This window comes from Pseudomonas sp. (genome assembly GCF_049653025.1).
Lineage (GTDB): Bacteria > Pseudomonadota > Gammaproteobacteria > Pseudomonadales > Pseudomonadaceae > Aquipseudomonas.
On record NZ_JBASFM010000004.1, the window covers coordinates 1 to 56,883 of the forward strand.

51 protein-coding genes and 1 pseudogene (1 of these 52 only partly in view) are annotated in these 56,883 nt (G+C 64.1%); 35 read left to right on the plus strand and 17 right to left on the minus strand.

Annotated features, from left to right (window positions below; genetic code table 11):
- From WBK23_RS01370 to WBK23_RS01415, 10 genes and pseudogenes are all read left to right on the plus strand, one after another.
- Positions 1–111 (plus strand): annotated as a pseudogene (locus WBK23_RS01370) (GNAT family N-acetyltransferase); the annotation flags it as partial.
- 13 nt (positions 112–124) lie between these two features.
- A complete protein-coding gene (locus WBK23_RS01375; protein ID WP_424482199.1) occupies positions 125–808 on the plus strand; it encodes a GNAT family N-acetyltransferase in 684 nt (227 codons plus the stop codon).
- Between the two features lie 296 nt (positions 809–1,104).
- On the plus strand, positions 1,105–2,133 hold the full coding sequence (locus WBK23_RS01380; RefSeq protein ID WP_424482200.1) for a histone deacetylase family protein: 1,029 nt from the start codon (positions 1,105–1,107) through the stop codon (positions 2,131–2,133).
- Positions 2,134–2,162: 29 nt separating this feature from the next.
- A complete protein-coding gene (locus WBK23_RS01385; RefSeq protein WP_424482201.1) occupies positions 2,163–3,263 on the plus strand; it encodes a polyamine ABC transporter substrate-binding protein in 1,101 nt (366 codons plus the stop codon).
- A 251-nt stretch (positions 3,264–3,514) separates the two neighbouring features.
- A complete protein-coding gene (locus tag WBK23_RS01390; RefSeq protein WP_424482202.1) occupies positions 3,515–4,423 on the plus strand; it encodes a glutamate/aspartate ABC transporter substrate-binding protein in 909 nt (302 codons plus the stop codon).
- A 196-nt stretch (positions 4,424–4,619) separates the two neighbouring features.
- Positions 4,620–5,366: an amino acid ABC transporter permease gene (locus WBK23_RS01395; RefSeq protein ID WP_424482203.1), complete on the plus strand. Its 747-nt coding sequence runs from the start codon at positions 4,620–4,622 to the stop codon at positions 5,364–5,366.
- A complete protein-coding gene (locus tag WBK23_RS01400; RefSeq protein ID WP_424482204.1) occupies positions 5,363–6,031 on the plus strand; it encodes an amino acid ABC transporter permease in 669 nt (222 codons plus the stop codon). Before WBK23_RS01395 ends, WBK23_RS01400 begins: the two co-directional genes overlap by 4 nt.
- Positions 6,028–6,762: an amino acid ABC transporter ATP-binding protein gene (locus tag WBK23_RS01405; protein ID WP_424482205.1), complete on the plus strand. Its 735-nt coding sequence runs from the start codon at positions 6,028–6,030 to the stop codon at positions 6,760–6,762. Before WBK23_RS01400 ends, WBK23_RS01405 begins: the two co-directional genes overlap by 4 nt.
- 130 nt (positions 6,763–6,892) lie before the next feature.
- Complete coding sequence (locus tag WBK23_RS01410; RefSeq protein ID WP_424482206.1) at positions 6,893–8,812, plus strand: sensor histidine kinase; 1,920 nt, start codon at positions 6,893–6,895, stop codon at positions 8,810–8,812.
- Positions 8,805–10,127 (plus strand): sigma-54-dependent transcriptional regulator, encoded by a 1,323-nt coding sequence (locus WBK23_RS01415; protein ID WP_424482207.1) that lies wholly within the window; start codon positions 8,805–8,807, stop codon positions 10,125–10,127. Before WBK23_RS01410 ends, WBK23_RS01415 begins: the two co-directional genes overlap by 8 nt.
- Positions 10,128–10,141: 14 nt before the next feature.
- On the opposite strand, the gene WBK23_RS01420 is transcribed toward WBK23_RS01415, so the two are convergent.
- Complete coding sequence (locus tag WBK23_RS01420; RefSeq protein WP_424482208.1) at positions 10,142–11,053, minus strand: LysR substrate-binding domain-containing protein; 912 nt, start codon at positions 11,051–11,053, stop codon at positions 10,142–10,144.
- Positions 11,054–11,234: 181 nt separating this feature from the next.
- Here WBK23_RS01420 and WBK23_RS01425 point away from each other — a divergent pair, with 181 nt between their 5' ends.
- On the plus strand, positions 11,235–12,659 hold the full coding sequence (locus tag WBK23_RS01425) for an aspartate ammonia-lyase (RefSeq protein ID WP_424482209.1): 1,425 nt from the start codon (positions 11,235–11,237) through the stop codon (positions 12,657–12,659).
- A 351-nt stretch (positions 12,660–13,010) separates the two neighbouring features.
- Positions 13,011–16,169, plus strand: coding sequence for an autotransporter outer membrane beta-barrel domain-containing protein (locus WBK23_RS01430; protein WP_424482210.1), 3,159 nt, complete (start codon positions 13,011–13,013; stop codon positions 16,167–16,169).
- 17 nt (positions 16,170–16,186) lie between these two features.
- Here WBK23_RS01430 and WBK23_RS01435 read toward each other — a convergent pair whose 3' ends face one another.
- The gene (locus WBK23_RS01435) at positions 16,187–17,653 is read right to left on the minus strand and encodes a PLP-dependent aminotransferase family protein (protein ID WP_424482211.1); all 1,467 of its coding nucleotides are present in this window, start codon (positions 17,651–17,653) and stop codon (positions 16,187–16,189) included.
- Positions 17,654–17,754: 101 nt separating this feature from the next.
- Between WBK23_RS01435 and WBK23_RS01440 the strand changes: the two genes are divergently transcribed.
- The 3 genes from WBK23_RS01440 (at position 17,755) to WBK23_RS01450 (ending at position 19,671) form a co-directional block, all read left to right on the plus strand.
- Positions 17,755–18,387, plus strand: a complete 633-nt coding sequence (locus tag WBK23_RS01440) for an FMN-binding negative transcriptional regulator (protein WP_424482212.1) — start codon at positions 17,755–17,757, stop codon at positions 18,385–18,387.
- A 15-nt stretch (positions 18,388–18,402) separates the two neighbouring features.
- Positions 18,403–18,846: an N-acetyltransferase family protein gene (locus WBK23_RS01445; protein ID WP_424482213.1), complete on the plus strand. Its 444-nt coding sequence runs from the start codon at positions 18,403–18,405 to the stop codon at positions 18,844–18,846.
- A gap of 150 nt (positions 18,847–18,996) precedes the next feature.
- Complete coding sequence (locus WBK23_RS01450) at positions 18,997–19,671, plus strand: GNAT family N-acetyltransferase (RefSeq protein ID WP_424482214.1); 675 nt, start codon at positions 18,997–18,999, stop codon at positions 19,669–19,671.
- A 9-nt stretch (positions 19,672–19,680) separates the two neighbouring features.
- Here WBK23_RS01450 and WBK23_RS01455 read toward each other — a convergent pair whose 3' ends face one another.
- Complete coding sequence (locus WBK23_RS01455) at positions 19,681–20,499, minus strand: helix-turn-helix domain-containing protein (protein ID WP_424482215.1); 819 nt, start codon at positions 20,497–20,499, stop codon at positions 19,681–19,683.
- A gap of 163 nt (positions 20,500–20,662) precedes the next feature.
- Between WBK23_RS01455 and WBK23_RS01460 the strand changes: the two genes are divergently transcribed.
- The 5 genes from WBK23_RS01460 to WBK23_RS01480 all read left to right on the plus strand — a co-directional run bounded on the left by WBK23_RS01460 (position 20,663) and on the right by WBK23_RS01480 (position 25,746).
- Positions 20,663–22,105 carry an alanine/glycine:cation symporter family protein gene (locus tag WBK23_RS01460; RefSeq protein WP_424482216.1) on the plus strand — a complete coding sequence of 481 codons (1,443 nt, stop codon included), beginning with the start codon at positions 20,663–20,665 and terminating at the stop codon, positions 22,103–22,105.
- A gap of 79 nt (positions 22,106–22,184) precedes the next feature.
- A complete protein-coding gene (locus WBK23_RS01465; RefSeq protein ID WP_424482217.1) occupies positions 22,185–23,171 on the plus strand; it encodes an asparaginase in 987 nt (328 codons plus the stop codon).
- A gap of 52 nt (positions 23,172–23,223) precedes the next feature.
- Positions 23,224–23,679: an N-acetyltransferase family protein gene (locus tag WBK23_RS01470; RefSeq protein ID WP_424482218.1), complete on the plus strand. Its 456-nt coding sequence runs from the start codon at positions 23,224–23,226 to the stop codon at positions 23,677–23,679.
- Positions 23,680–23,848: 169 nt separating this feature from the next.
- On the plus strand, positions 23,849–25,204 hold the full coding sequence (locus WBK23_RS01475) for an 8-oxoguanine deaminase (protein ID WP_424482219.1): 1,356 nt from the start codon (positions 23,849–23,851) through the stop codon (positions 25,202–25,204).
- A gap of 203 nt (positions 25,205–25,407) precedes the next feature.
- Positions 25,408–25,746 (plus strand): hypothetical protein, encoded by a 339-nt coding sequence (locus tag WBK23_RS01480; protein WP_424482220.1) that lies wholly within the window; start codon positions 25,408–25,410, stop codon positions 25,744–25,746.
- A 20-nt stretch (positions 25,747–25,766) separates the two neighbouring features.
- Here WBK23_RS01480 and glsB read toward each other — a convergent pair whose 3' ends face one another.
- A complete protein-coding gene (glsB, locus tag WBK23_RS01485) occupies positions 25,767–26,675 on the minus strand; it encodes a glutaminase B (RefSeq protein WP_424482221.1) in 909 nt (302 codons plus the stop codon).
- A 227-nt stretch (positions 26,676–26,902) separates the two neighbouring features.
- On the opposite strand from glsB, the gene WBK23_RS01490 reads away from it, so the two are divergent.
- Entirely contained in the window at positions 26,903–27,313 is a 411-nt protein-coding gene (locus WBK23_RS01490; RefSeq protein ID WP_424482222.1) for a hypothetical protein, read from the plus strand.
- A 34-nt stretch (positions 27,314–27,347) separates the two neighbouring features.
- On the opposite strand, the gene oadA is transcribed toward WBK23_RS01490, so the two are convergent.
- Positions 27,348–29,156: a sodium-extruding oxaloacetate decarboxylase subunit alpha gene (gene oadA, locus WBK23_RS01495; protein ID WP_424482223.1), complete on the minus strand. Its 1,809-nt coding sequence runs from the start codon at positions 29,154–29,156 to the stop codon at positions 27,348–27,350.
- 16 nt (positions 29,157–29,172) lie between these two features.
- The gene (locus tag WBK23_RS01500) at positions 29,173–30,591 is read right to left on the minus strand and encodes an acetyl-CoA carboxylase biotin carboxylase subunit (protein ID WP_424482224.1); all 1,419 of its coding nucleotides are present in this window, start codon (positions 30,589–30,591) and stop codon (positions 29,173–29,175) included.
- 233 nt (positions 30,592–30,824) lie between these two features.
- Between WBK23_RS01500 and WBK23_RS01505 the strand changes: the two genes are divergently transcribed.
- On the plus strand, positions 30,825–31,787 hold the full coding sequence (locus WBK23_RS01505) for a LysR family transcriptional regulator (RefSeq protein ID WP_424482225.1): 963 nt from the start codon (positions 30,825–30,827) through the stop codon (positions 31,785–31,787).
- Here the strand turns inward: WBK23_RS01505 and WBK23_RS01510 are convergent.
- Both WBK23_RS01510 and hexR read right to left on the minus strand, forming a co-directional pair.
- A complete protein-coding gene (locus WBK23_RS01510; RefSeq protein ID WP_424482226.1) occupies positions 31,729–31,953 on the minus strand; it encodes a PA3496 family putative envelope integrity protein in 225 nt (74 codons plus the stop codon). The genes WBK23_RS01505 and WBK23_RS01510 overlap by 59 nt on opposite strands.
- Positions 31,954–32,074: 121 nt before the next feature.
- Positions 32,075–32,941, minus strand: coding sequence for a transcriptional regulator HexR (gene hexR / locus WBK23_RS01515; RefSeq protein ID WP_424482227.1), 867 nt, complete (start codon positions 32,939–32,941; stop codon positions 32,075–32,077).
- Positions 32,942–33,053: 112 nt separating this feature from the next.
- Between hexR and zwf the strand changes: the two genes are divergently transcribed.
- On the plus strand, positions 33,054–34,541 hold the full coding sequence (zwf, locus tag WBK23_RS01520) for a glucose-6-phosphate dehydrogenase (RefSeq protein ID WP_424482228.1): 1,488 nt from the start codon (positions 33,054–33,056) through the stop codon (positions 34,539–34,541).
- On the opposite strand, the gene WBK23_RS01525 is transcribed toward zwf, so the two are convergent.
- From WBK23_RS01525 to WBK23_RS01535, 3 genes are all read right to left on the minus strand, one after another.
- The gene (locus WBK23_RS01525; protein WP_424482229.1) at positions 34,542–35,216 is read right to left on the minus strand and encodes a hypothetical protein; all 675 of its coding nucleotides are present in this window, start codon (positions 35,214–35,216) and stop codon (positions 34,542–34,544) included.
- A gap of 197 nt (positions 35,217–35,413) precedes the next feature.
- The gene (locus WBK23_RS01530; protein WP_424482230.1) at positions 35,414–36,163 is read right to left on the minus strand and encodes a substrate-binding periplasmic protein; all 750 of its coding nucleotides are present in this window, start codon (positions 36,161–36,163) and stop codon (positions 35,414–35,416) included.
- 86 nt (positions 36,164–36,249) lie between these two features.
- The gene (locus WBK23_RS01535; RefSeq protein ID WP_424482231.1) at positions 36,250–37,497 is read right to left on the minus strand and encodes an MFS transporter; all 1,248 of its coding nucleotides are present in this window, start codon (positions 37,495–37,497) and stop codon (positions 36,250–36,252) included.
- A gap of 165 nt (positions 37,498–37,662) precedes the next feature.
- On the opposite strand from WBK23_RS01535, the gene WBK23_RS01540 reads away from it, so the two are divergent.
- The 3 genes from WBK23_RS01540 to WBK23_RS01550 are packed head-to-tail and all read left to right on the plus strand — an operon-like array spanning position 37,663 to position 39,089.
- Positions 37,663–38,169, plus strand: coding sequence for a hypothetical protein (locus WBK23_RS01540; RefSeq protein ID WP_424482232.1), 507 nt, complete (start codon positions 37,663–37,665; stop codon positions 38,167–38,169).
- Between the two features lie 11 nt (positions 38,170–38,180).
- A complete protein-coding gene (locus WBK23_RS01545) occupies positions 38,181–38,711 on the plus strand; it encodes a DUF5384 family protein (protein WP_424482233.1) in 531 nt (176 codons plus the stop codon).
- 51 nt (positions 38,712–38,762) lie between these two features.
- Entirely contained in the window at positions 38,763–39,089 is a 327-nt protein-coding gene (locus tag WBK23_RS01550) for a hypothetical protein (RefSeq protein ID WP_424482234.1), read from the plus strand.
- Between the two features lie 65 nt (positions 39,090–39,154).
- Here WBK23_RS01550 and WBK23_RS01555 read toward each other — a convergent pair whose 3' ends face one another.
- A complete protein-coding gene (locus WBK23_RS01555) occupies positions 39,155–42,037 on the minus strand; it encodes an EAL domain-containing protein (protein ID WP_424482235.1) in 2,883 nt (960 codons plus the stop codon).
- Positions 42,038–42,271: 234 nt separating this feature from the next.
- Here WBK23_RS01555 and uvrD point away from each other — a divergent pair, with 234 nt between their 5' ends.
- The 5 genes from uvrD to WBK23_RS01580 all read left to right on the plus strand — a co-directional run bounded on the left by uvrD (position 42,272) and on the right by WBK23_RS01580 (position 47,992).
- A complete protein-coding gene (gene uvrD, locus WBK23_RS01560) occupies positions 42,272–44,479 on the plus strand; it encodes a DNA helicase II (protein WP_424482236.1) in 2,208 nt (735 codons plus the stop codon).
- Positions 44,480–44,511: 32 nt separating this feature from the next.
- Complete coding sequence (locus WBK23_RS01565) at positions 44,512–45,603, plus strand: TRAP transporter substrate-binding protein (protein ID WP_424482237.1); 1,092 nt, start codon at positions 44,512–44,514, stop codon at positions 45,601–45,603.
- A 76-nt stretch (positions 45,604–45,679) separates the two neighbouring features.
- A complete protein-coding gene (locus WBK23_RS01570) occupies positions 45,680–46,354 on the plus strand; it encodes an outer membrane protein (protein WP_424482238.1) in 675 nt (224 codons plus the stop codon).
- A 107-nt stretch (positions 46,355–46,461) separates the two neighbouring features.
- Positions 46,462–47,040 carry a TetR/AcrR family transcriptional regulator gene (locus WBK23_RS01575; protein WP_424482239.1) on the plus strand — a complete coding sequence of 193 codons (579 nt, stop codon included), beginning with the start codon at positions 46,462–46,464 and terminating at the stop codon, positions 47,038–47,040.
- A 103-nt stretch (positions 47,041–47,143) separates the two neighbouring features.
- Complete coding sequence (locus tag WBK23_RS01580; protein ID WP_424482240.1) at positions 47,144–47,992, plus strand: Tim44 domain-containing protein; 849 nt, start codon at positions 47,144–47,146, stop codon at positions 47,990–47,992.
- A 54-nt stretch (positions 47,993–48,046) separates the two neighbouring features.
- Here WBK23_RS01580 and WBK23_RS01585 read toward each other — a convergent pair whose 3' ends face one another.
- On the minus strand, positions 48,047–49,456 hold the full coding sequence (locus WBK23_RS01585) for a diguanylate cyclase (RefSeq protein ID WP_424482241.1): 1,410 nt from the start codon (positions 49,454–49,456) through the stop codon (positions 48,047–48,049).
- Between the two features lie 284 nt (positions 49,457–49,740).
- Between WBK23_RS01585 and WBK23_RS01590 the strand changes: the two genes are divergently transcribed.
- A complete protein-coding gene (locus WBK23_RS01590; protein ID WP_424482242.1) occupies positions 49,741–50,109 on the plus strand; it encodes a VOC family protein in 369 nt (122 codons plus the stop codon).
- 10 nt (positions 50,110–50,119) lie between these two features.
- Here the strand turns inward: WBK23_RS01590 and WBK23_RS01595 are convergent, their stop codons facing one another.
- On the minus strand, positions 50,120–50,695 hold the full coding sequence (locus WBK23_RS01595; protein WP_424482243.1) for a hypothetical protein: 576 nt from the start codon (positions 50,693–50,695) through the stop codon (positions 50,120–50,122).
- A 278-nt stretch (positions 50,696–50,973) separates the two neighbouring features.
- Between WBK23_RS01595 and WBK23_RS01600 the strand changes: the two genes are divergently transcribed.
- Positions 50,974–51,384, plus strand: coding sequence for an SMI1/KNR4 family protein (locus WBK23_RS01600; RefSeq protein WP_296218922.1), 411 nt, complete (start codon positions 50,974–50,976; stop codon positions 51,382–51,384).
- A gap of 166 nt (positions 51,385–51,550) precedes the next feature.
- Here the strand turns inward: WBK23_RS01600 and WBK23_RS01605 are convergent, their stop codons facing one another.
- The 3 genes from WBK23_RS01605 to WBK23_RS01615 form a co-directional block, all read right to left on the minus strand.
- The gene (locus tag WBK23_RS01605) at positions 51,551–52,243 is read right to left on the minus strand and encodes a sensor histidine kinase (protein WP_424482244.1); all 693 of its coding nucleotides are present in this window, start codon (positions 52,241–52,243) and stop codon (positions 51,551–51,553) included.
- Positions 52,240–53,844, minus strand: coding sequence for a response regulator (locus WBK23_RS01610; RefSeq protein ID WP_424482245.1), 1,605 nt, complete (start codon positions 53,842–53,844; stop codon positions 52,240–52,242). The genes WBK23_RS01605 and WBK23_RS01610 overlap by 4 nt, the downstream gene beginning before the upstream one ends.
- An 81-nt stretch (positions 53,845–53,925) precedes the next feature.
- On the minus strand, positions 53,926–54,579 hold the full coding sequence (locus WBK23_RS01615) for a GntR family transcriptional regulator (protein WP_424482246.1): 654 nt from the start codon (positions 54,577–54,579) through the stop codon (positions 53,926–53,928).
- A gap of 247 nt (positions 54,580–54,826) precedes the next feature.
- On the opposite strand from WBK23_RS01615, the gene WBK23_RS01620 reads away from it, so the two are divergent.
- Both WBK23_RS01620 and WBK23_RS01625 read left to right on the plus strand, forming a co-directional pair.
- Positions 54,827–56,218: an aspartate aminotransferase family protein gene (locus WBK23_RS01620; protein ID WP_424482247.1), complete on the plus strand. Its 1,392-nt coding sequence runs from the start codon at positions 54,827–54,829 to the stop codon at positions 56,216–56,218.
- Positions 56,219–56,308: 90 nt separating this feature from the next.
- On the plus strand, positions 56,309–56,883 hold the beginning of the coding sequence (locus tag WBK23_RS01625; RefSeq protein WP_424482248.1) for a glutamine synthetase family protein. Its footprint extends 793 nt past the window's final position; the window shows 575 of its 1,368 coding nt (coding positions 1–575); its start codon is at positions 56,309–56,311; its stop codon lies beyond the right edge, outside the window.

The following is a 56,883-nucleotide window of genomic DNA, read 5'->3' on the forward strand; positions in this document are numbered from 1 at the left end:
GCCAACCGCGTGCACTGGCTGACCCAGGAAGACAACACCCAGGCGCGTCAGCTGTACGATCGCATCGCCAGCCGCTCGGGGTTTATCCAATACCGCCAGTTGTTCAGCTAAGCAGGAGTCCGCCATGCCCAGCACCGACCTGCAACACTGGCAAGCAGCCAGGACGCCGGATGCCGCCGTGTTGCACGGCAGCCGGGTGCGTCTGGAGCGACTCGACCCCGCGCGCCACGGCGGCGACCTCTGGCAGGCCTTGCACGGTGCGGATGCCGACCCGCACATGTGGACCTATATGGGCTACGGGCCGTTTGCCAGTCCCGCTGATTTCACCCAGTGGCTGAACAGCCTCGGCAATCCTGGCGACGCTGTGTTTTACACGGTCATCGCCAACAGCAGCGACCAGGCCCTCGGCCTGCTCAGTTACCTGAATATCTGCCCGGCCCATGGCAGCATCGAGATCGGCCACGTCTGTTTTGGCCATGCCATGCAGCGCAGCACCCTGGCCAGCGAAACCATCTACCTGCTGGCCCGCTACGCCTTCGGACTCGGCAACCGCCGCCTGGAATGGAAATGCGACAACGCCAACCTGCGCTCCAAACGCGCCGCCGAACGCTTCGGTTTCACCTATGAGGGGCTGTTTCGCCAACACCTGATCCGCAAAGGTCGCAACCGCGACACCGCCTGGTTCTCCCTGCTCGACCATGAGTGGCCGGCCCAGCAACGGGCCTTCGAGCGCTGGCTGGCGGCGGACAACTTCACCGAACAAGGCCAGCAGCGCCAGCGCCTGCAAGACCTGCGCGAACACGCCTGAGCAAACAGCGCGGCAACTGACACGTCTTTAAATGGGCTAAAACCCTCTCAGCCGCTGCCTGTCCCCAGGGAGTAAAAATAGGTCCGTAGGAGCGGCTTCAGCCGCGAACTTTGCCTACATTTCCAGCGTGTTCGCGGCTAAAGCCGCTCCTACAAAAGCGCTCTCCCTTATCCAGCGCGGAACAAACACATCCTCAACATTGGCCACATTTATCCCCTACTGGCCATTCCTATCGTTCCCCGCCCGCCGCCACCCGGCCAACAATGCCGGCAGTCCCACGGTGCGAGAACAACAAGATGCTCACCTTCTACAGCGACAACCACCGCCTGCACCACGCCCAGGGCGAGATGCTCAACGGCGAACTGCAACCCTGTTTCGAGATGCCCGCCCGCGCCGACCATGTGCTGGCCCGCGTGCGTCAGCAAGACCTCGGCGAAGTGCGCGAGCCGCTGGATTTCGGCATGGCGCCGATTGCACGCATCCACACCGGCGATTACCTGGAGTTCCTGCAGAAAGCCTGGGCCGGCTGGGCCGCCCAGGGCAACACGGCCGATTTTCTCCCCGGCGTGTTCCCGGCCCGGCACCTGCGCGCCAAGCGCCCGGATGACCTGTACGGCCAGTACGGCTTCCACAGCTTCGACTGCTTCGCGCCAATCACCGCCGGCACCTGGCAGGCGGTGTACACCTCAGCCCAGGTCGCCCTCAGCGCCCAGCAGCAACTGGCGCAAGGCGCACATACGGCCTTTGCCCTGTGCCGTCCGCCAGGACACCACGCCAGCGCCGACGTGATGGGCGGCTACTGCTACCTGAACAATGCGGCGATCACCGCCCAGGCCTTTCTCGACCAGGGCGCCAAGCGCGTGGCCATCCTCGACGTCGACTACCATCACGGCAACGGCACCCAGTCGATCTTCTATGGCCGCGACGATGTGCTGGTGGCCAATATTCACGGCAGCCCGAGCTTCGAGTACCCGCACTTTCTCGGTTATGCCGACGAAACCGGCGAAGGCGCAGGCCTAGGCTGCAACCTCAATTTGCCACTGCCCGCCGGCAGCGCCTGGGACGTGTGGGGCGCGGCACTGGAAACCGTCTGCCAGCGCATCACCGCTTACGGCGCCGAAGTAATCGTGGTGTCGCTCGGCGTCGACACCTACATGAACGACCCGATCTCCAGCTTCAAGCTCGACAGCCCGGACTACCTGCGCATGGGCCAACGCATCGCCGCCCTCGGCAAACCGACCCTGTTCGTCATGGAAGGTGGTTACGCGGTGGCAGAAATCGGCATCAACGCCGTCAACGTACTCGAAGGCTTCCAGGGCGCCTGAGCGCGCCCCTAGATCATCAGGAGAACAACATGCACACGTTCAAGCACATCCTCGGCGCCGCCCTCTGCGGCAGCGCCCTGCTCGGCTCCATGGCTCAGGCCGCAGAGCGCGAGCTGAAGGTCTACAACTGGGCCGATTACATCCTGCCGTCAGTGCCGAAAGACTTTGCCGACAAGACCGGGATCAAACTGACCTGGGACATCTTCGACACCAACGAGTCCCTGGAGGCCAAGCTGCTCACCGGCAACTCCGGCTACGACCTGGTGGTGCCGACCAACACCTTCCTCGAAAACGAGATCAAGGCCGGCGTGTTCCAGCCTCTGGACAAGAGCAAGCTGCCCAACTGGCAGCACCTCAACCCAGAGCTGCTACAACTGATGAGCGCCAACGACCCCGGCAACCAGTACGCCGTGCCCTACATGTACGGCACCGTGCTGATCGGCTTCAACCCGGCCAAGGTCAAGGCCGTGCTCGGTGAGAATGCCCCGGTCGACAGCTGGGACCTGATCTTCAAGGAAGAGAACATCAGCAAGCTCAAGCAGTGTGGCGTAGCCATGCTCGATTCGCCCGGTGAAATTCTGCCGATTGCCCTGCACTACCTGGGCCTGGACCCCAACAGCACCAAGCCTGAGGACTACGAGAAAGCCAGCGCGTTGATGCTGAAAATCCGCCCCTACGTCTCCTACTTCAACTCCGCCAAGTACATGACCGATATCGCCAACGGTGACATCTGCGTGGCCATCGGCTACTCGGGCAGCTTCTACCAGTTCGCCAACCGCGCCAAGGAAGCCGGCAACGGCGTGGTGGTCGACTGGCGTCTACCGAAGGAAGGCGCGCCGCTGTGGTACGACTCCTTCGCCATCCCGAAAAGCGCGCAGAACGTCGCCGAGGCCCATGAATTCCTCAACAACCTGCTCGACCCGAAAGTCGTGGCACCGATCAGCGACTTCCTCGGCTACCCCAACCCGAACAAGGACGGCATGCCACTGGTGGGCGCGGAAATCCGCGACAACCCCGGCCTGACCCCGACCGCCGACGCGCAGAAAACCCTCTACGTGCTGCAACCGCTGCCGCAGAAGATCGAACGCGTACGTACGCGGGTATGGAACACCATCAAGTCAGGCACCTGATCGCCCGCTAGCACCCAGGAAAGCGTTCGGTTTTCCGAATGCAACGCCACTGAATAATCGCCCAGCCGAACGGCTGGGCGTTTTTCATTCTCCACACTTTATAATTTACTGATTAATTTCAATAACTTACGCAATAAATAAAACCCTCGATGGCCTGGCATACATCCTGCTCCCTGTACTGGCAGGAATGCGATAGCTCTTCCAAGCCAGCGGCGCAGCCGCTCATAAGAACAACATCGAGGAACTGATTCATGCGTATTGTCCCCCGTGTACTGAGCGCGGCCATTGCCGCCGCCCTGATCGCCAGCCCGGTATTCGCCACAGAACTGACCGGCACCCTGAAGAAGATCAAAGAATCCGGCACCATCACCCTGGGCCACCGCGACGCCTCCATCCCCTTCTCCTATTTCGGCGACAACCCACAGCAACCCGTGGGCTACTCCCACGACCTGCAGCTGAAAGTGGTTGACGCGATCAAGCAGCAACTGGGCATGCCGGAGCTCAAGGTGCGCTACAACCTGGTCACCTCGCAGACCCGTATTCCGCTGGTGCAGAACGGCACCGTCGACCTGGAGTGCGGCTCCACCACTAACAATATCGAGCGTCAGCGCCAGGTAGACTTCTCCGTCGGCATCTTCGAAGTCGGCACCCGCCTGCTGACCAAGAAGACCTCGGGGGTCAACGACTTCCCTGACCTCAAGGGCAAGAACGTGGTGACCACCGCCGGCACCACCTCCGAGCGCCTGCTGAAAATCATGAACGCCGAGAAAAAGATGGGCATGAACATCATCTCGGCCAAGGACCATGGCGAGTCGTTCCTGATGCTCGAATCCGGCCGCGCGCTGGCCTTTATGATGGACGACGCCCTGCTCTACGGCGAAATGGCCAAGGCCAAGCAGCCGGCTGACTGGGTGGTGGTCGGCGAACCGCAGTCCTACGAGATCTACGGCTGCATGGTGCGCAAGGGCGACGAAGGCTTTAAGCAAGTCGTCGACGGCGCCATCAGCGCGGCGTTCGCCTCGGGTGAGGTCAACGACATCTACGCCAAGTGGTTTATGCAGCCCGTGCCGCCGAAGAACCTCAACCTCAACTTCCCCATGAGCGACGAGCTGAAAAAGCTGATCGCCAACCCGACCGACAAATCTGCCGAGCAGATCTGACCCGGACCTGCCGCGGCTTCACAAGAGCTGCGGCAGCAATCGTAGGGCGAATGCAGTCACCCCACGCGGGTGATACCCGCCCTACGGTTCTTTCTCCTGATGGATACGGGGCACAGCCGCTACCCGCGGCTGGAGCACGCTGCTGCGCGCTCGGCCCCCTCCAACCCAAGCTTTAGCAACACGGGGGTTCACCCGCATGAATTACAACTGGGACTGGGGCATCTTCTTCAAGTCCACCGGCATCGGCAGCGAGATCTACCTGGACTGGTTCCTCACCGGCCTGGGCTGGACCATCGCCATCGCCGTCGTCGGCTGGATCATCGCCCTGGCGCTGGGCTCGCTGCTCGGCGTCATGCGTACGGTGCCGAACCGCTGGATCTCCGGCATCGCCACCGCCTACGTGGAAATCTTCCGCAACGTACCGCTGCTGGTGCAGCTGTTTCTCTGGTACTTCCTGGTGCCGGACCTGCTGCCCGAGCCGCTGGAAATCTGGTTCAAACAGGACTTGAACCCTGCCACCTCGGCTTATCTATCGGTGGTGGTGTGTCTTGGCCTGTTTACCGCCGCGCGGGTCTGCGAGCAGGTGCGCACCGGCATCCAGGCGCTGCCCAAGGGTCAGGCGTCCGCCGCCTACGCCATGGGTTTCAAGCTGCCGCAGATCTACACCTATGTGCTGCTGCCGCAGGCTTACCGAATCATTATTCCGCCGCTCACCAGCGAGTTTCTCAACATCTTTAAGAACTCCTCGGTGGCCTCGCTGATCGGCCTGATGGAGCTGCTGGCACAAACCAAGCAGACCGCCGAGTTCAGCGCCAACCTGTTCGAAGCCTTCACCCTGGCCACGCTGATCTACTTCACCCTGAACATGAGCCTGATGCTGCTGATGCGCCTGGTCGAGAAGAAAGTGGCTGTGCCTGGGCTGATTGCCGTGGGAGCTAAATGATGGATTTCAGTGCAATCATTCCCGCCCTGCCGGGCCTGTGGGATGGCCTGTTGATGACCCTGCAGCTGATGGTCATGGGCGTGTTCGGCGGCGTGGTGCTCGGCACCCTGCTGGCGCTGATGCGCCTGTCGCCTAACGCGCTGCTGGCGAATTTCGCCGCCACCTACGTCAACTATTTCCGCTCGATCCCGCTGCTGCTGGTGATCACCTGGTTCTACTTTGCGGTGCCGTTCCTGCTGCGCTGGATCACCGGCGAAGACACGCCGATTGGGGCCTTCACTTCGTGCCTGGTGGCCTTTGTGATGTTCGAGGCAGCGTACTTCTGCGAAATCGTCCGCGCCGGCATTCAGGCCATTCCCCGTGGCCAGATGGGTGCCGCGCAGGCGCTGGGGATGAACTACGGGCAGAGCATGCGCCTGATCATCCTGCCGCAGGCGTTCCGCAAGATGACCCCGCTGCTGCTGCAGCAGAGCATCATCCTGTTCCAGGATACCTCGCTGGTTTACACCGTCGGCCTGATGGACTTCCTCAACGCCGCCCGTTCGCGTGGCGACATCATCGGCCAGCCCCATGAATTCCTGATCTTCGCCGGTCTGGTGTACTTCCTCATCAGCTTCTCCGCCTCGTTGCTGGTCAAGCATCTGCAAAAAAGGTTAGCCGTATGATTTCGATCAAGAACGTCAACAAGTGGTACGGAAACTTCCAGGTGCTGACCGACTGCAGCACTGAAGTGAAGAAGGGTGAAGTGGTGGTGGTGTGCGGCCCATCGGGCTCTGGCAAATCCACCCTGATCAAGTGCGTCAACGCCCTGGAGCCGTTCCAGAAGGGCGACATCGTGGTCGACGGTACCTCGATTGCCGACCCGAAGACCAACCTGCCCACGCTGCGTTCGCGGGTCGGCATGGTGTTCCAGCACTTCGAGCTGTTCCCGCACCTCTCCATCACCGAGAACCTGACTATCGCGCAGGTCAAGGTGCTCGGCCGCAGCAAGGCCGAAGCCACCGAGAAGGGCCTCAAGCTGCTGGAGCGTGTCGGCCTGTCGGCGCATGCGCACAAGCACCCCGGCCAACTCTCCGGCGGCCAGCAGCAGCGCGTGGCGATTGCCCGCGCGCTGGCGATGGACCCGGTGGTGATGCTGTTCGACGAACCGACCTCGGCGCTCGACCCGGAAATGGTCAACGAGGTGCTGGATGTGATGGTGCAGCTGGCCCAGGAAGGCATGACCATGATGTGCGTAACCCACGAGATGGGCTTTGCGCGCAAGGTCGCCGACCGGGTGATCTTTATGGACGCCGGGCAGATCGTCGAAGACTGCCCCAAGGAAGAGTTCTTCGGCGATGTCAGCGCCCGCTCCGAGCGCGCCCAGCAATTCCTGGCGAAGATCCTACAGCACTAGGGACCAGGCCGCTGAGCGCTTGTGGGAGGCGCTTCAGCGGCGATTGACCGGCCCAGGCTGCAACAGCATCGCGGCTAAAGCCCCTCCCACGGATTGCCCACCCGCAACTACCCAGCCAGGGAGGACTGTGATGCAATGCCCCACCGCCTTTCCTCGCGCCGTGCCGCCTGCCCTGACCGTGAAACCGCGCCTCGCTCGTCTGCTGCTGTTGATTCTATTGCTGCTCCTGCTGGTGCTCGGCTGCGGTTACGCCGGCTATCACCTCAGCGAACGCAGTGGCATCCGTGACCTGGCCGAGAGTGGCGAGCGCCAGCTGGAACTCAACGCCCGCGCGGTGGAAAGCGAGATCACCAAATACACCTACCTGCCCAGTCTGCTGGAGCTGGAATACAACGTCGGCCGCCTGCTGCAGACCCCCACCACCTACCGCCGGCAACTGGTCAACGATTACCTCGAAGGCCTCAACCAGCGCAGCGGCAGCCTGGCCATCTACGTGCTCGACACCAACGGGCGGGTACTGGCCACCAGCAACTGGCGCGAGCCGAGCAGTTACCTCGGAGAAGACCTGTCGTTCCGCGCCTATTTTCAGGATGCCATCGAGGGCAAACCGGGGCGCTTCTACGGCATCGGCAGCACCACCGGCGAGCCCGGTTACTACCTGGCCCATGGCCTGAAAAGCGGCGAGCGGATTATCGGCGTGGCCGTGGTCAAGGTGCGCCTGGACAGCCTGGAGCAGCGTTGGCAGCGCGCCCGCCTGCAAGCCTATGTCAGCGATGAGAACGGCATCATCATCCTTTCCAGCAATCCCAGCCGCCGACTCAAGGCCGTGCGTCAGTTAGGCCCGAACACCCGTGAGCGCCTGGCGCGCAGCCTGCAATACCACTGGTGGGCACTGGAAGAACTGCAGCCGCTGACGCGCCGGACCCTCGGCGATGGCATCGAACAGGTCAGCTTCGCCGCCGACCAGACCGATGAGCCGGACGCCGGGCCGATCACTTACCTGGCGCAGACCCGCCCGTTGGATGACACGCCCTGGCACCTGACCTTGCTCACCCCGCTTCAGGATCAGCGCAGCGCCGCTCTCAGCCACGCCATGCTGGCCGCCGTGGCCTGCGCCCTGCTGATCTTCCTTGGCCTGGCGTTGAACCAGCGGCGCAAGGTAATCGCCACCCGCCTGGCGGCGCGCGAAGCGCTGGAGCAAGCCAATAACGAACTGGAGCGCAAGATCGCCGAACGCACCGCCGACCTGCAGGCCAGCAACCAGCGTCTGCAGGCCGAAGTGCGCGAACGCCAGCAGGCGGAAACCACCCTGCGCCAGGCCCAGGATGAGCTGGTGCAGGCCGGCAAGCTGGCGGTGATCGGGCAGATGTCCACCAGCATCGCCCATGAACTCAACCAACCCTTGGCAGCGCTGCGCACCCTGTCCGGCAATACCGTGCGTTTCCTCCAGCGCGGTGCGTTGGATGTGGCCAGCAGCAACCTGAAAACCATCGGCGAACTGGTCGACCGCATGGGCAAGATCACCGCCAGCCTGCGCGCCTTTGCTCGGCGCAGTGGCGACCAGGGCGAAGCCAGCCTGGACCAGGCGGTGGATGCCGCCCTGCTGCTGTTGCAGGGCCACCCCGGACATGACGCCCTGCAGCTGCACCGCGACTATCCACAGGGCGAGGCGGACGTGCGCCTGGCCATCGAGCAAACGCGCCTGGAACAGATTCTGGTCAACCTGATCGCCAATGCCCTGGATGCCATGAGCGAACAGCCCGACCGTCAGCTCTGGCTCAGCGGCCGCGATGACGGCGAGCGCTACCTGCTGAATGTGCGCGACAACGGCCCCGGTATCGCCGCCGATGTGCGCGAGCACCTGTTCGAACCCTTCTTCACCACCAAGCCCGGCGAGAAAGGCCTCGGCCTGGGCCTGACGCTGTCCGCCAGCCTGGCTGCTGCCGCTGCCGGCAGCCTGACCGTGCAACACCCGGAAAGCGGCGGCACCGCCTTCGAACTCAACCTGCCCAAAGCCGTCATCCGCCAGGAGAACCCGCCCCATGAGTGAGCCGCTGAGCGTTCTGATAGTCGAGGATGACCCCCACGTGCTGCTCGGTTGCCAGCAGGCGCTGGCCCTGGAGGATATTGCCAGCGTCGGCGTGGCCAGCGCCGAGGAAGCCCTGCAACGCATCAGCGCGGACTTTGCCGGCATCGTCATCAGCGACATCCGCCTGCCCGGCATCGACGGCCTGCAACTGCTGACCCGCCTCAAGCAGCGCGACCCCAGCCTGCCGGTGGTGCTGATCACCGGCCACGGCGATATCGACATGGCGGTCAACGCCATGCGTGACGGCGCTTACGACTTTATGGAGAAACCCTTCTCCCCGGAGCGCCTGGTGGATGTGGTACGCCGCGCCCTGGAGCAACGCAGCCTGGCCCGCGAAGTGACGGCCCTGCGCCGCCAGCTGGCCGGTCGCCAGGCCCTGGAACAGCGCCTGATTGGCCATTCCGCCGCCATGCAGCAGCTGCGCGAGTTGATCGCCAACGTCGCCGACACCGGCGCAAATGTGCTGATCGAAGGCGAAACCGGCACCGGCAAGGAATTGGTGGCGCGCTGCCTGCACGACTTCAGCCGGCGTCAGGCCAAGCCCTTCGTCGCACTCAACTGCGGTGGCCTGCCGGAGAATCTGTTCGAAAGCGAGATCTTCGGCCACGAGGCGCATGCCTTTACCGGCGCGAGCAAACGACGGATCGGCAAGATCGAGCACGCCAACGGCGGCACGCTGTTTCTCGACGAGGTCGAGAGCATGCCGCTGAACCTGCAGATCAAGCTGCTGCGGGTGCTGCAGGAGCACAGCCTGGAACGCCTCGGCTCGAACCAGAGCGTGGCGGTGGACTGCCGGGTGATCGCCGCGACCAAGGCCGACCTGGAGCAACAAGGCAAGGCCGGGCAGTTTCGCAGCGACCTCTACTACCGGCTCAACGTGGTGAGCCTGGCGCTGCCACCGCTGCGCGAACGGCGTGAAGACATCGCCCTGCTGTTCGAGCATTTCCTCCAGTTGGCCGCGCTGCGCTTCGACCGGGTCGCCCCCGAACTGGACCGGCAGACCCTGAGCCGCCTGATGAGCCACGACTGGCCAGGCAATGTGCGCGAGCTGCGCAACGTCGCCGAGCGTTTCGCCCTCGGCCTGCCGGTGTTCAAGGGCAGCGAACTGAGCAGCGCCAGCAGCCCGAGCTTCGCCGAGACGGTCGAGGCCTTCGAACGCAACCTGCTCAGCGACACCCTCGGCCGCCACGCCGGCAACCTCAGCCAGGCCGCCCAGGCCCTGGGCATGGCCAAGACCACGCTGTTCGACAAGGTAAAGAAATACGGCCTGCAATAGGCCACGCCGATGGGTTAGGCCTCACCTGCTCCGGTGCCGGCTTCCAGCTTGCGCCACAGCAGGCGCACCGCCGCCTTGCGCACCAGGGCGCAGCGGTACAGGCGGATTTCCAACGGCGCTTGCCACTGCTCATCGCCGCACACCACCAGCTCGCCGCGAGCCAGTTCGGCGGTTACGCTCAACCGTGGCACCCAGGCTACGCCCATGCCCTGCAGGGCCATGCTTTTCAGGCTGTCGGCCATCGCCGTTTCGTACACCGTGGTCGAACGCAGCGCGCGCTGGCGCAGCAGCAGGTTGACCGAGCGACCGAGAAAGGCCCCGGCGCTGTAGGCCAAGAGCGGCACACTCTGCCCGCTGTTGAGGTCGAACAGCGGCTGGCCATCCTCATCGACCGCGCACACCGGCAGCATCTCGGTGCGGCCCAGGTGCAGCGAGGGGAAGATGTCCGGGTCCATCTGCAGTGCGGCATCCGGGTCGTAATAGGCCAGGATCAGGTCGCAAGCGCCTTCGCGCAGCGCATGCACCGCCTCGCCGACGTTGGTCGCCACCAGCCGCGTGTTCAGCGGCAAGCCTTCGCGGCGCAGGCGCGCCATCCATTGCGGAAAGAAGCCCAGGGTCAGCGAGTGCGCGGCGGCAATCTGCAGCACTTCGCCCTGCTGACCTTCGAGGTTATGCAGATGGCGCACCACCTCGCCGAGCTGCTCGACCATGCTGCGGGCGGTGACCAGAAACAGCTGGCCGGATTCGGTCAGCTCCACCGGGGTACAGGCGCGGTTGACCAGGGTCAGGCCGAGCATGTTCTCCAGGCTGCGAATGCGCCGGCTGAACGCTGGCTGGGTGACGAAGCGCTTTTGCGCCGCCTGGGAAAAGCTGCGAGTGGCGGCCAGGGTGACAAAGTCCTCCAGCCATTTGCTTTCCAGATTCATCGGGCCCCCTGGGCAAAACACGTTTGAAATTGTGCACGCGCGACATTTATAGCGAGTCACCGCGACATTATGCCGATTGTGCATACCATAGCCGCTAACAGCATTGGCCGACAAACGGCAGGAGGCCTAGATTATTGGGCATCGCGGCACTAAGCCGTCTTACCCCGAGAACAAGACCATCATGTCCCCTGTTGCATCATCGCGCATCGAAAAAGACCTGCTCGGCACCCTCGAAGTCCCTTCCGAGGCCTATTACGGCATCCAGACCCTGCGAGCCGTGCAGAATTTTCGTCTCTCCGGCGTGACGCTGTCGCATTACCCGAAACTGGTGATCGCCCTGGCGATGGTCAAACAGGCCGCCGCCGACGCCAACCGCGAGCTGGGCCATCTGTCCGCCGCCAAGCACACCGCGATCAGCACTGCCTGCGCCCGCATCATCCAGGGTGAGTTCCACGAGCAGTTCGTGGTCGACATGATCCAGGGCGGTGCCGGCACCTCGACCAACATGAACGCCAACGAGGTGATCGCCAACATCGCCCTCGAGGCCATGGGCCACGAGAAAGGCGAGTACCAGTACCTGCACCCGAACAACGACGTGAACATGGCGCAGTCGACCAACGACGCCTACCCGAGCGCCATCCGCGTCGGCCTGTTGCTGGGCCACGACAGCCTGCTCAATGCCCTCGACAAGCTGATCCAGTCGCTGGCTTCCAAGGGCCTGGAGTTTGGCCACGTGCTGAAGATGGGCCGCACCCAGCTGCAGGACGCCGTGCCGATGACCCTCGGCCAGGAATTCCGCGCCTTCGCCACCACCCTCGGTGAAGACCTGCAGCACCTGAAGATGCTCGCCCCGGCCCTGCTCACCGAAGTCAACCTGGGCGGCACCGCGATCGGCACCGGGATCAACGCCGATCCGAAATATCAGCTGCTGGCGGTCGAGCGCCTGGCGATTATCAGCGGTCACCCGGTCAAGCCGGCGGCTGACCTGATCGAAGCCACCTCGGACATGGGCGCCTTCGTGCTGTTCTCCGGCATGCTCAAGCGCACCGCGGTCAAGCTGTCGAAGATGTGCAACGACCTGCGCCTGCTCTCCAGCGGCCCACGTACCGGCATCAATGAAATCAACCTGCCGGCGCGTCAGCCGGGCAGCTCGATCATGCCGGGCAAGGTCAATCCGGTGATCCCGGAAGCAGTCAACCAGGTGGCCTTCGAAGTGATCGGCAACGACCTGGCCCTGACCCTCGCCGCCGAAGCCGGCCAGCTGCAGCTGAACGTGATGGAGCCGCTGATCGCCTACAAGATCCTCGACTCGATCCGCCTGCTGACCCGCGCCATGGATATGCTGCGCGAGCTGTGCATCGACGGCATCAGCGCCAACGAGCAGCGCTGCCGCGAGCTGATGGAAAACTCCATCGGCCTGATCACCGCACTCAACCCCTATATCGGCTACGAGAACGCCACGCGCATCGCCAAGGTGGCGCTGGAAACCGGCCGCGGCGTGCTGGAGCTGGTGCGTGAAGAGAAGCTGCTGGACGACGCCACCCTGGCCGACATCCTCCGCCCGGAGAACATGATCGCCCCGCGCCTGGTGCCGCTGACCTTGTAATTAAAGAACCTGTTTACGATCTCGCGAGCTAGAGCCCTGCAAGGCACTACGTAGTAACAGCCTCCGGCTGGTCAAACGGCGAGGAAGCGGAGTTTACGTACTGTAAATGAGCGTTCCGAGCCTGTTTTTAACGCAGCAGGGCCGACGCGCAGCAGATCGTAAGCAGGTTCTGATACATCGACCAGGAGGCCCCCCGCCTCCTTTCCTTCAGGGATGGCTGCGGCCATCCCTTTTTTTGCCTGGGGTAAACGCTGCCCTGCACACGCGATAAATCGTCAAATTGCAGTCAACAGGCTGTAACAGCGCAACCCCATAGTGCGCCGCACCTTAATTATAAGAACGGCGGTATTTATGCCTTTTGCCACTGCACGGTTTCGCCCACTCCCTCTGGTCCTGGCCTTGCAGGCTGCCATCTGTGGCGTCAGCCAGGCGGCTGATTTCAACGTCGGCAGCGGCAGCACCGATACCACGGCGAAGACCCTGACCAGCGGCAACACCGGCAGCGTGGCCAGCGGCGGCACCCTGCAGGCGGGTGGCAGCGCCACCAATATCAGCATCACCGGCACCAGCGGCAGCGTGACCCTGAATAACCAGGGCAACATCGCCAACAGCGGCACCGGCCGGGCGGTCGACAACAACACCGACGGCGTTGCCATCGTTATCAACAACGACGGCAGCATCTCGACGGTGAACGGCGACGCCATACGCCTGAACAAGGCCAACTCGTCGCTGATCGTCAACAACAACGGCAGCATCGCCGTCACCGGCAGCGGCACCAGCGGTGGCCAGGCCCTCGACCTGCGCGGGGCCAACGGCACCGGCAGCAAGGTGATCAACAACGGCTCGGCCAGCAACAGCAGCGCGCGCATCGAATCGAGCAACGACGATGCACTGCGCCCGGGCAGTAACACCACCATCAATAACTACGGCAGCATCACCAGCACCGGCGTGGTTAACACCAAATGCCCGGACAACTTGAAGAGCCGTTGTGAACCCGCCAGCGGCGGCAAAGCCGCGAGCGCGAATGATGCGATCGACTCCGAGAAGGCCGTCACCGTAAACAACTGGGGTAGCATTGTCGGCCCGCGCCACGGCCTGACCTCGGATGCCGGCGTGACCCTGAGCAACTACGCCAGCGGCCAGATCATCGGCCACAACGGCTCCGGCGTCGGCAGCGATGGTGTCGGCTCGGTGATCAACCACGGTCTGATCAGCGGCCGCTACGCTGGCGCAGGGAACGCCTTCGACCACTTCGGCGACGGCACCACCAGCAACAATGGCGACGGTGACGGCGTCGATATCGACGGCATCGCCAGCATCAGCAACTACGGCCGCATCGAAGGCCTGGGCGCGGGCGGCGTCGACTCCGGCGGCTACCCGAACGGGGCGGATGGCATCGCGGCCGGCGGCGGCACGATCACTAACCATGCCGGCGCGTCGGTCTTCGGCCAATCCAAGGGCATCCTGATCGACGACGGGGCCAACGGCAGCGCGGTTGCCAGCGGGCGCGGCACAGCGACCGCCGTGGGCGGCGCGGCGAGCATCAGCAACGCCGGCAGCATTATCGGCGCTAACAGCACCGCCATCGGCCTGGTCGGCGACTTTGCCGACAGCCTCAGCAACCTCAGTGGCGGGGTGATTCGCGGCGGCCTGCACTCCATGCGCGTCGACCAGCTCGGCAGCAGCAGCGCCGCCGCCGCGGTGCAGATGGGTGCGGGCAACGACAGCCTGAGCAACCAGGGCCTGATCGAGGGCCTCAATGGCCTCGCCGTGGACCTGGGGACGGGCGACGACCAGCTAACAGTGCTCAGCGGCGGCCGCTTTATCGGCCTGGTGGACGGCGGTGCCGGTCACGACAGCCTGTCCCTCGAAGGTGCCCTGGGCGGCAGCTTCGGCAATAGCCAGAACCTGGAAACCCTGGAAGTGCGCAGCGGTGCCTGGACAGTCAGCAGCACGGATTTCAGCGCCGGTGGCGCGGTGCTCAGCGGTGCCGAGCTGATCAACCAGGGCGCAATTGGCGGCACCCTACGGGTCAACTCCGGCGGCACCTACAGCGGTGGCGGTCGCCTGCACAACCTGCAACTGGACGCCGGCTCGACCCTGGCCTTCGCCGTGGCCGCCAATGGCAACCACAGCCCGGTACTGGCCGATGGCACGGCGCAGATTGGCGGCGCGCACCTGGCGATTCGCGCCGGGGCCGGCGACCACTCGCTGCAACGCGAATACCGCGTATTGAGTGCCAGCAGCGTCAGTGGCGAGTTCGCCAGCGTCAGCAGCAACTTCGCCTTCCTCACCCCGACCCTGCGCTACAGCGCAGGTGCCGTGGACCTGGAGCTGAAACGCAACGACGTCAGCCTGGCCTCGGTAGCCAACAGCAGCAGCGCCGCCAATGTCGCCGGGCAGATTGACGAGAGCAGCAGCCCGGCGCTGTACAACGCACTGATCACCAGCAACAGCGCCACCGCCAGCCAGGCCCTGGAACAATTGGCCGGTTCCGCCAACGCCAGCATGGCCAGCGCCACCCTGGCCGGGGCCAGCCAGGTCGGCGGCGCCATGCAGGGCGCGATGGCCCAGCTCGGTGGTTTCAGTAACAGCCTGCAAGCCTCGATCTTGCGCGAGGATGGCCCGCAACTGGTGGCCACCGGCGTGCCCAGCAGCGCGCGCAACCTGCATGACCCGCAAGCCGCCGGCCGTCTCTGGGTGCAAGGCCTCGGCAGCCATGGCCGGGTCGATGGCGAGGACGGCGGCAGCGACGTCACCCAGGACAGCCTCGGCAGCCTGCTGGGGGCCGACTGGGCACTGAATCCGGAGTGGCGTCTGGGCCTGCTCGGCGGCTATTCGCGCGCCGACGTGGATGCCGGCAACGGTGCCTCCGGGGATATCGACAGCCTGCACCTCGGTGCCTATGCCCTGCGCCAGAGCGGCCCACTGGCCCTGCGCCTGGGCGCGGCGTACAGCCGGCATGACGGCCAGAGCAAACGCCGGGTCGAGTTCAACGGTTTCAGCGATACCCCGCGCGGTGACTACGATGCCGACAGCCAGCAGGCCTTCGCCGAGCTGGGCTACCAGCTCGCCAGCGGCCCCCTGCTCGCGGAACCCTTCGCCAACCTCGGCTACCAGCGCTACAGCCGCAATGCCTACAACGAAAAAGGCGGCACGGCCGCGCTCAGTGTGGAGTCGCAGGAGCAGGACAACCTCAGCAGCACCTTCGGCGTGCGCGTCGCCCACCTGGGCCAGCTCGGCAACGGCATGAGCGTCACCCCGCGCATGAGCCTCGGCTGGCGGCATACCTTCGGCGACCTCGACAGCAGCACCCAGCAGGCCTTCCTCTCCGGTGGCAGCGCCTTCAGCGCCACCGGCAGCGCCATGGACCGCAACAGCCTGCTGCTGGAAGCCGGCGTCGATGTCGGCATCAGTGCGACGCAGAGCCTCGGCCTGGGCTATAGCGGCGAGCTGGGCGACAACGCGCAGAACCATGGCCTGATCGCGCAGTGGCAACTGGGGTTCTAATGGGCCGGGCGGGGCCGCTATAGCCGCCAGGTCTGGCGCAGTGCCTGCAAGGCCTCGGCGATGCGCGCCTCCGGTACTGCGGCGAAGCCCAGCACCAGCCCGGCGCGCTGGTCTTCGGCTTCGCTACTGTCGGCCAGCCAGTAGCCGCTAAGGGCGGTCATCTCCACCCCGACCTCGGCCGCGGCCGCGACCAGCTCGCGCTCGCGCGCCAGGCTGTCGACCCGTACGCACAGGTGCAGGCCGGCCTCCACCACCGGCAACGGCGCGCAGCCGGGAATGTTTGGCGGCCAGCCGGCCAACAGGGCATCGCGGCGACTGCGGGCGGCGCTGCGCATGCGTCTGATATGCCGCTGGAAGTAGCCGGCGGCAATAAATTCGGCCATCACCGCCTGGCTGCCGATCTCCGAGTGGCGCATATCCAGGGCGCGGCGACGGGCGAAGGACTCGACCAGGGCCGGCGGCAGCACCAGATAACCCAGGCGCAGCGCCGGGAAGGCGATCTTGCAGAAGGTGCCGACGTAGAGCACCCGGCCCTGGCGGTCGAGGGCGGCCAGTGGGGCCAGGGGCGTGCCGCTGTAGCGGTACTCGCCGTCATAGTCGTCCTCGACTATCCAGCTGTCGTGGCGCTCGGCCCAATCCAGCAGCTCCAGGCGCCGCGCCAGCGACAGGGTGACGCCCGTCGGGTACTGGTGCGAAGGCGTGACATAGGCCAGGCGGCAATCTCCGGCGCGCTCCAGCGCCGCCGTGTCCAACCCCTCGCCATCCACGCCGATACCCAGCAGCTGCGCGCCGGCCACGGCGAAGGCATGGCCGGCGGCGCGATAACCGGGGTTCTCGATGGCCACCCGGTCACCCGCCTCGACCAACAGTTGTGCACACAGGCTGATGGCCTGCTGCGCGCCGCAGGTCACCAGGATCTGCGCCGGATCGCAGTGCAGGCCGCGGCTGTTGCGCAGGTAGGCGGCGATCAGCTCGCGCAGCTGCGCGTCGCCGGCCGGGTCGCCATAGCCCAGGCGCGCCGCCGAGGGCTTGCGCCAGAAGCGCGCATTGAGCCGCGCCCAGGTCTCGAAGGGAAACAGGTCGAAGGCCGGCACGCCGACACGAAAGGCCCGCGGCGCGCCTTCCAGTGGCTCGACCAGATGGTGCCGCGCCAGAAGCTGCATGGCCTGGCTGCTAGGTGCCAGGGTCGCGGCGGCAGGCGGCGCGCGCACCACCCCAGCCAGCTCGGCGACATAGGTGCCGGCCCCGACGCGGCCCTCCACATAGCCCTCGGCATACAACTGGTCGAAGGCGCGGGTCACGGTATTGCGGGAAATCCCCAGCAGAGCGGCGAGGTCGCGACTGGCCGGCAGCCGGGTGCCGCCTGCCAGGCGGCCATCGAGAATGCGCTCGCGCAGGGCCTGGTACAGCTGGCGCGCCAGGCCCTGGGCCGGGTCGAGGTGGATACCGGAGAGGTCGACGGGGAGCGGCGCAGGCAGCGGCATGGATTGGCCCTATAAAAGTCGCAAGAAGTGGATCTTACAACAGACCAATCTTCTGCCTAGCATGGCCCCATCACGCCAGACCCCGTTTCGGAGAAGCCGCCATGTATAGCCCCACCGCCTTCCGCCAGGACGACCTCACCGAGTTGCATCGGCAGATCCTCGACTGCCGCCTGGCCACTGTGGTCAGCCAGGGCGCGAGCGGCCTGCAGGCCAGCCACCTGCCGCTGCTGCTGGAGCCTGGCGAAGGCCAGTACGGCACCCTCTACGGTCACTTCGCCCGGGCCAATCCGCAGTGGCGCGACCTGGCGGGCGGTGCCGAGGCGCTGGTGATCTTCCAGGGCCCCGAGGCCTATATCAGCCCCAGCTGGTACCCGGCCAAGGCCGAGCACGCCAAGGTGGTACCGACCTGGAACTATATCGCCGTGCATGCCCAAGGCCGCGCCGAAGTATTCGAGGATGGCGAGCGCCTGCTGCAGCTGGTCAGCCGTCTGAGCGACCGCCATGAGGCCGGCCGCCCACAGCCCTGGGCTGTCAGCGAGGCACCCCGCGACTACATTGACAGCATGCTGCGCGCCATCGTCGGCTTCGCCCTGCCCATCGAGCGCCTGCAAGGTAAATGGAAACTCGGACAGAACCGCAGCGCCGCCGACCAGGCTGGCGTGCGCGAAGGCCTGGCCACCAGCCTTGATCCCCGCGACCGCGAGTTGGCCGCGCGGATAAACCAATCTCACTAAACCAAGGAAGACCCCATGAGCATCGAAATCCGCCCCGTCACCCATGCCGACCACGCTGCCTGGCTGCCGCTCTGGCAGGGCTATCTGGACTTCTACCAGAGCGAACTGCCCGCTGCGGTCAGCGCCATGACCTGGCAGCGCTTTCTCGACCCGAGCGAGCCGACCCATGCCGCCCTGGCCTGGCACGACGGTCAGGCCCTGGGCCTGGTGCAATGGATCTTCCACCGCTCCAACTGGCTGGTGGAACACAGCTGCTACCTGCAGGACCTGTTCGTCAGCCCCGGCCTGCGTGGCACTGGCGTCGGCCGACTGCTGATCGAACACGTCTACGCTCAGGCCCGGGAGGCCGGTGCCGCAAAGGTGCACTGGCTGACCCACGAGAGCAATAGCACCGCCATGCAGCTCTACGACCGCATCGCCGAGCGCCCCGGCTTTGTCCAGTACCGCAAGACTTTCTAAGAACCGGCTCACGATCTCGCGAGCTAGAGCCATACAAGGCAAAAACAGGCGAGGAAGCGGAGTTTACGAGCTGTAAATGAGCATTCCGAGCCTGTTTTTAACGCTGTAGGGCCGACGCGCAGCAGATCGTGAATTGGTTAGGAGCCCGCCATGACCGTTCATGACCTGTCCAACTGGCAGCCCCGCCCTGCCCCGCAACGCGAGCCCCTAGCGGGCCGCTTTGTGCGCCTGGAACCGCTGGATAGCGCGCAGCATGGCGACGACCTGTGGGCAGCCCTGCAGGGGCCGGACCCGGCGCTATGGGACTATCTGCCCTATGGCCCCTTCGCCAGTCGCGAACCCTTCGACGCCTGGCTGGTCGGCAATGCGCAAAGCGCCGACCCACTGTTCTTTAGCGTGATCGATCTGCCCAGCCAGCGCGCCGTTGGCCTGCTCAGCTATCTGCGCATCACGCCCAAGGATGGCTGCATCGAGATTGGCCATATCGCCTTCGGCCGGGCCATGCAGCGCACGCCGGGCTCCACCGAGGCGGTCTGGCTGCTGGCCCGGCACGCCTTCGACGACCTCGGCTACCGCCGCCTGGAATGGAAGTGCAACGCGCTCAACGCCCGCTCGATGCGCGCCGCCGAGCGCTTGGGTTTCAGCCATGAGGGGCTGTTTCGCCAGCATATGCTGGTCAAGGGGCAGAACCGCGACACCGCCTGGTTCGCCATCATCGACGGCGAATGGCCGGCGCGCCGCGAAGCGTTCAAGCGCTGGCTGGCGACGGACAACTTCGATGCCGAGGGACTGCAGAAGCAGCGTCTGGAAGATTTGCGCCAATAGGCCGGCGGTTTATTCGATCTCGAACAGGCCGTTCTTTAGCGGTGCCACCGCCAGGCGCAGGCGCACGTCGTCGTCGATGCGGGGGTCGTCCGGGCGGTACAGGCGCACCTGGCGATAGGCGCTGATGCGGTTGATCTCGCTGCCCAGGTATTCCCACACCACCCGGGTGCAGGCCGGGCTACGGCGGTCACCACTGGAGACGCCGGTCTTCAGGCCGTTGAGGCGGGTGATGCGACTCTTGTAGCTGGGGATGAGGATGGTCTGGCTCATCTCGTTGAGGGTCAGCGATTCGTAGTCCATCAGAAACAGCCGGTCCTGCAGCTGGAACGCAGCCCCCAGGTAGCGGCAGCGCACCCAGTCCTCGCCCTGCACGTCGGCGCTGGCGGAGCGCTCCTGGCGCTCCTGACGCTCGAACAGGAAGTCGCCGTCTTCCTCCCACAGATGCACCAGCGACAGCAGCACCGTGCCCGGCACCGACATGCAGTTGGAGTACTCGAAGTAGTAACCGCAGTAGCGCGACAGGTTGCCGGCATGTGCGCGCAGCGGTTTGAGCAGCTCCATCAGCGCGTCGCTGCGCGCACCGGAAACCTGGCCCGGCGCGCGCGCGCCGATCAGGTCGGCAAACTGCTCCTCGGGCAGGCTCAGCTCATACGCCTCGACACCGAAGAAATCGCAGATACGCTTGAGGTTGTAAGCCGTCGGGCGGCTCTGCCCACTGAGGTATTTATTGAACTGGGCGCGATTGATCGCCAGCTTGCGGCAAACCTCGGCGATTGACCGGTAATGACCGCACAACAGCTTTAGATTGAGGCCTAGATGGTCGGACATGGCGGCTTTCCTAGTGATGCGAGCGGCGCGATTCTAGCATCAACTCGCATCAGTTCGCCGCCACCCGCGAAATTGCACCACAGGCGCGTCTGCTCAACCATGCCGGGGCCGCACGGTGGCGCGGTGTCAATCCGTCTAAAACAACAAGAGAGGCAACCTCATCATGCTCGATCTGCTCAATGACCTGCTCTGGAGCAAGGTCCTCATCGTCGCCCTGGTCGGCCTCGGTCTGTACTTCTCGATTCGCTCGCGTTTCGTCCAATTCCGTTACTTCGGCGACATGTTCCGCATCTTCGCCGAAGCCTTTGAGCGTCAGCCGGGCCAGCTCAGCTCGTTCCAGGCGCTGATGCTCTCGGTCGCCGGCCGCGTCGGTGCCGGCAACATCGCCGGGGTCGCGGTCGCGATCATGCTCGGCGGTCCTGGTGCCATTTTCTGGATGTGGCTGGTGGCGCTGCTCGGCATGGCCACCAGCTATTTCGAGTGCTCCCTGGCGCAGCTGTACAAGCGTCGTGAAGCCGACGGCACCTACCGTGGTGGTCCGGCCTTCTACATCCTGCATGGCCTGGGTCAGCGCTGGATGGCAGTGGTGTTCTCGATCCTGCTGCTGGTGACCTTCGGCTTCGGCTTCAACGCCGTGCAGTCCTACACCGTAGCCACCTCGCTGCATGACACCTTCGGCCTGCCGACCTATGTCAGCGGCCTGGCGCTGGTAGCGATAATCGGCCTGATCATCTTCGGCGGGATCAAGCGCATCGCCAGCATGGCCGACGTGCTGGTGCCCATCATGGCGTTCTCCTACATCGGCATGGCGCTGGTGGTACTGGGCATGAACATCACCGAAGTGCCAGAAACCCTGGCCCTGATCGTGCGCAGCGCTTTCGGCCTGGAGCCAGCCTTCGCCGGCGGTATCGGCGCGGCCATCATCATGGGCGTGAAACGCGGCCTGTTCTCCAACGAAGCGGGCCTGGGCAGTGCGCCGAACGTCGCCGCCGTGGCGGAGGTCAAGCACCCGGCTGCGCAAGGCATCGTGCAGTCGCTTAGCGTGTTTATCGACACCATCCTGGTGTGCACCAGCACCGCGCTGATCATCCTGCTGTCGGGCGTTTACCAGCCTGGCATGGAAGAGGCCGGCGTGGTGCTGACCCAGACCGCCATGGCCGCCTCTGTCGGCGAATGGGGCCGAGTGTTCGTCAGCATGGCGCTGCTGCTCTTCGTCTTCACCACCCTGGTATACAACTACTATCTGGGTGAAAACGCCCTGAGCTTCTTCAGCAAGAAGCGCTGGTTGTTGCAGGTTTACCGCGTGATGGTGATTGCCCTGGTGCTGTGGGGCTCGATGCAGGATCTGTCGACCGTATTCGGCTTCGCCGATGTAACCATGGGCCTGCTGGCACTGGTCAACCTGACTGCCATGTTCCTGCTGTTCAAGACGGGGCTGCGCCTGATGCGCGACTATGACGAGCAGCGTAAGGCTGGCGTAGAGTCGCCGGTATTCGACGCGAAGAACTTCGCCGACCTGGACCTCGACCCAGCCGCCTGGCCAACCGCGTCGCCTAGCGCCCCGGCCAATCAGGCAGAAATCGGCAACAGCGTTCATCAGCGTTAAGCCGTTCGAAAAGCTGTGATAAACAGGGGGCTTAGCCCCCTGTTTTCTTATAAGAACAATGAAAGTACGGAGACCCCTGATGGGTTGTAGCAATCTTTTGGTGCTCTACACCGGCGGCACCATCGGCATGCAGATGAGCGCCAATGGCCTGGCCCCGGCGTCCGGCTTCGAGGCGCGTTTGCGCGACCAGCAAGCGCTGGAAGCCCAGCCACTGCCGCAATGGACCTTCCGCGAGCTGCTGCCGCCAATCGACAGCGCCAATATGAACCAGGGCAACTGGCTGGCGATGGTCGCGGCGATTCGCGCCGGCATCGAGCAGGATGGCTGCGATGGCGTGTTGCTGCTGCACGGCACCGACACCCTGGCCTACAGCGCTGGTGCCCTGAGCTTTCTGCTGCTCGGCCTGCCGGTGCCGGTAATTCTCAGCGGCTCGATGCTGCCGGCAGGGGCCGAGGGCAGCGATGCCTGGGGTAACCTGTTCGGTGCCATGCGCGCGCTGCAAGCCGGCGTCACGCCGGGCGTGCACCTGTATTTCAACGGCGCGCTGCTGCATGGCGCGCGGGTCAGCAAGCTGCGCAGTGATGCCTTCGACGCCTTCCAGGTGCTGCCGCGCCAGCGCCAGAGCGCGCGTGCCGAAAGCATCCCGGCACGCATCGATTACCGCCAGCCGCGTCAGCCGGCCAATCTCGCCGCGCTGCCGTTCTATCCCGGCATCCAGGCGGGCCATCTGCGTGCCCTGCTGGACAGCGGCGTGCAAGGCCTACTGCTGGAATGCTACGGCAGCGGCACGGGCCCGGCGGACGACGCCGAACTGCTCGGCGTGCTCAAGGCCGCCCATGATCGCGGCGTGGTACTGGCCGCGATCAGCCAGTGCCCGAGCGGCCATGTCGAATTCGGCGTGTATGCAGCGGGCAGCCAACTGGCCAGCACTGGGCTGATTTCCGCCGGGGGCATGACCCGCGAAGCGGCGCTGGGCAAGCTGTTCGCCCTGCTCGGCGCGGGCCTGAGCCAGGCCGAGGTGGAGCACTGGTTCGGCCTCGATCTGTGCGGTGAACGTGTGGAATGAAGCTAGGCTGTAGGCATTTCAGGATTATTGATTGCTGGAGGAGAGTGTCGCCATGCCCGTTCGCATCCCCGTCGAGATCCGCCCCGTAACAGCCGCCGACCATGCCGCCTGGCTGCCGCTGTGGCAGGGCTATCAGCGCTTCTATATGACCGAGATCGCCGCCGCGACCAGCGACACCACCTGGCAGCGCTTTCTCGACCCGGCCGAGCCGATGCACGCGGCGCTGGCCTGGCATGACGGCCAGGCGATTGGCCTGGTGCACTGGATCTTCCACCGCTCGACCTGGACCAGCGGCGACTACTGCTACCTGCAGGACCTGTTTATCGCCAAGGACATCCGCAGCAGCGGTGCCGGCCGCCAGCTGATCGAGCACGTCTACCGCGAAGCCCAGGCCCACGGCTGCTCGCGCACCTACTGGCTGACCCACGAAAGCAACGCCAAGGCCATGCTGCTGTATGAACGCATCGCCGAACGCTCGGGGTTTATCCAGTACCGCAAGCTGTTCTAAGCGCTGACCTTCCGGTCAGAAATTCCGCTCTGCGGTCTTGCCGCAGGCAGATTACGGCGTTATCTTCTGCGCCACGTCCGGCCATCAGCGCCGGCGGCGCACCTGGATCAGCAGACAGGGTAAACACTGAGCTGGCTAACCTGAACCCAACTTCAGAGGAGCCAACTCAATGGCTGCTACACGTATCTGGATCAAGAACCCCCTCGCCATCTTCACTGCCAACAACCTCGACGCCGGCGGCGGCCTGGTGATCGAAGACGGCGTCATCAGCGAACTGCTCAAGGCCGGCCAGCAGCCGTCCCAGCCGTGCAACCGCACCTTCGATGCCCGCGAGCATGTGGTGCTGCCGGGCCTGATCAACACCCACCACCACTTCTATCAGACCCTGACCCGCGCCTGGGGCCCGGTGGTCAACCAGCCGTTGTTTCCCTGGCTGAAGACCCTGTACCCGGTATGGGCACGCCTGACTCCCGAGAAACTCGCCCTGGCCAGCAAGGTGGCCCTGGCCGAACTGCTGCTGTCCGGCTGCAGCACCGCGGCGGACCACCACTACCTGTTCCCCGGCGGCCTGGAAAACGCCATCGATGTGCAGGTCGAAGCCGTGCGCGAACTGGGCATGCGCGCTATGCTCACCCGCGGCTCCATGAGCCTGGGCGAAGCCGACGGCGGCCTGCCACCGCAACAAACCGTGCAGCAGGGCGAAGTGATCCTGGCCGACAGCCAGCGCTTGATCCACGACTACCACCAGCGCGGCGATGGCGCGCAGATCCAGATCGCCCTGGCCCCCTGCTCGCCGTTCTCGGTAACCCAAGAAATCATGCGCCAGAGCGCCGAACTGGCCGAGGAACTGGACGTGCGCCTGCACACCCACCTGGCCGAGACCCTCGACGAAGAAGACTTCTGCCTGCAGCGCTTCGGCCTGCGCACCGTGGATTACCTGGACAGCGTCGGCTGGCTCAGCTCGCGCACCTGGCTGGCCCACGGCATCCACTTCAACCCGGATGAAATCGCCCGCCTGGGCCAAGCCGGCACCGGTATCTGCCATTGCCCGAGTTCGAACATGCGCCTGGCCTCCGGCATCTGCCCGACCCTCGACCTGGAAGCCGCCGGCGCGCCGATCGGCCTCGGCGTCGATGGCTCGGCGTCCAACGATGCCTCCAACATGATCCTCGAAGCGCGCCAGGCCCTGTATATCCAGCGCCTGCGCTACGGTGCCGAGAAGATCACCCCGGAACTGGTGCTGGGCTGGGCCAGCAAAGGTTCGGCGAAGCTGCTCGGCCGTACCGATATCGGCGAGCTGGCAGTGGGCAAGCAGGCCGACCTGGCCTTCTTCAAGCTCGACGAACTGCGCTTCTCCGGCAGCCACGACCCGATCTCCGCCCTGCTGCTGTGCGGTGCCGACAAAGCCGATCGGATGATGATCGGCGGCCAGTGGCGCGTGATCGACGGCCAGATCGAAGGCCTGGATGTCGCCAAGCTGATCGCCGACCACCGCCAGGCGGCCAAGGAGCTGATTGCCGGTTAAGTCGTCCACCGCCTAGGCGTGCGCCGCCAGGTGCCGCACGCAAGGCAAGAAAAGACCGGCCCCAGGGCCGGTCTTTTTCATGGTGCAGCCGATCGGGCAAATCCCGCCGCGATTGGACAAGGCCACGGTCGGCTGCTTAGTTGAGTATTCGGGTCGCCGTATCTGCGACGGCCCTTGCCCGTCTCCCTGCCTGGAGCAACAGCATGCACAAACTGCCAACCGCCATCGCCCTGCTGACTGCCAGCGGCATGGCCCATGCCGCCAATCTGCCGGCCTTCGACGTCACCTGCGCAACCGACCTCAAGGTGCGCGCCGAGGCCGGCGGCACGGTCTATCTCAACGACAAGCCGCTCGTTCTGCACAAGCTCAGCGAGCAGTTCTTCGAGGCCAAGGGCGAGGGGGCAACCCTCTCCATCAGCCTCAATGCCGCCGGCGTACCCACGGTGTCCTACACCGGCAAACAGGGTGCCAATGGCATCTGCGAAAAGACCGAGGAAGAGGCACCGGCAGCTGACGAATCAGCGGAGCCAATGGCCGACTGATCAGTGCTGGAGCGGGCTCGTCAGAACACCGACCAGCCGATCCGCTCGCTCAGCAGTTCCAGCGCCTTGATCCCAGCCAGGGAGTTGCCGGCTGCATTCAGCTCCGGCGACCACACGCACACGCTGAAACGTCCCGGCACCACCGCGACGATGCCGCCGCCCACGCCACTCTTGCCCGGCAGGCCGACGCGGTAGGCGAAGTTGCCCGCCTCGTCGTACAGCCCGCTGGTGGCCATGATCGCGTTGACCTGCTTGCTCTGCCGCGGCGTCAGGATTTGCTCGCCGCTGTGTTTGCAGAAGCCGTCGTTAGCCAGAAAGCAGAAGGCCCGGGCCAGGTCGACGCAGCTCATGCGCAGCGCGCAGTAGCTGAAATAGCTGCGCAGCACCGCCTCCACATCGTTATGGAAATTGCCGAAGGACTGCATCAGGTAGGCCGCCGCGGCATTGCGCGCGCGGTGCTGATATTCCGAGTCGGCCACCCGACGATCCACCAGCACCTCGGGGTTGCCGGCCAGGCGACGGACGAAGTCGCGCATCGACAACACCGGCGCGGCGAAGCGCGACTGGTTGATATCGCAGATCACCAACGCCCCAGCATTGATAAACGGATTGCGCGGTCGACCACGCTCGAATTCCAGCTGCACCAGGGAATTGAACGGCTGGCCGGACGGCTCGTGGCCGAGGCGCTGCCAGATCGCCTCGCCGGAATGCTGGATGGCCTGCACCAGGCTGAACACCTTGGAGATGCTCTGCACGGAAAACGCCGTCGCCGCATCGCCGGCGCAATACAGCTCGCCATCGTTGCTGTACACCGCGATACCGAGTTGCTGCGCCGGCACATCGGCCAGCGCAGGAATGTAATCGGCCACCTTGCCCTGGCCGATCAGCGGGCGGACTTCATCGAGAATTTCATTCAACAACGCTTGCATGCTCAGGCTCGCGGCAACGCCCGAACACGCCTCGGGCTATGCCAGCTAGACGCTCGGCAAGCGCTGCTGAGCACAGTCGGTACCGCTCGGCCTGCGTCAGGCAGGCCACCACAGATTTTCTCCACACTTCCGGAAAACTCGCTATATTCGCGCCCCGCCGAGCCACTACTGGGTGCTCGACAGCGAATCGCGCCAAAAAAACGCGCGAATGTTCACGGACTGACCACATGGATGAAACACCGATGCACGCATTACGTATTGCCGCTCTGCTACTGCTCACCCTGACCGTTGCCGGTTGCTCCACCGGTGCCTGGTTCAAGCTGCCGGAAAACAGCACCCTGGTGATCAGCGACCGCCCCGCGCACAACAACCAGGGGCTGGTGCGCAGCCGCCCATTCTCCTGGGGTTTTACCGGCGGTATTCCCTACCGGGTCGAAGACAGCCAAGCCAACACCATTCGCTCGGGCAAACTGAAGAGCCGCTTCCGCGTCGCCTCGGTGTTCTGGCCCCCAGTCGGCATCGCCTACTGGCCGATGGGCTTCGGCCAGCGCTGCTTCGATCTGACCGGCGAAGCACCGCAGACCTGCACCTACCAGGACTTGGTCGAGCTGCGCCAGGCCCATCGTCTGCGCCGCTAAGTGGTAGCTGCGAGGCCCGCTGGGGCCTCGCGGTTTAGCCTTCGATCTCGATCAGCACGTCGCCCGGATTGACCCGGTCGCCCTTGGCCACATGCACCGCTTTCACCGTACCGGCAATGGGTGCCTGCACCTCGGTTTCCATCTTCATCGCTTCGCTGATCAACACGGCCTGACCGGCCTTGACCGCGTCGCCGACCTTGACCAGCACATCGACGATATTGCCCGGCATGCTGGTGCTAACGTCGCCCGGCGCGCTGGCCTGTTTGCGTTTGCCACCGCTGCCGGCAACGAAGTCGTTGAGCGGCTCGAACACCACTTCTTCCGGCATGCCGTCGATCGACAGGTAGAAGTGGCGCTTGCCGTCGCTCTTCACGCCGACGCCAGTGATATCCACGCGATAGCTCTCGCCATGCACGTCGACGACGAATTCGGTCGGCACGCCTTCACCACCGGCCGGGGCCACGCCGCCGGCTTCGGGAATCGGCAGCAGCACTTCCGGGACCAGGGTGCCGGCAGCGCGTTCCTCGAGGAACTTACGGCCGATATCCGGGAACATCGCGTAGGTCAGCACGTCCTCTTCGGACTTGGCCAGGCTGCCGATTTCCTCGCGCAGTTTGGCCATCTCCGGCTTGATCAGGTCAGCCGGACGCACTTCAATGACTTCTTCGCTGCCAATCGCCTGCTTGCGCAGCTGCTCGTTGACCTTGCCCGGAGCCAGGCCGTAGCGGCCTTGCAGATACAACTTCACCTCGTTGGTGATGGTCTTGTAGCGCTCGCCAGCGAGCACGTTGAACACCGCCTGGGTGCCAACGATCTGCGAGGTTGGCGTGACCAGCGGCGGGAAGCCGAGGTCTTCACGCACCCTTGGGATTTCCGCGAACACTTCGTTGATGCGGTGCAGCGCGCCCTGCTCTTTCAGCTGGTTGGCCAGGTTGGACATCATCCCGCCCGGCACCTGGTTGACCTGCACGCGGGTGTCCACGGCGGTGAACTCGCTTTCGAACTGGTGGTACTTCTTGCGCACGGCGTGGAAGTACAGGCCGATCTCCTGGATCAGCGCCAGGTCCAGGCCGGTGTCGTATTCGCTGCCCTTGAGCGCGGCAACCATCGACTCGGTGCCCGGATGGCTGGTGCCCCAGGCGAAGCTGGAGATGGCGGTGTCGATATGGTCGGCACCGGCCTCGATGGCCTTGAGCTGGCACATCGAACCCATGCCGGCGGTGTCGTGGCTGTGGATAAACACCGGCAGGTCGACCTCGGCCTTCAGTGCCTTGACCAGATCGGCGGTGGCGTATGGCGTCAGCAGACCGGCCATGTCCTTGATCGCGATAGAGTCGATGCCCATGGCCTGCATGGCCTTGGCCTGTTTCACGAAGGCCTCGACGGTGTGCACCGGGCTGGTGGTGTAGGCGATGGTGCCCTGGGCATGTTTGCCGGCGGCTTTCACCGCTTCGATGGACACGCGCAGGTTTCGCACATCGTTCATCGCATCGAAGATGCGGAACACGTCGATGCCATTCACCGCCGCCTTGGCGACGAAGGCGCGCACCACGTCATCGCTGTAGTGGCGATAGCCGAGCAGGTTCTGCCCACGCAGCAGCATCTGCAGGCGGGTGTTGGGCAGGCCGGCCTTGAGCTGGCGCAGACGCTCCCAGGGGTCTTCCTTGAGGAAGCGCACACAGGAATCAAAGGTCGCGCCGCCCCAGACTTCCAGGGACCAGTAGCCGACTTTGTCGAGCTTGGCGCAGATCGGCAGCATGTCGTCCAGGCGCATGCGCGTGGCGATGATCGACTGGTGAGCATCGCGCAGGATGGTGTCGGTGACCGTGATCTTTTTGTTCATGTTCTGATTCCTTCCCCTACAGGCCGGCGTGGGCGGCAATGGCGGTGGCGATGGCGATGGCCAGGTGCGACGGGTTGCGCTTGATCGAGTACTCGGTCAGTTCCGGGTGAGACTCGACGAAACTGGTATTGAACTGACCGCTGCGAAATTCCGGGTTACGCAGGATCTCCTGGTAATAGGCGGCGGTGGTTTTCACCCCCTGCACGCGCATGTCATCCAGGGCGCGCAGGCCACGGGCCAGCGCTTCTTCCCAGGTCAGCGCCCAGACCACCAGTTTCAGGCACATGGAGTCGTAGTACGGCGGAATGGTGTAACCGGTGTAGATCGCCGTGTCGGTACGCACGCCGGGACCGCCAGGGGCGTAGTAACGGGTGATCTTGCCGAACGAGGGCAGGAAGTTGTTTTTCGGGTCCTCGGCGTTGATGCGGAACTGCAGGGCATAGCCGCGGTGGATGATGTCTTCCTGCTTGACCGACAGCTCCAGGCCGGAGGCGATGCGGATCTGCTCGCGAACGATATCGATGCCGGTGATTTCCTCGGTGATGGTGTGCTCCACCTGCACCCGAGTGTTCATCTCCATAAAGTACAGCTCGCCATCTTCGGCCAGCAGAAACTCCACGGTGCCCGCATTCTCATAACCGACAGCCTTGGCCGCGCGCACCGACAGGTCGCCGATATAGGCACGCTGCTCAGGCGTCAGCTGCGGGCTGGGGGCGATCTCGATCAGCTTCTGGTTGCGCCGCTGGATCGAGCAATCGCGCTCGAACAGGTGCACGGTGTTGCCGAAGCTGTCGGCGAGAATCTGCGCCTCGATGTGCTTGGGATTGACGATGCATTTTTCCAGAAACACTTCGGCGCGGCCGAAGGCCTTGGTCGCCTCGGAGATCACCCGTGGGTAGGCCTGTTCCAGCTCATCGCGGCTATTGCAGCGACGGATACCGCGACCGCCACCGCCGTTGGTGGCCTTGAGCATCACCGGGTAGCCGATGCGGTCACCCTCGCGCAGGGCTTCGGCGATATCCGCCACGTTGCCTTCGGTGCCAGGAGTGCAGGGCACGCCGGCGGCGATCATGCTGCGGCGCGCCTCGGTCTTGTCGCCCATGCGGCGGATCACTTCCGCCGACGGGCCGATAAACTTTATCCCGCGCTCGGCGCAGATATCCGCCAGCTCGGCGTTCTCGGAGAGGAAGCCATAGCCCGGATGCAGCGCATCGCAGCCGGTTTCCACCGCCAGATTGACCAGCTTGCGCGGGTTCAGGTAACCGGCCAATGGCTCTTCACCGATGCTGTGGGCTTCGTCAGCGCGTTTGACGTGCAACGCATGGCGATCGGCATCGGAGTACACCGCCACCGAGCGAATATTCATCTCGGCACAGGCTCGCACGATGCGTACGGCAATCTCACCGCGGTTGGCTATCAGGATTTTCTTGATCACGAGCCAGCTTCCTCGATCACGTGAGCAGGCGAACGGCAATACCGGTCGACGTGTGACCGCACGTCATGTAGCGGTCATGCATTTAAGCTACGCCGGCTCGGTGATTAACCAAAATCAATAATTATTGGGTTAGCCATTAGTAAAGACTTATAGTCAGCCGAGCCAGCCCTCTCTGCCGCCTGTTGCGCACCGCCGCGCCGCCGGCTAAAACACCTGCAAACGAGCCCATATAAATGCGTAAGTCATTGCTGCGTATGACCTTTCGTCAACTGCAGATCTTCCGCTCGGTGTGCGACAACCTCTCCTACAGCCGCGCCGCCGAGGAGATGTCGCTGACCCAGCCCGCCGTCAGCCTGCAGATTCGCCAGCTGGAAGAATTGCTCGGCCAGCCGCTGTTCGATTACGTCGGCAAAAAGCTCTACCTGACCGACGCCGCTGTCGCTCTACAACGCGCCGGCGCGGACATCTTCGGCCGCCTGGAAAGCCTCGACATGCAGCTGGCCGACCTGCAGGGCTCGCTGCAGGGGCAGTTGAGCCTGGCCATTGAATCCAGCGCGAAGTATTTCGTACCGCACCTCTTCGCCGCTTTTCGCCACGAATACCCGGAAGTCAACTTACAGCTCACGGTCACCAATCACGCCCAGGCGCTCAAGCGCCTGAGCGCCAACCGCGATGACCTGCTGATCATGTCGCGGGTACCGTCGGACATGAACCTGGAGTTTTTGCCCTTCCTTAATAACCCGATCATCGCCGTAGCCCCGCCCGAGCACCCGCTGTGCAAGCAGACGGCGCTGAGCCTGCAAGACCTGACGCCGTGGCCACTGCTGGTGCGCGAACTCGGTTCGGGCACGCGCCAGGCCTGCGAGGATTATTGCCACCAGAAACGCGCGCACTTCGCCCACACCCTGGAGGTCGGCTCACTGGAAGCGCAATGCGAAGGGGTGATTGCCGGCCTCGGCCTGGCCCTGCTGCCACGCCACGCGGTGCGCCGCGAACTGCAATACGGCGCCTTGCGCGAACTGCCGGTGACCGAATTACCGCTGCTGCGCAGCTGGTGCCTGGTGCACCCGCGCGGCAAGTACCTGTCGCCGGTGGCTCAGGCGTTTTTCGCCTTTGTGCGCAGCGAACGCAGCCAGATCAATGCCCTGGCTGAGCGTTTCGCCGGCCCAGGACCCGAGTCGACGCCAGGTAGTTAGCCGCGACCAGCTCCGGGTAATCGGCCAGGTCCTGCTGCAACTGGCGCTGCTCGGCGTAGCTTTCAATGGCGCGGCGGTATTCCATGCGGCGCTGATCGAGCACCTTGCGCCGCGCTTTCGCATCACTGCTTTCGTGAGATTGCGTTTTATCCAAATAGCCAGACATAGGGTTGCACTCCCAAGCTGAATAACGGGAGTACCAGCATCAGCCTGAGCGATGACGGTTTGACGGCGAAAGGATGAAGCTGCGATGACCGCGCCTGGCGCGAAAACGTCTCAGAACCGACTTAGTCTTCGACGTTCTTATGCGCCTTAGGCGACAGACGCAGACTGCGCAAGCTGCGCTTGACGCTCTTCAGGTGGTTGACCAGACCCGGGCCACGGGCCATGGCCACGCCCATGGCGAGCACGTCGATCACCACCAGGTGGGCGATACGCGAGGTCAGCGGGGTGTAGATCTCGGTGTCTTCCTGCACATCGATCGCCAGGTTGACCGTGGCCAGTTCGGCCAGCGGGGTCTGGCTCGGGCACAGGGTGATCAGCGTGGCCCCGGTCTCGCGCACCAGGTTGGCGGTGATCAGCAGATCCTTGGAGCGGCCGGACTGGGAGATGCAGATGGCCACATCGGTCGGTTTCAAGGTCACCGCGCTCATCGCCTGCATATGCGGGTCGGAATAGGCCGCGGCCGTCAGCAACAGGCGGAAGAACTTGTGCTGAGCATCCGCAGCCACCGCGCCGGACGCGCCGAAGCCATAGAACTCCACGCGCTGGGCGTTGGCGATAGCGGCAATGGCTTGCTGCAGGGCCTGGGTGTCGAGTTTCTCGCGCACCTCGATCAGGGTGTGCAGGGTGGTGTCGAAGATCTTCAGGCTGAAGTCAGCCACCGAATCGTCTTCATGAATCGCGAACTGGCCGAAACTGGCACCGGCGGCCAGGCTCTGCGCCAGTTTCAGCTTGAGGTCCTGAAAGCCGGTGCAGCCAATCGCCCGGCAGAAACGCACGATGGTCGGCTCGCTGATGCCCACGCTGTGGGCCAGTTCGGCCATGGAGCTGTGCATGACCGAAGCCGGATCGAGCAGAACATGGTCGGCGACCTTGAGTTCCGACTTGCGTAACAGGGGCCGCGACTGGGCAATGTGCTGCAACAGGTTCACAGAATTAGGCTCGACATTTGGCTAGCGAATCCATCAAGCGCGCCGCATCAGGAGTCATGACTCGGTTATGATCGGCGCACGACGGGTTGTAGTGGTCTTGTAGTTATACTACATGGCCGCGACTCCCGCACAGGTAAACCGAGGCGGAGTTCCTACGTTGAGCATTCCCTGCGACATGCTGGTGTTTGGCGGCACCGGCGATCTGGCCCTGCATAAACTGCTGCCAGCGCTCTACCACCTGCATCGCGCCGGGCGCCTGCATGGCGACACGCGCATCCTCGCCCTGGCCCGTAGCGCCCACAGCCGCAATGCCTTTCAAGCCCTGGCCGAACGCCACTGTCGCGCCCAGGTGGCCCGCAGCGACTTCGACAACGACACCTGGGCCAGCTTCGCCGCGCGCCTCGACTATTTCGCCATGGACGCCAGCCAGAGCGCCGATTTCGGCCGCCTGGGCAAGCGCCTGGGGGCCGACCCCGAGCGCGTGCGCATCTATTACCTGGCCACCGCGCCGGACCTGTTCGAAGACATCGCCTCGCACCTGAAGACCGCCAGTCTGGCCGGGCCCAAGGCGCGCATCGTGCTGGAGAAACCGATTGGCCACTCGCTGGAATCGGCGCAGGCGATCAACGCCGCCATCGGGGCAGTGTTCGACGAGTCGCGGGTGTTCCGCATCGACCACTACCTAGGCAAGGAGACGGTGCAGAACCTGATGGCGCTGCGCTTTGCCAACGCGCTGTTCGAGCCGATCTGGCGCGCCGGGCATATCGACCACGTGCAGATCAGCGTGTGTGAAAGCCTCGGTGTGGAAAACCGTGGGGCCTACTACGAAAAAGCCGGGGCCATGCGCGACATGATCCAGAACCACCTGCTGCAGCTGCTCTGCCTGGTGGCGATGGAAGCACCGGTGCGCTTCGACGCCGAGGCGGTGCGCAACGAGAAGGTGAAGATTCTCGAGGCGCTCAAGCCCATCAACGGCCTCGACGTGCAGGACAAAACCGTGCGCGGGCAGTACGCCGCCGGCAAGATCGGCGGCCAGGAAGTGCCGGCCTACTACTTCGAAAAGAACGTGGATAACGACAGCGACACCGAGACCTTCGTCGCCGTGCAGGCCGAGATCGACAACTGGCGCTGGGCCGGCGTGCCCTTTTACTTGCGCACCGGCAAACGCCTGGCGCGCAAGACCTCGGAAATCCTCATCCAGTTCAAGCCGGTGCCGCACCAGCTGTTTGGCGGCGGCGAAGCCAACCGCCTGCTGATCCGTCTGCAGCCGGAAGAACGCATCAGCCTGCAACTAATGGGCAAGAGCCCCGGCAAGGGCATGCACCTACAACCGGTGGAGCTCGACCTCAACCTGGCCGACGCTTTCCACAAGCAGCGCCGCTGGGACGCCTACGAGCGCCTGCTGCTCGATGTGATCGAAGGTGACTCGACGCTGTTTATGCGCCGCGACGAAGTGGAAGCGGCCTGGAGCTGGGTCGACCCGATCATCAAGGGCTGGCACCAGCACTACCAGAGCCCGCGCCCCTACCCGGCCGGCAGCGATGGCCCCGAGCAGGCCAGCAGCCTGCTCGAACGCCACGAACGGCAGTGGATGGAATAGCTAAGCCAACTGCTGCTCAAACACCTGCAGCACGGCCTCCGGCAACTGCTGACGCAAGCCATCGCCGCTGATCAACAGCAACAGCGGCAGCAGCTTGCGCAGGGTCGCCGGCTGCAAGCCGGCGCACACATCGGCCTGCCGCGCCAGTGACAAACCGCCCAGCACCTGGGCCGCCACCGGTAGGTTGCGATCCACTACGGCCGCCTCGGTGAGCTTGCACAGGTAACCGGTGGAAAAGCTGCGCAGGCTTTCGCTGATCAGCGGCATGTCGACGATATGCCGGGCGATCTGCAGCACGTGATCGACATCGTTGATGCCGAAGATCAGCACCTTGATCTGCTTGGCCGACAGGCACTCGGCATAGCGCGCCGCCGTGGCAAACGCGCCATCGGCGCAGAGCTGGCGCGCCACCTCCAGGTGCAGGCTGTCCGGCAGGCTCAGGTAGGTGTCGAGAATCAGGCGCGGGTCGAGGTGCGTGGTCACCTGGGCCGCGAACTCGATGGGCATGGCCATGATCAGCTCACGCAACTGCCCCGGCGGCATATGCGGGGCCAGCAGCGCGGCCTTCTCGGCACCCAGTTGCTGGACCAGCCCCAGCTTGACGGTCAACGGGGCCATGGCCTGGGACGCCAACAGCAGGCGCAGACCGACACTCAGGCTCGCGGGTTTGGGCATATGCAACCTCCACTCAATCCATGCAGGTCATCAGGATTGCGCGCCCGGCAGGCAAAGGCAGCCATCTTTGATTGGGTTAGCCCCCATCCCTGCGGCCCTCGTATAACGCCGGCAGACGCGGCGAACAAACCGGTGGGAAGAGAAGAAACGCCAGCGAGCCCCAGGGGGCTGCCGCTGCATGATCGCTCTCCGCCGAATCAGTTGGTGTAGCGGTAGATGATCGAATCGAAGGTGCCCGAAGCATGCCCCTGCGTCAGGCATTGATTGAACCGCTGCAGAAACCAGCCCATTTTCAGCGTCTTGGCAATGCCCAGGTACTTGCTGTCCGTCTTGAAGGGCACCGGCAGGGTGGCGAAGGCAGCCCCCTGCAAGTCCGGGCTGCCTTGGGCGAGCTTCAGGATATCCACGCTGGAACCGATCAGGATGGCATCGATGCGCTCGCGCTGGAGCATGGCCAGGCCGCTGTGAAGTCTGTTGAAACCGACCACGGTCAGGGTGTCGTCGACTACAGCTGCGTCAAAGGCGGTGCCATAGCTGGTGCCGGTCGTCAGGCCGATCAACTTGCCTTTCAAATCGGGAATGCTCTGGAAGGCAAACTCCCGCCCCTTCTTCACCACCAGGACGATGCGCTCGGTAAAGATCGGTTCAGAGAAGTCGAACACGCTCAGGCGCTCGTCGCTCATCGACAAGCCGATGACCCCACCGCCGCCGCGCTCCGCCATGGCATAGGCGCGCGCCCAGGGCATCAGATTGATCTGATAGGGCACCTGCATTTCGTCCAGGCAGTGCTTGCTGATATCGACCACGATGCCCTTGGCCTCGCCACCCTGTAAGAAATACTTGGGAAAGCCGTCGTGAGTGCCATACACCATAAACGCATCGGCCTGCGCGGCTTGAGCTACCGACAATGCCAACAACAGCAGGCACAGCAGTCGTACGGCAGGCATGGCAGTAACCTCAAAGAGAGGCCTAGGGGGTCTGTTTCACTCTAGGTCGCGCCAAGCCTTCCGGCCACTCGCCGGCAGCCCTGACGCTACCTTGCCGACGAGCTGCGCCAGAAGTACAGCAGCACGATGGGCAGCGCCAGCAGCCCCAGCACGCCCGCGCCGATAAACAGGCTGGCAAAGCCCAGTTGCTCGGCCAGCCAGCCGCTGGTCGCACCCACCAGCCCGGCCAGCAACAGCTGCACACTGGCCTGCAGGGTGAAGTCGGCCCCCTCATGCTCGGGCCGACACTGGCGCATCATCAGGGCGAACAGGGCGACCGTGGACATGCCATCGGCGGTCTGCTCGAACAGCGCCACCAGGTACACCAACGCCGTCTGCCCACCCGCGCCAACCAGCCAGGCCATCGCCGCAATTCCCAGCGCCTGCAAGCCGCCGAACAACAGCAGCGCGCGCAACGCACCGATACGCGCATACAGCAGGCCGCCGAGCAGCGCCCCGCCGATCCCGGCCAGGCTGCTGATCAGGGTCAGCTGGCCCAGCTCGGCATTGCTCCAGCCCTGATCCACCAGCATCGGTTTGATCATCGGCGAGCCCAGTGCATCGCCCAGCTTGAAGCTCAGCAGCACCAACAGCCACAGCAGCATGCCCGGCTGCAGCAGCAAGCCGCGGTAATGCCGCAGCAACAGGCCAGGCCCCGCTGGCTCGGCCAGCTCGGCGTGGTGCGGCACGCGCGCCTGCTCGGCAAAGCGCCAGATCGGCAGCGTCATCAGCAGCAACAATCCTGCGACCAGGCCCAGACTCAGGTTCCAGCCCAGGTAGTCGATCGTCAGCAACAGGCCGCTGCCGCTGACCAGCATGCCAACCTTGTAGCCGCCCACTTGCAGGCTGTTACCTAGACCGCGCCAGCGCTCGGGCAGCAGGCGCACGCTAAGGCCATCGGTGGCGATGTCCTGGGTCGCGGCAGCCAGGTTGACCAGCAGCAACAGCGCCAGCAACAGCCCGAACTGGCTGCCGAACAGCCGCGCCGGATCGAGCAGCGCCAGCAGCGCAATCACACTGCAGACGCCCAGTTGCAGCGGCAGAATCCAGCCGCGGTGATGGCCCAGGCGCGCCGAACCCAGCCGGTCGACCCACGGAGCCCAGAGCACCTTGAGCAACCAGGGCAGCGCCAGCAGTTTGAGCAGGCCGATCAGCGCCAGATCGACGCCATGCTGACGCAGCAGCACCGGCAGCGAATGCGCCAGCAAGCCCGAGGGCAAGCCCTGGGCGCAGTACAGCGAGGCCAGTAGAACGATGCTACTGCGCGGCGGAAAAGCAGGAAGTGATCGACTCATGACGATGACTGGGTATCCGGAGGGTCACGGCGGAATACTTGGCGGCTGCGACAGGATCAACCTTTACCCTTGGCAAGCCGTTTGATTAGAATGCTGGCCGATTGCCATGCTTAGTCCAAAAATAGCTGGTAAATGGATTTCTTATACTCATCAAGGAATAAAGGAATGATGATCAAACGCTGCCTGGCGCTCTCTATCGCTGCCGTACTGGCTGGCTGCCAAGCCACTGGCGAACAGTATCAAGCCGATGTCTTCGACGCGAGCCAGGTCAATACCCAGCAAGAAGCCAAAACCATCAAGATCCTGACGGTCTCCCCGACCAAGATCAAAGTCAACAACGAGAAGAACAAGAAAGCCGCGATGATGGTCGGTGGCGTTCTCGGCGCAATCGGCGGCGCGGCACTTGGCAACCAGAACAACACCGACACAGCCATCGTTGGCGGTGTTGCCGGTGGCGCGGCCGGTGCGATGGCCGGCTCGCTGGTTAGCGACACCTCCCTGGTGCCTGGCGTACTGATCGGTTACTCCGAGAACGGCAAGATTTTCACCTCCGCTCAGGTTGGCCGGCCTTGTGAATTCAAGATCGGCGAGATCTCCCTGATGGTCATGATGCTGTCCAACGAGACCCGCATCCAGCCGAATGCTGCCTGTCCTGAACCAACCAACGGCTGAGGAACGCGCAGATGAAACAGATCGTTCTAGGTTCCGTCCTGACGCTGTTGGCCCTGCCAGCCTTGGCCAATCAGTTCGACCAGCTGTACCAAATCGAGCAGGAAACCAAGCAGGCGCAGGCCAATGCCGAAGCGGAACGCATTCGCCAGGCCGCCGCCGAGCAGGCACGCGCGGAGGCGCGTGACGAAGCGAATCGCCGCCAACGCGCAGCGTCCCAACAAGCCGCCGCGCAGAAGGCCGCCGCCCAGCGCCAGGTTCAGGACGCGGAAAATAAGCGCGTGCGCACCCGCGAAGAAGGCTTTGAAGATGAGCTGCGCGCGCTGGAGCTGGAAGAGCGCAAGCTGGAGTTGCAAGCCAAGCGCGCCCGCGCTGCGCGGGCGAATGACTATATCGATGCCGAACTGCGCGAAAGCGCGGCCAAAACCGATGTTATCCAGTCTGATGCGGACGCTTCGCGCAATGTGACCTCGGGCACCAAAGCCTTGCTGGAAGACGCTGGCGAAGCCGAGGTCAACCGCTCCAACCGTCTATTCGGCGAGTAATCCCTGGCCTTCCCCTGGCGCGCCGGGGGAAGGCATTCGAGAGAATTGATCATGCTGCGTTTAGTGACGCTGGTAACCACTGCCCTGCTGCTGGTTGCCTGCCAAGAAGATAAAGCCCCCGAGTTCCCGACTGTTGACCTGCACGGCCGCCTGGTGGTCGATCAGGACATGACCAGCAGCCGGCAAGCACAGGGCATCCAGGGTGAGTACTTCAAGCGCGTGCTGACGGTGAATGGTCAGGACATGGCGTTTGCTGACTTCATCACGCAGTACTGCGCAGACAGCAACACCCGCAATGAAACCTGCCAGAAAGCCTTCCGCATCAAAAAGATCGACGATGTCAGCGGAGCCACGCGCTTCCTTCCCAACGGTCTCTGACCGCGTGTTATGCGCCTGCCTGCAGGCGCAATCCTCACCTTAGCGACTGACTGCAGCATTGCTCACTAGAACTTGTCGGCCTGTTCGCGCAGCAGCTGGGCGAACTGTTCGGCCTCGACCGGTTTGCTGATCAGGTAGCCCTGGATCTCGTCGCAGCGCTGGCTCTTGAGGAAGTCCATCTGCGCCTGGGTTTCCACGCCTTCGGCCACCACCTTGAGGTCCAGGCTGTGAGCCATGGCGATGATCGCGCGGGTGATTGCCGCATCCTCGCCCCCCACCGACAGGTCGCGGATAAAGGTCTGGTCGATCTTCACGTAATCCACCGGGAAGCGCTTGAGGTAACTGAGCGAGGAATAGCCGGTGCCGAAATCGTCGATCGCCAGCTTGACCCCCAGGTTGCGCAGCTGCTGGAAAGTCGCGATCACGCTTTCGACGTTATCCAGCAACTGGCTTTCGGTCAGCTCCAGCTCGAGGAACTGCGGGGCCAACCCGGTTTCATCCAGCACCTGGCGCACCAGGCTGAGCAGATTGCCCTGGCGCAACTGGTGCACCGAGAGGTTTACCGAGACGCGAATCTGCGCCAGGCCCTGCTGCTGCCAAGCGCGGGCCTGCTGGCAGGCCTGGCGCAGGACGAATTCGCCGATCGCACCGATCAGCCCGGTTTCTTCGGCCAGGCCGATAAAGTCGCTCGGCGGCACCAGGCCCAGGGTCGGATGGCGCCAGCGCACCAGCGCTTCGGCGGCGTTGAGGCTGTCGGCAGCCAGGCACAGCTTGGGCTGGTAGAAAACTTCCAGCTGGTTTTCGTCGATCGCCTTGCGCAGCTGGTTTTCCAGTTGCAGGCGCTCCAGGGTGCAGGCCTGCAAGTTGTCGGTGAAGAACTGGAAGGTATTACCGCCCAGGTGTTTGGCGTGCTGCATGGCCATATTGGCCTGGCTGACCAACGCGGAGATTTCCCGGGCGTTGTCCGGCAGCAGGCTGATGCCCAGCGAGGCGCTGACCACCAGTTCGTGACCACCCACGGTCATCGGCACGCGCAGCTTGCTGAGCAGGCGGCTGGCCAAACGCGCCAGGCTGGACAGGCTGCCGTAGGAGTCGAGGAGGATGGCGAATTCATCACCGGACAAGCGCGCCAGGGTGTCGGCCTCGGGCACCGCCTGGCTCAGGCGGCGGCTGATCTGCCGGAGCAACTGGTCGGCGACTTCATGGCCGAGGCTGTCGTTAAGCAACTTGAAGCGATCCAGGTCGATATGCAGCAGGGCAATACTGCGCCCCGTCTGGCGCGAGCGCTGGCTGGCCTCGTGCAAGCGCTCGCGGAACAGGCTGCGGTTGGCCAGGCCGGTCAGCTCGTCGTAATGCGAGAGGTAGCGCAGCCGCTCCTCGGCTTCGCGGCGCGACGACAGATCGGCGAAGAAGCCGACAATATGGCTGACATTACCCTGGTTATCGCGCACCACATTGAGCTGCAGCCACTGCGGGTACAGTTCGCCATTCTTGCGCGTTTCAATCAGCTCGCCGCGCCAGCTGCCATTGCGCTCCAGCTCCAGGCGAATCAACTGGTACTGACGGCGGCTATCACCGCTGCTGATCAGGCTCATCACGCTGTGGCCGACCACCTCTTCCTGGCGATAGCCGGTGACCTGGCTGAACGCCTGATTGACCGACAGCAGGCGGTAGTCCGGGTCGAGGATGACGATGCCTTCGCTGGCGGCCTCGAATACCGTGGCGGACAGTTGCTGCTGTTGTTCCTGAACCTTGCGCAGGCTGATATCGCGGCGCGTGCCGAGCATGCGCAGCACCCGGCCGTCGTCGTCACGCTCGACCGCGCGGCCACGGTCCTCGATCCACACCCAGTGCCCGGCCGCATGCTTGATCCGGTATTCGACCTGATAGTCGTCGCTGCGCCCCTTCATATGCTCGACCAGGGCGCGGCGCAACACCGGCAGATCGTCCGGGTGCAGGCGCGGCTTGAGGTCGCGCAGCATGACCTTCACCTCATCCGGTTCCAGGCCGAAGATCTCCTTGAGCCGCGAGTGATGCACCTCATCGCTCTGCAGGTTCCAGTCCCACAGCCCCAGTTCGCTGGCCTCGATGGCCAGAGTCAGGCGCGCGCGGCTCTTGCTCAGGGCGTAGGTGGTTTCATCCAGCTCCAGGGTGCGTTCGGCGACGCGCATTTCCAGCTCGCCATGGGCGCTGCGCAGCTCGCGCTCGGCGCGTCGGCGCTGTTCCACCTCATGCGCCAGCTCGCCATTGAGGCCTTCGGCCTGCTGCTTGGCGTGCTCCAGGTTGCTGATCAGCGCCTGATTGTGAAAGCGCTGCAACAGGCTGCGCTGCACCAGGCGGTTGACCTGCCAGGCCACCACCAGCAGGGCAAACAGCAGGATGCTGCCGAGCAGGCCCCAGCCGCGCTGCAGCGGGTTATCACTGAGCAACAGATAGCCCACCGACGGCACCAGGCAGGGCAAGGCAAAGGTTAAAAAGGAGGAGAAGCTGATGGCGTAGGCCACGCTGGCGGACAGAATCGCCGCGGCAATCAGGCCGTAGACCAGCGCTTGCAGGTAGAACACATCCGCCGGCACCAGGGCGATGACGGCGAACGCCAGGGTCAGCCCGGAGGCCGCGGCACCGAGCAGAAACAGCCGTCGCCAGTGTCGCTCGGCCTGGCGGCTGGGCAGTGCATTGCTGAAGGCGCGCACCTGTACCAGGCGCAAGATGGCCAGCACCACCAGCCAGCCCGACCAGCTGACCAGCAGCACAGGCGGCAGTGCGCCCCACAGCAGGAATGCGCAGGCCACGCCGCTAAGCAGCATAAGCAGAGTCGGCACCTGCGAGCCCTGGTAGAGCATGCGGGTGCGTTCGGCAGCGATGTCCGTGGCGAACAACTGGGCGACTTCACGCCTGGAAGCCGGCCTCAGCGTCTGCGCCGCGGTAAAAGCAGTAGGTGCAGTCATAGGCGATTTTCTTGTAATGGTTGCCTAAACGTCGGCGCAGCATACGCGAGCTAGACGCATCGCCCAAGCCAGATGTGCGCTAATTCACAGACCGAATACCCAACTTTCGATGAGTGCCGCCGCAGCTGATCTACACCCGCAAAAATGACTTACCAGTCGTCCGTTAAAACCCCTGCGGCGGCCCAGGGTCTGCTGCCGTTTGCCCTGCCTGACCCAGCCCCCTAGAATGCCGCGATGCAAAATGACCCCGAACTCCTGATTGCCTCTCTTAATGATGCCCAACGCCAGGCTGTAGCCGCGCGCGTGGGCCGCCAACTGGTGCTGGCCGGTGCTGGCTCCGGTAAAACCCGCGTGCTGGTGCACCGCATCGCCTGGTTGATCCAAATCGAGCAGGCCTCGCCGCACAGCATCCTGTCGGTGACCTTTACCAACAAGGCCGCCGCCGAAATGCGCCAGCGCATCGAGCAGATGCTTGGCGTCAACCCGGCCGGCATGTGGGTCGGCACCTTCCACGGCCTGGCCCATCGCCTGCTGCGCGCGCACTGGCAGGAAGCCGGCCTGGCCGAGAACTTCCAGATTCTCGATTCCGACGACCAGCAGCGCCTGGTCAAGCGGGTGATCCGCGACCTCGGCCTGGACGAACAGCGCTGGCCGGCCAAGCAGGCGCAGTGGTTTATCAACGGGCAGAAAGACGAAGGCCTGCGCCCGCAGCACAGCCAGCCGGGCGGCGACCTGTTCCTCGCCACCATGCTGAAAATCTATGAAGCCTACGAAGCGGCCTGCGCCCGCACCGGGGTGATCGACTTCTCCGAGCTGCTGCTGCGCGCCCTCGACCTGTGGCGCAACAACCCCGGCGGCATCCTGGAGCATTACCAGCGGCGCTTCCGCCATATCCTGGTCGACGAATTCCAGGACACCAACGCCGTGCAGTACGCCTGGCTGCGCATGCTCGCCAAGGGCGGCGACAGCATGATGGTGGTGGGCGACGACGACCAGTCGATCTACGGCTGGCGCGGGGCGAAGATCGAGAATATCCAGCAGTTTTCCGACGACTTTGCCGACGCCGAAGTGATCCGCCTGGAGCAGAACTACCGCTCCACCGCCGGCATCCTCAAGGCCGCCAACGCGCTGATCGCCAATAACCAGGGCCGCCTGGGCAAGGAACTGTGGACCGAAGACGGCGACGGCGAGCCGATCAACCTGTATTCGGCGTTCAACGAGCACGACGAAGCGCGTTACGTGGTCGAGACGATCGAGGACGCCCTGCGCAAGGACGGCCTCAAGCGCAGCGAAATCGCCATTCTGTACCGCTCCAACGCCCAGTCGCGGGTGCTTGAAGAAGCCCTGCTGCGCGAAAAAGTGCCGTACCGCATCTACGGTGGTCAGCGCTTCTTCGAACGCGCGGAAATCAAGAACGCCATGGCCTACCTGCGCCTGCTCGACGGCCGTGGCAACGATGCGGCGCTGGAACGGGTGATCAACGTCCCGGCGCGCGGCATCGGCGAGAAAAGCGTCGAGGCGATCCGCGAATACGCCCGCGAGCATGATGTGTCGATGTGGGGGGCGATCAATCTGATGGTCGCCGCCAAGGCCCTGCCCGCTCGCGCTTCCGCTGCGCTGGCCGGGTTTATCGAGCTGATCAACAACCTGTCCGCCAAGGCGCTGGACATGTCGCTGCACCTGATGACCCAGACGGTGATCGAGCAGAGCGGCCTGATCGCCTACCACCAGGCCGAGAAAGGCGAAAAAGCCCAGGCGCGCATCGAAAACTTGGAAGAACTGGTCAGCGCCGCGCGCACCTTCGAGAACAACGAAGACGACGAACTCAGCCCGCTGCAGGCCTTCCTCAGCCACGCCTCGCTGGAAGCCGGCGACACCCAGGCGGCGGAAAACGAAGACAGCGTGCAGCTGATGACCCTGCACAGCGCCAAGGGCCTGGAGTTCCCCCTGGTGTTCCTGGTGGGCATGGAAGAAGGTCTGTTCCCGCACAAGATGAGCCTGGAAGAACCCGGCCGCCTGGAAGAAGAACGCCGCCTGGCCTACGTCGGCATCACCCGCGCCATGAGCAAGCTGGTGATCACCTACGCCGAAACGCGCCGCCTGTACGGCAGCGAGACCTACAACAAGGTGTCGCGCTTCGTTCGCGAGATTCCGCCGCCGCTGATCCAGGAAGTGCGCCTGTCCAATAGCGTCAGCCGGCCGTTTGGTGCGGTCAGCCGCAATCTGGGCGGCAACAGCATGAACGGTGACAGTATGTTCGCCGGCAGCGCCGTGCCGGACACCGGCTTCAACCTCGGCCAGCGCGTGCAGCATTCGCTGTTCGGTGAAGGCACCATCCTCAACTTCGAAGGCTCCGGTGCGCAGGCCCGGGTGCAGGTGAATTTCGAGAGCGAAGGCAGTAAATGGCTGATGCTCAGCTACGCCAAGCTGGAAGCGCTGTGACCGACCGTCTACGCAAATAATAAGGAGCCCCCATGATTCGCCGCCCTCTGCTGCTTGCCAGCGCCCTGCTCGCCGCCATCGGCTTGAGCGGTTGCAAGGAAGAACCTGCCGCACCGCAAGCAGCAGCAACGCCTGCCGCAGAAAGCTTCCACTGGAAGATGGTCACCGCCTGGCCGAAGAACTACCCCGGCCTGGGCACCGCCGCCGAACGCCTGGCCGAGCGGGTCAAGACCATGAGCAACGGCCGCCTGACTATCAAGGTGTATGCCGGCGGCGAACTGGTGCCGCCGCTGGAAGTGTTCGACGCGGTCTCGCGCGGCACCGCCGACCTCGGCCACGGCGCGGCCTATTACTGGAAGGGCAAGGTGCCGGCGGCGCAGTTCTTCACCGCCGTGCCGTTCGGCCTGTCCAGCAGCGAAATGAATGCCTGGCTGAGCAAGGGCGGCGGTCAGGCGCTGTGGGACGAGGCCTATGCGCCTTACGGGGTCAAGCCCGTGGCCGTGGGCAATACCGGCATGCAGATGGGCGGCTGGTACAACAAGGAGATCAACTCCCTGGATGACCTCAAGGGCCTGAAAATCCGCATGCCGGGCCTGGGCGGCGAAGTGCTGAGCAAGCTCGGCGCAACCACCGTCAACCTGCCGGGCGGCGAAGTGTTCACCTCGCTGCAGAGTAATGCCATCGACGCCACCGACTGGGTCAGCCCCTACAACGACCTGGCCTTCGGCCTGCACAAGGCGGCCAAGTTCTACTACTACCCCGGCTGGCAGGAACCGCAGGCCGTGCTCGAACTGCTGATCAACCAGAAAGCCTATGACAGCCTGCCGGCCGACCTGCAGGCGATCCTCACGGAAGCCGCACGCGCCGCCAACCAGGACATGCTCGACGATTACGTCTACCACAACGCCATGGCCCTGGATGAACTGAAGAAACAAGGCACCCTGCTCAAGCGCTTCCCCGACGACGTGCTGGACGCCATGCGCCGCGAAAGCGCCGTGGTGCTCGGCGAACTGGCCGCGCAGAACGAGCTGAACGGGCGCATCTGGGCCTCGATGCAAGCCTTCCAGGCCCAGGTCAGCCAGATGCAGCAGATCTCCGAGAAAGAGCTGTACAACCTGCGCTGAACACTCACATCCCAAGATGGGCTAGGCCACTCTGCGGCTAGCCCCGCCCTGATAAAAATAATAAGGATTGTCCCCGATGAAACGCACCTTGCTCCTGGCTGCTCTTCTGACCCCCCTGCCCGCCTTGGCCCAAGGCTTTGAGGGTGCCTACGCCGGCCTCTATACGGGTTACGCGTGGGCCAAGGATGAAGGCACCAGCTATGCCCAAGGGCTTGACGTGAAAACCGGCTGGACCCAGGAAACCAACCCCAGGTCTGTGCAGTACGGTGCGCTCGCCGGCTACAACTGGACGCTGGCAGATGGCTGGCTGCTCGGGGTTGAAGCCGATTACGACGGCCGGGGTGGTGAGAACGACAGCAGCGACCAGGAGCTCAATGGCACCAGCAGCCCCCTTTTCAGTGGTACCAGCGGTATCAGCTCCAGCGGTTCCCTGCGAGCTCGTGCCGGGTATATGCCGAGCACCGATCTGCTGCTATTCGTGACGGGCGGCTATGCCTACGCCAAGGTCAAGCGCGAGTGGCAAACCACCTTCCCAACCGCCGCATCAGAATCCAGCAGCAACGGCCAGGGCGGCTGGACCGCCGGGGTCGGTGCCGAGTACCTGTTGAACGATAGTTTTTCGGCACGGTTAGAGTATCGCTATGCCGATTTCGGTACCCAGAAAGACCTCCCTGTCGACATGTGGAATGAACAATTCAATCACCGCCTGACTGAGCAGAGTGTGCGCCTGGGCGCGGCTTATCACTTCTGAGTCACCCGCCCTCGCTTGCACAGGCTCAATACTTGCACTGAGCCCGCCCGTCGTCTTCCAGCACCCGCCCTCTGCTCAGCCTCCATACTGCTGAGCGGAGGTCAACCATGCCGCGTTCCAACCCATCCGCCGCACAGATTCTCGATAGCGCCCTGCGACTGGCCGACGTCTGCGGCTGGGAGCGCCTGCACCTGTTCGACGTGGCCGCCGACCTCGGCGTCGGCCTGGACGCCATCGCCGTGCATTACCGCGACAAGGACCAGCTGGTCGAGGCCTGGTTCGACCGTGCCGACCAGGCCCTGCTGGCGCGCGGCACGGCCGCCGACCTGCTGCGCCTGGAGCCGGCCAAACGCCTGGAAGAACTGCTGATCGCCTGGCTCGACAGCCTCGCGGCGCACCGCGCGGTGACCGGACAGATGCTGCTGTACAAGCTCGAACCGGGGCATATTCACCTGCAGGTTGGCGGCCTGCTGCGTATCAGCCGCACCGTGCAGTGGTGGCGCGAAGCCGCGCAGCGGGAAACCCTGCACCTGTGCCGCATCACCGAGGAAAGCCTGCTCAGCGGCGTCTACCTACGCAGCTTTATCCACTGGCTGCGCCACCCCGAGGAAGACCCCGCCGACTTTCGCGCCCTGCTGCGCCGGCAGTTGCGCTGCGGGCCGCTGCGGGTGCTGCTGCGCCGTTGAGCCCGCGCCAAAGCAAAAGCCGGAAACATTCTATGGCTAGCCAGCACTGGCCATGCCGGGCAAGATGCCGCGCGTAGATCCAACAACCAAGAGACAGCCAATCATGCAGCGTTTCCTTAGCATCGCCCTGGCCATGTGCCTCAGCCTGGGGCTTACCATGAGTTTCGACGCCGAAGCCAAACGTATGGGCGGCGGTAAATCCTTCGGTTCCGCGCCAAGCCACCAGGCGCGCCAGACACCGACCCAGCAATCCGCTGCACCGGCTACCGCCGGTCGTCAACCTGCTGCTGCCAGCGGCGCATCGAAGTGGTTAGGCCCATTGGCCGGTTTGGCCGCCGGCGGCCTGCTCGCCTCGATGTTTATGGGTGACGGCTTCCAAGGCCTGCAGATCATGGACATGCTGATCTTCGGCGTGATCGCCTTCCTGCTGTTCCGCTTCCTCGCTGCCCGTCGTCGCCAGGCTCAGCCGGTTGCCGCCGGTGGCGTGCCGTATCAGCGCGAAATGCCGACCCAGGCTGCCCCCAGCTCGATCTTCGGTGGTGGCAGCGCCGCTGCTGCGATCAAGCCGGTGATCAACGCCCCAGCCTGGTTCAACGAGCAGAGCTTTGTCAGCGCCGGTCGTGAGCACTTCCTCAGCCTGCAGCAGCACTGGGACGCCAACGAGATGGACAAGATCGCCGAATTCGTCACCCCGCAACTGCTGGAGTTCCTCAGCCGCGAGCGTGCCGACCTGGGTGATGGCTTCCAGTCCACCTACGTCGACAACCTCGATGTAGCGCTGGATGGCGTCGATGACCTCAGCGACAAGACCGTCGCCACCCTGACCTTTACCGGCGTGGCCAAGACCTCGCGGTTCGACCAGGGCGAAGTGTTCAGCGAGAGCTGGCGCATGGAACGTGCCGTCGGCGACAACCAGCCGTGGCTGGTGGCCGGTATCCGCCAGAACGGCTGATCCCCTCGCGGCATCAACAAACCCGGGCTTGCCCGGGTTTTGTTTGCCTGCGTTTCAGCCCGGCACGGCGACATCCGCGCGCATCACGCAATTGCGCCCGCCATCCTTGGCGCGGTACAGCTGGGCATCGGCGGCGTGCAGCAGCTGTTCGGTGCTTTGTTCACCGCCGTGGAAATCCACCACGCCGCTGCTGATGGTGATGCCGATCAGCCGGCCATCGACGTCCAGGGGCTTGGCCGCCAGGGCCTCGCGGATCCGCTCAAGTGCCTGGGCCGCAGCCTCGGCACTCGACTCGGGAAACAGAATGGCGAACTCCTCGCCACCAATCCGCGCCACCCGGTCGATATCGCGCACATGCCGGAGCAGCAAGTCGGCCAGCTGCACCAGCACGCCATCACCGATGCCATGGCCGTGCTCATCGTTGACCCGTTTGAAGTGATCCAGGTCGAGCATGGCCAGGGCGAACGGGCGCTGGGTGCGGTTGACCCGCTGGTGCTCGTTGAACAACAGCGGGACGAAGGCGCGGCGATTCAGCAGGCCAGTCAGCGGATCATGCAGGGCCTCGCTCTGCCAATGCCGCCGTGACGCGTCCGTCGCCTGCAACTGCCGGTAATAGAGCGCCAGGCTAAGGGTGACAAAGGTGTTGGTGAAGACGAAGCCCATCAGCATAAAGTGCGCTTCCAGCGCCTGCGCGGCGCGAAACGGACCAATGTTCTGCGCCGCGGCGGCAATGATCGCCAGCATGCTGAGCAGCAACACCAGGTACACCCCATGCAGGCGCACCTTGACCACCAGCAGCAGCAAGGCCGGCAGGATGAAATAAATAAAGCCGCTGTAACCATTGAACGACAGCGTCAGCAGCCCCAGGTTGCCGGCCGCTACCAGCAGTACCCAGGCCCAGTCATCAGGGCTCGGCCAGGACAACTCGCGCCAGGCCTGGTACAGCGGATACACCAGCAGGATGCCGAGGCCGTCGGCGAGCACCAGCGGGCGCAGCAACTGCAACGCCGCCGACCCGCTCAGGTAGCCGCCCCAGACCAGGTTGGCGACCAGCAGGCCGCCACCCAGCAAGCTCGGCAGCAGGCACACATAGATGCTGAAAGCGCCCAGGTCTCGGGCCGAGAACAGGCCACTGGGCAGCTTGCGCCGCAGCAACCAGGCTCCCAGCACGGCGCTCAGGCTGTCGATTGCGGCCGCCACCAGGGCGTGTAGCAGCGCAGGCTCGCCAGGCCCGGCAGCCAGGCCCGGATAATTGGCCGCCAGGCTGGCCAGCAGAATCAGTGGCGCGGCCAGCCAATGCAGCCTGACCGCCATCACCAGACCAATTCCCGAGGGCAGCCAGAGCAGCGTCATATTGCTCGGCTGCAGGGCAAATACTTGCATGCCCAAGCGTGCGCTCAGGTAGAACAACAGGCTCGCGACCAACGCCCAGACCAGCGTCTTGGTCGTTATGGGTCGGCGCACCGACCACCCTGTGGCCAACTCAACACCTCCAGGCTGCCTGTGCGCCGAACTCCAGTCGCCGCCAAGCAACGCGGTACCTCTGAGAACCTCTGCCCAGGCTCTGGACAGCGCCAACCGCCGCGCGTGTCTGTTTTGCTCAGCATAGCCGGGCTTTGCCCCGACCCGACGATAGATGCGGGCACAGTCCGCGCCACCCGATACACTCAGACAGACGGCCGTACGTAGCAACAGCCGCTGGCCGCACATGCCCCCTGACTGAACGCAACCACCACGAGGACTGAGCAATGATCGGATACACCACGGTTGGCACCCTTGATATGGACAAGGCCACGTCTTTCTACACCCCCTTGCTGGCTGAAATGGGTGCCAAGGTGGTCATGGACATGGGCCGCATCACCTTCTACGGCATCGCCAAGGGCCAGCCGATGTTTGCCGTCTGCCTGCCCTATGACAAGCAGCCGGCCAGCCCCGGCAATGGCCAGATGATCGCCCTGCCCGGCGGCTCACGCGAAGGGGTGGACAACCTCTACGCCAAGGCCATCGCGCTCGGTGCACACTGCGAAGGCGCACCCGGCGAGCGCATACCGGGCTTCTACGGTGCCTATTTCCGCGACCCGGACGGCAACAAGCTGGCCTTCTTCCACATGGGTTAAGTCACCCGGTTCAGGGGGCCTTGGGCGGCTCTGCCGGCACTTCGCTGGCCTTGTCACTCCAGGCCTGAATCGCGGCGGCGCGGGCGCGACTGTTCAGTTGCGCACGCTCGATCACCTCGTCGTAATCCGCCAGCCAGCTGCGCGAACCGGGCAGCATATTGGCCAGGTCACGCATGCCGGCCTTGAGCCCCTGCATGACCACCTGATAATCGCGCTCCTGGGACTGCAACACCTTGCTGACCTGGGCAATGCTGTCGGGGTTTTCGGTGCGCTCGAACAACCCGGTCAGGCGCGTGGCCTGGTGGCTGGCCAGCAGCTCATCCTGATGCTGCAGGGTGGTCTGCTGCGTCGCCACTTGCTGCTCCAGGCGCTTGACCTGTTTCTCCAGCGCCACCACCCGACTGTCATCCGCCGAGCTCAGCAGGCTGTAGACATTGAGGCCGGCCGAAACCAGCATCAGGCTACCCAGCACCCCGGCCAGCCCGAAAATAAACAGGCGATTGCGCCGCCCGGCCTTGGTCAGCAATTGCAGCCGCTGCTCCTCGCTGAGGGAACCGCCTTCGACCTCTTCTGTTTGGCTTTTCATGACTCAACCGTTTTATGGCGTCAAACAATGACGCGCTACTCAACCTGCACAATAGCACTCTGCCAGCTTTTTACCCGCAACCGCTCTGGCATCTACTGCGCGCAGGCGATGCACGGTGCAACAACAGCCTCGGCAGGCACCCTCACACCACGTAAACTGCGCGCTCAGGCGCTTATCCAGTGGGCCGTTACGCCTTGATGCGCAACAGCGGCCACAGGTCTTTGACCCGCTAAGGTATAAGACGCTCCCGTATTACCCGTATTAAAGAGGCTGGCAGCGTGGAAGAAGTCATCGAACAACTGCGTGAACTCAACGAACCGGTGCCGGTGCCGCTGGAGTTGCCGGAAGAAGAAACCCTGGTGGAAATCCAGGAACAGATCCTTATCCACCTGCCCTTCGCCCTGCGCGAATACCTGCTGCAGGTCAGCGATGTGGTCTACGGCCGCCTGGAGCCGGTCACCGCCAGCGACCCGCAATCGCACACCTACCTGCCGGAAGTGGCCGCCACCGCCTGGTCCCTCGGCGTGCCGCGTGAGTTTGTGCCGCTGTGTGAAGACCACGGCAACTACTACGTGGTCGAAGAAGACGGCACCGTGCTGCTGTGGGAAGCGGAAACCGGCGAAGTCAACGAAGACGAGACCTGGGAGTCGGTCTGGCACTGGGTGCGCGACGTCTGGCTGGAAAGCTGAGGACCGTTACGATCTGCTGCGCGTCGGCCCTGCTGCGTTAAAAACAGGCTCGGAATGCTCATGTACAAAAGTACACTCCGCTTCCTCGCCTGTTTTTGCCTTGCCGGACTCTAGCTCGCGAGATCGTTAACCCTGATGAGCGACAACGTAAAGCCACAGTAGCCCCTCAGGGCAGATAAATCCGAAACACCCCACCACCCAGCGGCGCGCCGTTGGCCAGTTCGATATGGCCGCGCACGCCATTGCGTTCGTGCAGTTCGGCGATGCGCCCGGCAAAGTACAGGCCCAGGCCAGTGCTGCCGGTGCTGTGCTTGAGGCCGAGGACGTAGTTGGATTGCTGGTCGAGCATTTCCGCCGGATAGCCCTGACCGTCGTCACAAATTGCCAGCACCAGCTTGCCGTTCTCTTCCCAAGCCTGGATCAGCAGGGCGCTGTGGGCATAGCGAATGGAGTTGGTGACGATATTGGCGACCACCGAGCCGAGCAGTTCCTCATCGAAAAACCCCATCAGATCGAAGCTATCCACCTCGCAACGGGCGCTGATCTGGCGGCTTTGCAGCACTTCAAAATGCCGCGCCAGCTGAGCCTGGAGAAAATCCTCGACCTCGTGATAACCGGGGCGCATGGGCAGCTGGTTGACGCCGAGCTTATACAGGCCGAGCAGTTGCACCAGCATGCCGTTGAGGCGAGCGAACTCGTATTCGATCACGCCCTGCTCGCTGGCCTGTTGCTGCTCCGGCGGCAGCTGCGCCTGCCACTGCGCATGGGCGCGGGTGAGCATGGCCAGGGAGTTCTTCATGTCATGCACGGTGGAAGCAATCACCGTGGAGAAATCCAGCCCGCCGGGGTTATCGCTCATTGGCCGGACGCCCGACGCTGCAACTGCAGGTAACGCGCATACCGGGCATCGCTCTCAGGCATCTGACTGACCACCTCCAGGCAGCGCTGCGCCTCGTCGAGCTGCGCCGGCGCAATGCTCTCGCCGCCCAGCTGCAACAGCGACTGCGCGGCATTCAGGGCGATGCTGATGTTCTTCGGCTGCAAGGCCAGGGCCTGACGGAACAGTTGCAGCGCCTCGTCGAGCTGTTTCTGCTGATAGCAACGCACGCCCTGGCGATTGAGTTCGATGGCCTCCTTGCCGCCGGAGAGGATCTCGACGTTGTCGGTCTGCCGGGCCACGCCCTGCATCACCTGCGGGTCATCGCCGTAGACCTCGACGCAGTTCTTCAGCAGCACATCGCTGGCCGCATCCTGACCCAACTCGCGCAGCTGGCTGGCGACGTTGAGTGCGATGTCGGCAGCAAAAAACTGCGGCAGCTTTTCCAGCGCTGCGGCGGCTTCGGCGGCCAGTTGCGCGGCGCGCTTGGGATCGCCGGATTTCATCAGGCTGCTGGCCAGAGCCAGGCGTGAACGCAGCTGCACGTTGGGGTCATTGGCGTAGCTCTTGTCCAGCTCGCCGAGGGCCTGGTTGACCTCGATCTGCAGGCGCTTGTCCAGCGTGCCATCGCCGGCCTGGGCGGTGATCGCCTGGGCCAGGCCGAGGTAGTTTTCCGGACTCTTGAACTTGGACGTGCGGCCCTGCTCCATAGCTTGCCGATAGGCCTTGCCGGCGCTGTCAAAGTCCTGGTTATCCAGGGCCAGCTTGCCCAGCTGCATCTGCCGGCGAATCGCCAGCGGGGCGAGCTTGACCGCATCCTCCAACGCCTGCTGGGCGCGCTGACTCTCGCCCTGGGCCAGTAGCACGGCGGCCAGGCCGTCATACAGCGCCGGCATCATCGGGAACAGTTTCAGCCCCTGCTCGTACAGGCTCTGCGCGCGGCTCAGCTCACCGCGTTTGTGCAGCAGGCTGGCCAGCGCCACCTGCGCCCAGGGCAACGGCCGCTCAGCCAGCACGCCGTTGAGCAGCTGCTCCAGTTCATCGTTGCGGCCCAGCTCGCGCAGGGCCCCGGCCTTGTAGCGCTGGCACAGCGGCAGGTAGCGCTTGTCTTGTTGGCTCAGCTCGTTGCAAGCCGTCAGCACGGCGGCCGAGTCTTGTTTGTCGAGGCCCTGAAGAATGCCTTTAAGTGCAGTCTTGCGCTCGACCAGCTTGTCCAGGCGCTGATCAAGGCTGGCGCGGTTGAACGGCTTGGTCAGGTAGGCATCCGGCTCGTGTTCGAGGGCACTGAGCACCATGGCCTGGCTGCTTTCGGCGGTGACCATAACGAAGATGCACTGATGACTGATCAGCTTGCCGGCGATCAGCTCCTCCAGCACCTGCTGACCGTTCTTGCCGCCGCCCAGGTTGTAGTCATGCAGGATGATGTCGTAGCGCTTGTTGCGGCACAGCGTCAGGGTTTCCTCGCCACGGTCGGCGGTGTCCACATCGCGCGCACCGAGGTCACGCAGCATGGCCTTGACCGAGCTGCGAAAGTCGGAGAAGTCATCGACAATCAGAAAGCGCTTACTGCCGTAATCCAACATCGAAGGAGTCCTTGTCGCGCAGGGTCAGAGTCGTTTCAGTGTAGTTGTCGGCCCACTCGCTGCCAGCGCATCAGAATCCGTTCAACGCTGACCAGGCTCCAGGTCGAGCAGATTAAGGAGGAAACGCGCGAAGTAGGTCAGGTCCTGCTCCATGGCCTGGCGCGCGGCCTTGGCGTCACCGGCTTCGATGGCGGCAAAGGCGTCCTCGTGGAAGTCGTTGAGGCGCAGCGACAGATCGGCACCGGTGAATAGTCGATTGAAGAACGGTCCGATCTGCAGCCACAGTGATTCGATGCTGCGCAGCAACACCGGGTTGCCGCAGGCGCTGTAGAGGCGCAGGTGGAACTGGCTGTTGGCATCCAGATAGGCCTGTACCTGCCGCTGCTCAATCGCCTGATCCATGCGCGCCACGCAACCGCGCAACTCGGCCAGGTCGTCGGGGGTCAGGCGCGGCGTGGCCAATTCCACGGCCAGGCCTTCGAGGCCCAGGCGCACCTGAAAGATATTCTGGTAACGCTCGCGGGTCATCGGCGGCACGCGCACCGAGCGCTGCGGCTCGCCTTCCAGCGCGCCTTCGGCCACCAGGCGCTGCAAGGCGGCGCGCACCGGCATCGGGCTGGTGCCCCATTCGGCGGCGAGGTCACGGATTTTCAAGCGCTCGCCGGGCTGGAAACGCCCCGCCAGCAGGCTTTCACGAATACGTAGGTAGAGCTGGTCCTGCAGGTTATCGGCCATGGTTCAGCAGCGTCCTTGTACCGGCGGCGCAGGCAGTTGGGCGAGGGTCAGCGAACAGTTGTGCATGGCAAGGTCCTGGGTTTAGGTGATAAAAGGCGGATCACGGCTCGATGCACATCATCCAGACGCGCCATAATCTGTGATCACAAGATTGGTTAAATTTACCTTATTCACGCGTTCAAGACATCTATTGACTTATCTGTGATCACAAATGACCATGTGCAGATATTCGAACGAGGTGTTCAACATGACTGCCAGTGGCATCAGCCCAACCGCCGTAGCAACCTTCGCCAGCCGCGAGCGCGAGCGTTTTATCGAGCGCAATCCGAAATCCGTGGCCCTGGCCGAGCGGGCGCGCAACTCCCTGTACGGCGGCGTGCCGATGCACTGGATGGCCGACTGGTCGACCCCGGTGCCGCTGTTCGTCGAACGCGCCAAGGGCGCGCGCTTCTATGACGTCGACGGCCACGAGTACATCGACTTCTGCCTGGGCGACACCGGCACCATGTTCGGCCACTCGCCAGACCCGATCGCCAAGGCCATCAGTGATCAGGGCAACAACGGCCTGACCACCATGTTGCCGGGCGAGGACGCGGTGGTCTGCGGCGAGCTGCTCGCGGCGCGCTTCGGCCTGCCGTTCTGGCAGGTCACCGCCACCGCCACGGATTCGAACCGCTACGTGCTGCGCTGGGCCCGCGCGATTACCCAGCGCAAGACCCTGCTGGTGTTCGACGGCTGCTACCACGGCACGGTGGACGACGTGATGGTGCGCTGTATCGACGGCGAAACCGTGCCGCGCTCCGGCCTGGTCGGCCAGGCCTACGACCTGACCCAGTACAGTCGATCGATCCCGTTCAATGACGTGGCGGCGCTGGAAGCCGCCCTGGCCCAGGGCGACGTCTGCGCCCTGCTCTGCGAGCCGGCCATGACCAATATCGGCATGGTCCTGCCCGAGCCTGGCTTTATGCAGAAATGCCGCGAGCTGACCCAGCAATACGGCGCGCTGCTGATCATCGACGAGACCCACACCATCTCCACCGATATCGGCGGCTGCACCCAGCTGTGGAACCTCGAGCCGGACTTCTTCGTGGTCGGCAAGCCGATCGCCGGCGGCGTGCCGTGCGGCATCTTCGGTTGCAGCGCGGCGATGGCCGAGGCCATGACCGCCGCGCGCCAACGCGCCAGCGAAGGCAGCCACGGTCACGGCCATAGCGGCATGGGCACCACGCTGTCGGCCAACGCCCTGGCCATGCACTGCATGCGCGCCAACCTGGAACAGGTGATGACCCCGGCCGCCTACGCGCACATGCTGCCGCTGGCCAAGCGCCTGGCCGACGGCTTCCGTTCGCTGATCGGCAAGCACGAGCTGAAGTGGTCGGTGACCGAGCTGGGCGCGCGCAGCGAGTTCCAGTTCTGCCCGGTCTCACCGAAGACCGGTGCCGAGGCCGAGGCGGCGTTCCACGACGAGCTGCAGATGGCCCTGCACCTGTACCTGATCAACCGCGGCATCCTGATCACCCCGTTCCACAACATGACCCTGTGCTGCCCGAGCACCACGGCGGACGATGTGGACAAGCTGATCGGCATGCTCGACCAGGCCCTGACCGAGCTGCTGGCTATCCCCGCTGCCCGCGAATAACTCATCGATCAGCCTGTGGGAGGGGCTTCAGCCGCGACAATCGCCGCTAAAGCGCCTCCCACGAAATGACGACTCACTGTGAGAACCACCATGCAATTCGCCAACCCCCAGGAAGCCCGTGACTTCCTCGCCGCCCATCCGCAAGTGCGCAGCATCGAACTGATGCTGATCGACGCCAATGGCATCCCGCGCGGCAAGCTGCTGCACCGCGACGAGCTGCTGGCCATCTACGAGCACGGTCGGCCGCTGCCCAGCTCGATCCTGGCGCTGACCATCCAGGGCGAGGACGTCGAAGAGAGCGGCCTGGTCTGGGAAGTCGCCGACGCCGATTGCTGGACCTACCCGATCCCCGGCAGCCTGACCCTGCAACCCTGGCGCAGCACACCCACCGGCCAGCTGCAGGTGAGCATGCACCCAACTCAGGGCCTGCCGGCCGCCCCGGCCGATCCACGGCATGTGCTGGTGCGCGCCATCGACCGCCTGAAGGCCGACGGCTATCACCCGGTGATGGCGGTGGAGCTGGAGTTCTACCTGCTGGATAAACAGCGCGACGCCAACGGCCGCCCGCAACCGGCGCTGCAGAGCAACGGCGTACGCCCGCAGGCACCGCAGGTGTATGGCGTACATGAGCTGGAGCAGCTGCAGCCGTTCCTCGACGACCTCTA

Bases quoted from the DNA above. Each gene is read 5' to 3' on its own strand.
- WBK23_RS01375 (WP_424482199.1), top strand. From the start codon at position 125: ATGCCCAGCACCGACCTGCAACACTGGCAAGCAGCCAGGACGCCGGAT.
- WBK23_RS01380 (WP_424482200.1), top strand. From the start codon at position 1,105: ATGCTCACCTTCTACAGCGACAACCACCGCCTGCACCACGCCCAGGGC.
- WBK23_RS01385 (WP_424482201.1), top strand. From the start codon at position 2,163: ATGCACACGTTCAAGCACATCCTCGGCGCCGCCCTCTGCGGCAGCGCC.
- WBK23_RS01390 (WP_424482202.1), top strand. From the start codon at position 3,515: ATGCGTATTGTCCCCCGTGTACTGAGCGCGGCCATTGCCGCCGCCCTG.
- WBK23_RS01395 (WP_424482203.1), top strand. From the start codon at position 4,620: ATGAATTACAACTGGGACTGGGGCATCTTCTTCAAGTCCACCGGCATC.
- WBK23_RS01400 (WP_424482204.1), top strand. From the start codon at position 5,363: ATGATGGATTTCAGTGCAATCATTCCCGCCCTGCCGGGCCTGTGGGAT.
- WBK23_RS01405 (WP_424482205.1), top strand. From the start codon at position 6,028: ATGATTTCGATCAAGAACGTCAACAAGTGGTACGGAAACTTCCAGGTG.
- WBK23_RS01410 (WP_424482206.1), top strand. From the start codon at position 6,893: ATGCAATGCCCCACCGCCTTTCCTCGCGCCGTGCCGCCTGCCCTGACC.
- WBK23_RS01415 (WP_424482207.1), top strand. From the start codon at position 8,805: ATGAGTGAGCCGCTGAGCGTTCTGATAGTCGAGGATGACCCCCACGTG.
- WBK23_RS01420 (WP_424482208.1), bottom strand. From the start codon at position 11,053: ATGAATCTGGAAAGCAAATGGCTGGAGGACTTTGTCACCCTGGCCGCC.
- WBK23_RS01425 (WP_424482209.1), top strand. From the start codon at position 11,235: ATGTCCCCTGTTGCATCATCGCGCATCGAAAAAGACCTGCTCGGCACC.
- WBK23_RS01430 (WP_424482210.1), top strand. From the start codon at position 13,011: ATGCCTTTTGCCACTGCACGGTTTCGCCCACTCCCTCTGGTCCTGGCC.
- WBK23_RS01435 (WP_424482211.1), bottom strand. From the start codon at position 17,653: ATGCCGCTGCCTGCGCCGCTCCCCGTCGACCTCTCCGGTATCCACCTC.
- WBK23_RS01440 (WP_424482212.1), top strand. From the start codon at position 17,755: ATGTATAGCCCCACCGCCTTCCGCCAGGACGACCTCACCGAGTTGCAT.
- WBK23_RS01445 (WP_424482213.1), top strand. From the start codon at position 18,403: ATGAGCATCGAAATCCGCCCCGTCACCCATGCCGACCACGCTGCCTGG.
- WBK23_RS01450 (WP_424482214.1), top strand. From the start codon at position 18,997: ATGACCGTTCATGACCTGTCCAACTGGCAGCCCCGCCCTGCCCCGCAA.
- WBK23_RS01455 (WP_424482215.1), bottom strand. From the start codon at position 20,499: ATGTCCGACCATCTAGGCCTCAATCTAAAGCTGTTGTGCGGTCATTAC.
- WBK23_RS01460 (WP_424482216.1), top strand. From the start codon at position 20,663: ATGCTCGATCTGCTCAATGACCTGCTCTGGAGCAAGGTCCTCATCGTC.
- WBK23_RS01465 (WP_424482217.1), top strand. From the start codon at position 22,185: ATGGGTTGTAGCAATCTTTTGGTGCTCTACACCGGCGGCACCATCGGC.
- WBK23_RS01470 (WP_424482218.1), top strand. From the start codon at position 23,224: ATGCCCGTTCGCATCCCCGTCGAGATCCGCCCCGTAACAGCCGCCGAC.
- WBK23_RS01475 (WP_424482219.1), top strand. From the start codon at position 23,849: ATGGCTGCTACACGTATCTGGATCAAGAACCCCCTCGCCATCTTCACT.
- WBK23_RS01480 (WP_424482220.1), top strand. From the start codon at position 25,408: ATGCACAAACTGCCAACCGCCATCGCCCTGCTGACTGCCAGCGGCATG.
- glsB (WP_424482221.1), bottom strand. From the start codon at position 26,675: ATGCAAGCGTTGTTGAATGAAATTCTCGATGAAGTCCGCCCGCTGATC.
- WBK23_RS01490 (WP_424482222.1), top strand. From the start codon at position 26,903: ATGGATGAAACACCGATGCACGCATTACGTATTGCCGCTCTGCTACTG.
- oadA (WP_424482223.1), bottom strand. From the start codon at position 29,156: ATGAACAAAAAGATCACGGTCACCGACACCATCCTGCGCGATGCTCAC.
- WBK23_RS01505 (WP_424482225.1), top strand. From the start codon at position 30,825: ATGCGTAAGTCATTGCTGCGTATGACCTTTCGTCAACTGCAGATCTTC.
- WBK23_RS01510 (WP_424482226.1), bottom strand. From the start codon at position 31,953: ATGTCTGGCTATTTGGATAAAACGCAATCTCACGAAAGCAGTGATGCG.
- zwf (WP_424482228.1), top strand. From the start codon at position 33,054: ATGGCCGCGACTCCCGCACAGGTAAACCGAGGCGGAGTTCCTACGTTG.
- WBK23_RS01525 (WP_424482229.1), bottom strand. From the start codon at position 35,216: ATGCCCAAACCCGCGAGCCTGAGTGTCGGTCTGCGCCTGCTGTTGGCG.
- WBK23_RS01530 (WP_424482230.1), bottom strand. From the start codon at position 36,163: ATGCCTGCCGTACGACTGCTGTGCCTGCTGTTGTTGGCATTGTCGGTA.
- WBK23_RS01535 (WP_424482231.1), bottom strand. From the start codon at position 37,497: ATGAGTCGATCACTTCCTGCTTTTCCGCCGCGCAGTAGCATCGTTCTA.
- WBK23_RS01540 (WP_424482232.1), top strand. From the start codon at position 37,663: ATGATGATCAAACGCTGCCTGGCGCTCTCTATCGCTGCCGTACTGGCT.
- WBK23_RS01545 (WP_424482233.1), top strand. From the start codon at position 38,181: ATGAAACAGATCGTTCTAGGTTCCGTCCTGACGCTGTTGGCCCTGCCA.
- WBK23_RS01550 (WP_424482234.1), top strand. From the start codon at position 38,763: ATGCTGCGTTTAGTGACGCTGGTAACCACTGCCCTGCTGCTGGTTGCC.
- WBK23_RS01555 (WP_424482235.1), bottom strand. From the start codon at position 42,037: ATGACTGCACCTACTGCTTTTACCGCGGCGCAGACGCTGAGGCCGGCT.
- uvrD (WP_424482236.1), top strand. From the start codon at position 42,272: ATGCAAAATGACCCCGAACTCCTGATTGCCTCTCTTAATGATGCCCAA.
- WBK23_RS01565 (WP_424482237.1), top strand. From the start codon at position 44,512: ATGATTCGCCGCCCTCTGCTGCTTGCCAGCGCCCTGCTCGCCGCCATC.
- WBK23_RS01570 (WP_424482238.1), top strand. From the start codon at position 45,680: ATGAAACGCACCTTGCTCCTGGCTGCTCTTCTGACCCCCCTGCCCGCC.
- WBK23_RS01575 (WP_424482239.1), top strand. From the start codon at position 46,462: ATGCCGCGTTCCAACCCATCCGCCGCACAGATTCTCGATAGCGCCCTG.
- WBK23_RS01580 (WP_424482240.1), top strand. From the start codon at position 47,144: ATGCAGCGTTTCCTTAGCATCGCCCTGGCCATGTGCCTCAGCCTGGGG.
- WBK23_RS01590 (WP_424482242.1), top strand. From the start codon at position 49,741: ATGATCGGATACACCACGGTTGGCACCCTTGATATGGACAAGGCCACG.
- WBK23_RS01595 (WP_424482243.1), bottom strand. From the start codon at position 50,695: ATGAAAAGCCAAACAGAAGAGGTCGAAGGCGGTTCCCTCAGCGAGGAG.
- WBK23_RS01605 (WP_424482244.1), bottom strand. From the start codon at position 52,243: ATGAGCGATAACCCCGGCGGGCTGGATTTCTCCACGGTGATTGCTTCC.
- WBK23_RS01610 (WP_424482245.1), bottom strand. From the start codon at position 53,844: ATGTTGGATTACGGCAGTAAGCGCTTTCTGATTGTCGATGACTTCTCC.
- WBK23_RS01615 (WP_424482246.1), bottom strand. From the start codon at position 54,579: ATGGCCGATAACCTGCAGGACCAGCTCTACCTACGTATTCGTGAAAGC.
- WBK23_RS01620 (WP_424482247.1), top strand. From the start codon at position 54,827: ATGACTGCCAGTGGCATCAGCCCAACCGCCGTAGCAACCTTCGCCAGC.